At 33.3% G+C, this 57671-nt stretch carries 53 protein-coding genes, 9 pseudogenes and 1 other annotated feature (1 of these 63 running past the window's edge); of the genes and pseudogenes, 12 read left to right on the forward strand and 50 right to left on the reverse strand.

Annotation, left to right across the window (positions count from 1 at the left end; translation table 11 throughout):
• Nucleotides 1-115 precede the first annotated feature (115 nt).
• On the forward strand, nucleotides 116-406 hold the full coding sequence (locus tag VK90_RS19170) for a hypothetical protein (RefSeq protein WP_048374461.1): 291 nt from the start codon (nucleotides 116-118) through the stop codon (nucleotides 404-406).
• A gap of 192 nt (nucleotides 407-598) precedes the next feature.
• On the opposite strand, the gene VK90_RS30295 is transcribed toward VK90_RS19170, so the two are convergent.
• Nucleotides 599-739, reverse strand: coding sequence for a hypothetical protein (locus VK90_RS30295; protein ID WP_197088218.1), 141 nt, complete (start codon nucleotides 737-739; stop codon nucleotides 599-601).
• A gap of 893 nt (nucleotides 740-1632) precedes the next feature.
• Between VK90_RS30295 and VK90_RS19180 the strand changes: the two genes are divergently transcribed.
• Together VK90_RS19180 and VK90_RS19185 are read left to right on the forward strand one after the other, a co-directional pair.
• Nucleotides 1633-2232, forward strand: coding sequence for an undecaprenyl-diphosphatase (locus VK90_RS19180; protein ID WP_048374465.1), 600 nt, complete (start codon nucleotides 1633-1635; stop codon nucleotides 2230-2232).
• Nucleotides 2233-3183: 951 nt separating this feature from the next.
• Nucleotides 3184-3540 (forward strand): hypothetical protein, encoded by a 357-nt coding sequence (locus tag VK90_RS19185; RefSeq protein ID WP_048374467.1) that lies wholly within the window; start codon nucleotides 3184-3186, stop codon nucleotides 3538-3540.
• Between the two features lie 39 nt (nucleotides 3541-3579).
• On the opposite strand, the gene VK90_RS19190 is transcribed toward VK90_RS19185, so the two are convergent.
• The 4 genes and pseudogenes from VK90_RS19190 to VK90_RS30800 all read right to left on the reverse strand — a co-directional run.
• On the reverse strand, nucleotides 3580-3765 hold the full coding sequence (locus VK90_RS19190) for a hypothetical protein (protein WP_048374469.1): 186 nt from the start codon (nucleotides 3763-3765) through the stop codon (nucleotides 3580-3582).
• Between the two features lie 211 nt (nucleotides 3766-3976).
• Nucleotides 3977-4432, reverse strand: a pseudogene (locus VK90_RS29930) (nucleoside triphosphate pyrophosphohydrolase family protein).
• 19 nt (nucleotides 4433-4451) lie between these two features.
• On the reverse strand, nucleotides 4452-4703 hold the full coding sequence (locus VK90_RS19200; protein ID WP_048374471.1) for a hypothetical protein: 252 nt from the start codon (nucleotides 4701-4703) through the stop codon (nucleotides 4452-4454).
• A gap of 25 nt (nucleotides 4704-4728) precedes the next feature.
• Nucleotides 4729-4806 (reverse strand): annotated as a pseudogene (locus tag VK90_RS30800) (DUF3954 domain-containing protein); the annotation flags it as partial.
• Between VK90_RS30800 and VK90_RS28995 the strand changes: the two are divergent.
• Nucleotides 4790-4945: pseudogene (locus VK90_RS28995) on the forward strand (tyrosine-type recombinase/integrase); the annotation flags it as partial. The pseudogenes VK90_RS30800 and VK90_RS28995 overlap by 17 nt on opposite strands.
• 72 nt (nucleotides 4946-5017) lie before the next feature.
• Here VK90_RS28995 and VK90_RS29000 read toward each other — a convergent pair.
• The 17 genes and pseudogenes from VK90_RS29000 to VK90_RS19280 all read right to left on the reverse strand — a co-directional run.
• Nucleotides 5018-5164: pseudogene (locus tag VK90_RS29000) on the reverse strand (DinB family protein); the annotation flags it as partial.
• Complete coding sequence (locus tag VK90_RS19205) at nucleotides 5142-5906, reverse strand: alpha/beta hydrolase (protein WP_048374472.1); 765 nt, start codon at nucleotides 5904-5906, stop codon at nucleotides 5142-5144. The pseudogene VK90_RS29000 and the gene VK90_RS19205, both read right to left, overlap by 23 nt.
• Complete coding sequence (locus VK90_RS19210; RefSeq protein ID WP_048374573.1) at nucleotides 5899-6459, reverse strand: hypothetical protein; 561 nt, start codon at nucleotides 6457-6459, stop codon at nucleotides 5899-5901. Before VK90_RS19210 ends, VK90_RS19205 begins: the two co-directional genes overlap by 8 nt.
• A 57-nt stretch (nucleotides 6460-6516) precedes the next feature.
• Nucleotides 6517-7047: a GNAT family N-acetyltransferase gene (locus VK90_RS19215; protein WP_048374474.1), complete on the reverse strand. Its 531-nt coding sequence runs from the start codon at nucleotides 7045-7047 to the stop codon at nucleotides 6517-6519.
• Nucleotides 7048-7171: 124 nt separating this feature from the next.
• Nucleotides 7172-7363 (reverse strand): annotated as a pseudogene (locus tag VK90_RS19220) (hypothetical protein); the annotation flags it as partial.
• 66 nt (nucleotides 7364-7429) lie between these two features.
• Entirely contained in the window at nucleotides 7430-9370 is a 1941-nt protein-coding gene (locus tag VK90_RS19225) for an AMP-binding protein (protein WP_048374475.1), read from the reverse strand.
• Between the two features lie 49 nt (nucleotides 9371-9419).
• Nucleotides 9420-10961, reverse strand: coding sequence for an acyl-CoA carboxylase subunit beta (locus VK90_RS19230; protein ID WP_048374477.1), 1542 nt, complete (start codon nucleotides 10959-10961; stop codon nucleotides 9420-9422).
• A gap of 2 nt (nucleotides 10962-10963) precedes the next feature.
• The gene (locus VK90_RS19235) at nucleotides 10964-11752 is read right to left on the reverse strand and encodes an enoyl-CoA hydratase (protein WP_002172031.1); all 789 of its coding nucleotides are present in this window, start codon (nucleotides 11750-11752) and stop codon (nucleotides 10964-10966) included.
• A 4-nt stretch (nucleotides 11753-11756) separates the two neighbouring features.
• Nucleotides 11757-12668 (reverse strand): hydroxymethylglutaryl-CoA lyase, encoded by a 912-nt coding sequence (gene mvaB, locus VK90_RS19240; RefSeq protein WP_048374479.1) that lies wholly within the window; start codon nucleotides 12666-12668, stop codon nucleotides 11757-11759.
• 21 nt (nucleotides 12669-12689) lie between these two features.
• A complete protein-coding gene (locus VK90_RS19245) occupies nucleotides 12690-12905 on the reverse strand; it encodes an acetyl-CoA carboxylase biotin carboxyl carrier protein subunit (RefSeq protein ID WP_001987345.1) in 216 nt (71 codons plus the stop codon).
• 26 nt (nucleotides 12906-12931) lie between these two features.
• Nucleotides 12932-14269 (reverse strand): acetyl-CoA carboxylase biotin carboxylase subunit, encoded by a 1338-nt coding sequence (locus VK90_RS19250; protein WP_002172029.1) that lies wholly within the window; start codon nucleotides 14267-14269, stop codon nucleotides 12932-12934.
• A 15-nt stretch (nucleotides 14270-14284) separates the two neighbouring features.
• Complete coding sequence (locus VK90_RS19255) at nucleotides 14285-15430, reverse strand: acyl-CoA dehydrogenase (protein ID WP_048374481.1); 1146 nt, start codon at nucleotides 15428-15430, stop codon at nucleotides 14285-14287.
• Between the two features lie 1321 nt (nucleotides 15431-16751).
• Nucleotides 16752-17405 carry a TetR/AcrR family transcriptional regulator gene (locus tag VK90_RS19260; RefSeq protein ID WP_048374483.1) on the reverse strand — a complete coding sequence of 218 codons (654 nt, stop codon included), beginning with the start codon at nucleotides 17403-17405 and terminating at the stop codon, nucleotides 16752-16754.
• Nucleotides 17406-17429: 24 nt separating this feature from the next.
• Entirely contained in the window at nucleotides 17430-18449 is a 1020-nt protein-coding gene (locus VK90_RS19265) for an ABC transporter permease (protein ID WP_002172026.1), read from the reverse strand.
• Complete coding sequence (locus VK90_RS19270; protein WP_048374485.1) at nucleotides 18446-19171, reverse strand: ABC transporter ATP-binding protein; 726 nt, start codon at nucleotides 19169-19171, stop codon at nucleotides 18446-18448. The genes VK90_RS19265 and VK90_RS19270 overlap by 4 nt, the downstream gene beginning before the upstream one ends.
• 185 nt (nucleotides 19172-19356) lie before the next feature.
• Complete coding sequence (locus tag VK90_RS19275; protein ID WP_002172024.1) at nucleotides 19357-19608, reverse strand: hypothetical protein; 252 nt, start codon at nucleotides 19606-19608, stop codon at nucleotides 19357-19359.
• A gap of 226 nt (nucleotides 19609-19834) precedes the next feature.
• Complete coding sequence (locus tag VK90_RS19280; protein WP_048374487.1) at nucleotides 19835-20677, reverse strand: metallophosphoesterase; 843 nt, start codon at nucleotides 20675-20677, stop codon at nucleotides 19835-19837.
• A 254-nt stretch (nucleotides 20678-20931) separates the two neighbouring features.
• On the opposite strand from VK90_RS19280, the pseudogene VK90_RS29935 reads away from it, so the two are divergent.
• Nucleotides 20932-21246: pseudogene (locus VK90_RS29935) on the forward strand (Ger(x)C family spore germination protein); the annotation flags it as partial.
• 214 nt (nucleotides 21247-21460) lie between these two features.
• Here VK90_RS29935 and VK90_RS19290 read toward each other — a convergent pair.
• Together VK90_RS19290 and proB are read right to left on the reverse strand one after the other, a co-directional pair.
• A complete protein-coding gene (locus tag VK90_RS19290; protein WP_048374488.1) occupies nucleotides 21461-22708 on the reverse strand; it encodes a glutamate-5-semialdehyde dehydrogenase in 1248 nt (415 codons plus the stop codon).
• 176 nt (nucleotides 22709-22884) lie between these two features.
• On the reverse strand, nucleotides 22885-23988 hold the full coding sequence (proB, locus tag VK90_RS19295; RefSeq protein ID WP_025150559.1) for a glutamate 5-kinase: 1104 nt from the start codon (nucleotides 23986-23988) through the stop codon (nucleotides 22885-22887).
• Between the two features lie 138 nt (nucleotides 23989-24126).
• Nucleotides 24127-24339: a binding site (T-box leader), on the reverse strand.
• A 507-nt stretch (nucleotides 24340-24846) separates the two neighbouring features.
• On the opposite strand from proB, the gene proC reads away from it, so the two are divergent.
• On the forward strand, nucleotides 24847-25668 hold the full coding sequence (proC, locus tag VK90_RS19300) for a pyrroline-5-carboxylate reductase (protein WP_048374490.1): 822 nt from the start codon (nucleotides 24847-24849) through the stop codon (nucleotides 25666-25668).
• A gap of 322 nt (nucleotides 25669-25990) precedes the next feature.
• Here proC and bla read toward each other — a convergent pair whose 3' ends face one another.
• Nucleotides 25991-26911 carry a class A beta-lactamase Bla1 gene (gene bla, locus VK90_RS19305; protein WP_048374491.1) on the reverse strand — a complete coding sequence of 307 codons (921 nt, stop codon included), beginning with the start codon at nucleotides 26909-26911 and terminating at the stop codon, nucleotides 25991-25993.
• A 238-nt stretch (nucleotides 26912-27149) separates the two neighbouring features.
• A complete protein-coding gene (locus tag VK90_RS19310) occupies nucleotides 27150-29288 on the reverse strand; it encodes a peptidoglycan D,D-transpeptidase FtsI family protein (protein WP_048374493.1) in 2139 nt (712 codons plus the stop codon).
• Between the two features lie 401 nt (nucleotides 29289-29689).
• Between VK90_RS19310 and VK90_RS19315 the strand changes: the two genes are divergently transcribed.
• Nucleotides 29690-31450, forward strand: coding sequence for a peptidoglycan D,D-transpeptidase FtsI family protein (locus VK90_RS19315; RefSeq protein ID WP_048374494.1), 1761 nt, complete (start codon nucleotides 29690-29692; stop codon nucleotides 31448-31450).
• 11 nt (nucleotides 31451-31461) lie between these two features.
• Here VK90_RS19315 and VK90_RS19320 read toward each other — a convergent pair whose 3' ends face one another.
• From VK90_RS19320 to VK90_RS19355, 7 genes and pseudogenes are all read right to left on the reverse strand, one after another.
• Nucleotides 31462-32289: an SH3 domain-containing protein gene (locus VK90_RS19320; RefSeq protein ID WP_048374497.1), complete on the reverse strand. Its 828-nt coding sequence runs from the start codon at nucleotides 32287-32289 to the stop codon at nucleotides 31462-31464.
• Entirely contained in the window at nucleotides 32279-32812 is a 534-nt protein-coding gene (locus tag VK90_RS19325) for an RNA polymerase sigma factor (RefSeq protein WP_002172014.1), read from the reverse strand. The genes VK90_RS19320 and VK90_RS19325 overlap by 11 nt, the downstream gene beginning before the upstream one ends.
• Before the next feature lie 695 nt (nucleotides 32813-33507).
• Complete coding sequence (locus tag VK90_RS19330; RefSeq protein WP_048374498.1) at nucleotides 33508-35475, reverse strand: penicillin-binding transpeptidase domain-containing protein; 1968 nt, start codon at nucleotides 35473-35475, stop codon at nucleotides 33508-33510.
• A gap of 474 nt (nucleotides 35476-35949) precedes the next feature.
• The gene (locus VK90_RS19335) at nucleotides 35950-36543 is read right to left on the reverse strand and encodes an SGNH/GDSL hydrolase family protein (protein WP_048374500.1); all 594 of its coding nucleotides are present in this window, start codon (nucleotides 36541-36543) and stop codon (nucleotides 35950-35952) included.
• 73 nt (nucleotides 36544-36616) lie between these two features.
• Nucleotides 36617-36898, reverse strand: a pseudogene (locus VK90_RS19340) (VanZ family protein); the annotation flags it as partial.
• Between the two features lie 371 nt (nucleotides 36899-37269).
• The gene (locus tag VK90_RS19350) at nucleotides 37270-37548 is read right to left on the reverse strand and encodes an AbrB/MazE/SpoVT family DNA-binding domain-containing protein (protein ID WP_002171992.1); all 279 of its coding nucleotides are present in this window, start codon (nucleotides 37546-37548) and stop codon (nucleotides 37270-37272) included.
• Between the two features lie 141 nt (nucleotides 37549-37689).
• Entirely contained in the window at nucleotides 37690-38571 is an 882-nt protein-coding gene (locus VK90_RS19355; RefSeq protein ID WP_048374506.1) for a helix-turn-helix domain-containing protein, read from the reverse strand.
• A gap of 246 nt (nucleotides 38572-38817) precedes the next feature.
• On the opposite strand from VK90_RS19355, the gene VK90_RS19360 reads away from it, so the two are divergent.
• Nucleotides 38818-39063 (forward strand): response regulator transcription factor, encoded by a 246-nt coding sequence (locus VK90_RS19360; RefSeq protein WP_048374508.1) that lies wholly within the window; start codon nucleotides 38818-38820, stop codon nucleotides 39061-39063.
• A gap of 249 nt (nucleotides 39064-39312) precedes the next feature.
• On the opposite strand, the pseudogene VK90_RS29005 reads toward VK90_RS19360, so the two are convergent.
• Nucleotides 39313-39447: pseudogene (locus tag VK90_RS29005) on the reverse strand (arsenate reductase); the annotation flags it as partial.
• A gap of 145 nt (nucleotides 39448-39592) precedes the next feature.
• Between VK90_RS29005 and VK90_RS19370 the strand changes: the two are divergent.
• The gene (locus tag VK90_RS19370; protein ID WP_002171988.1) at nucleotides 39593-39934 is read left to right on the forward strand and encodes a YolD-like family protein; all 342 of its coding nucleotides are present in this window, start codon (nucleotides 39593-39595) and stop codon (nucleotides 39932-39934) included.
• An 81-nt stretch (nucleotides 39935-40015) separates the two neighbouring features.
• Nucleotides 40016-40198, forward strand: a pseudogene (locus tag VK90_RS30805) (IS3 family transposase); the annotation flags it as partial.
• A gap of 65 nt (nucleotides 40199-40263) precedes the next feature.
• On the opposite strand, the gene pepD reads toward VK90_RS30805, so the two are convergent.
• Entirely contained in the window at nucleotides 40264-41733 is a 1470-nt protein-coding gene (gene pepD / locus VK90_RS19375) for a beta-Ala-His dipeptidase (RefSeq protein ID WP_048374510.1), read from the reverse strand.
• Between the two features lie 242 nt (nucleotides 41734-41975).
• On the opposite strand from pepD, the gene VK90_RS19380 reads away from it, so the two are divergent.
• The gene (locus tag VK90_RS19380; protein ID WP_048374511.1) at nucleotides 41976-42365 is read left to right on the forward strand and encodes a YxeA family protein; all 390 of its coding nucleotides are present in this window, start codon (nucleotides 41976-41978) and stop codon (nucleotides 42363-42365) included.
• Between the two features lie 86 nt (nucleotides 42366-42451).
• Here the strand turns inward: VK90_RS19380 and spoIISB are convergent, their stop codons facing one another.
• From spoIISB to VK90_RS19405, 5 genes are all read right to left on the reverse strand, one after another.
• Nucleotides 42452-42628 (reverse strand): stage II sporulation protein SB, encoded by a 177-nt coding sequence (spoIISB, locus tag VK90_RS30300; protein ID WP_002171985.1) that lies wholly within the window; start codon nucleotides 42626-42628, stop codon nucleotides 42452-42454.
• A gap of 72 nt (nucleotides 42629-42700) precedes the next feature.
• Complete coding sequence (locus tag VK90_RS19390; protein ID WP_002171984.1) at nucleotides 42701-42829, reverse strand: hypothetical protein; 129 nt, start codon at nucleotides 42827-42829, stop codon at nucleotides 42701-42703.
• Nucleotides 42830-42941: 112 nt separating this feature from the next.
• A complete protein-coding gene (locus VK90_RS19395) occupies nucleotides 42942-43682 on the reverse strand; it encodes a type II toxin-antitoxin system SpoIISA family toxin (protein ID WP_048374512.1) in 741 nt (246 codons plus the stop codon).
• Between the two features lie 186 nt (nucleotides 43683-43868).
• Entirely contained in the window at nucleotides 43869-44606 is a 738-nt protein-coding gene (gene gpmA, locus VK90_RS19400) for a 2,3-diphosphoglycerate-dependent phosphoglycerate mutase (RefSeq protein WP_048374514.1), read from the reverse strand.
• A 170-nt stretch (nucleotides 44607-44776) separates the two neighbouring features.
• On the reverse strand, nucleotides 44777-45259 hold the full coding sequence (locus VK90_RS19405; RefSeq protein WP_048374516.1) for a MarR family winged helix-turn-helix transcriptional regulator: 483 nt from the start codon (nucleotides 45257-45259) through the stop codon (nucleotides 44777-44779).
• Nucleotides 45260-45386: 127 nt separating this feature from the next.
• Here VK90_RS19405 and VK90_RS19410 point away from each other — a divergent pair, with 127 nt between their 5' ends.
• On the forward strand, nucleotides 45387-47063 hold the full coding sequence (locus VK90_RS19410; RefSeq protein WP_048374518.1) for an alpha-keto acid decarboxylase family protein: 1677 nt from the start codon (nucleotides 45387-45389) through the stop codon (nucleotides 47061-47063).
• Between the two features lie 178 nt (nucleotides 47064-47241).
• On the opposite strand, the gene VK90_RS19415 is transcribed toward VK90_RS19410, so the two are convergent.
• From VK90_RS19415 to VK90_RS19460, 10 genes are all read right to left on the reverse strand, one after another.
• Nucleotides 47242-48024, reverse strand: coding sequence for a class I SAM-dependent methyltransferase (locus VK90_RS19415; RefSeq protein WP_048374519.1), 783 nt, complete (start codon nucleotides 48022-48024; stop codon nucleotides 47242-47244).
• Nucleotides 48025-48608: 584 nt separating this feature from the next.
• Nucleotides 48609-49016, reverse strand: a complete 408-nt coding sequence (locus VK90_RS19420) for a VOC family protein (protein WP_002171979.1) — start codon at nucleotides 49014-49016, stop codon at nucleotides 48609-48611.
• Nucleotides 49017-49135: 119 nt separating this feature from the next.
• Complete coding sequence (locus VK90_RS19425; protein ID WP_048374520.1) at nucleotides 49136-49846, reverse strand: class I SAM-dependent methyltransferase; 711 nt, start codon at nucleotides 49844-49846, stop codon at nucleotides 49136-49138.
• 128 nt (nucleotides 49847-49974) lie between these two features.
• Complete coding sequence (locus VK90_RS19430) at nucleotides 49975-50736, reverse strand: ABC transporter ATP-binding protein (RefSeq protein WP_048374522.1); 762 nt, start codon at nucleotides 50734-50736, stop codon at nucleotides 49975-49977.
• 12 nt (nucleotides 50737-50748) lie between these two features.
• Nucleotides 50749-53088, reverse strand: a complete 2340-nt coding sequence (locus VK90_RS19435; protein WP_048374523.1) for an ABC transporter permease — start codon at nucleotides 53086-53088, stop codon at nucleotides 50749-50751.
• A 6-nt stretch (nucleotides 53089-53094) separates the two neighbouring features.
• Nucleotides 53095-54339, reverse strand: a complete 1245-nt coding sequence (locus VK90_RS19440) for an MFS transporter (protein WP_269431823.1) — start codon at nucleotides 54337-54339, stop codon at nucleotides 53095-53097.
• 64 nt (nucleotides 54340-54403) lie between these two features.
• The gene (locus tag VK90_RS19445; protein ID WP_048374524.1) at nucleotides 54404-55039 is read right to left on the reverse strand and encodes a TetR/AcrR family transcriptional regulator; all 636 of its coding nucleotides are present in this window, start codon (nucleotides 55037-55039) and stop codon (nucleotides 54404-54406) included.
• Between the two features lie 256 nt (nucleotides 55040-55295).
• Entirely contained in the window at nucleotides 55296-56642 is a 1347-nt protein-coding gene (locus tag VK90_RS19450; RefSeq protein ID WP_048374526.1) for a DEAD/DEAH box helicase, read from the reverse strand.
• A 73-nt stretch (nucleotides 56643-56715) separates the two neighbouring features.
• Nucleotides 56716-56985, reverse strand: coding sequence for a hypothetical protein (locus tag VK90_RS19455; protein ID WP_048374528.1), 270 nt, complete (start codon nucleotides 56983-56985; stop codon nucleotides 56716-56718).
• 97 nt (nucleotides 56986-57082) lie between these two features.
• Nucleotides 57083-57671, reverse strand: partial view of an MBL fold metallo-hydrolase gene (locus tag VK90_RS19460; protein ID WP_048374530.1) — the 3' portion only. 104 nt of this gene lie beyond the right edge of the window; the window shows 589 of its 693 coding nt (coding positions 105-693); the start codon falls outside the window, past its right edge — the gene reads right to left on this strand; it ends in the stop codon at nucleotides 57083-57085.

Below are 57671 nucleotides of genomic sequence, written 5' to 3' on the forward strand. Positions count from 1 at the left end.
TGTCGCGCAAAGGATTATTTTGTTGAGTTTTTTCATTACATACAATTAAAAGTTCTTCATGATATAATATTTTCAACTTATATAATTTACCATTTTATAAAAGGAGGTAACTATTATGAATAAATGGATTATCGCTATCATATATTGCTCTCTTTTAACAACATTTTGTTATTTATCCATTAAAACTGTACTTTTATCTGCTACGAATCATACTTCATTTCCAAATCCTCAGTTTTTTGTTGGGATATTTGGATTAACATTTGGCGTTTGGATATTAGCATTTGGAATACGAAAATATATTTCGTTTGCTACCGAGAATAAACAAGAACGCCGAAAACTTAAAACCATGTTTTCTATCATTTCAGTTGTATCTTGCTACGCTGCAACTATGTTATTCTTTATCTAATTCAGTTTAAAATTTATACATATATTCATTCTATTCATCTAAATAAAACTCAATATTCCGTCAATAATGCAGATAGGCGATAGCCAGAACTCATTTAATGAAGTCCCTAGCCTTTCTCCATTCCCCCTTGGAGATCCAGCCGAGCAGTTAGCTTTAGCTAGCTGCTTTTTTATTTGTGACAAAATGAAATTTTTATTTAGTTTTACGCTTCACTTCTTTTATCAGCCAAGATACGAGATTAAAATCATTTGCTTCAACCCTTAAAGATGTCCCAGTCAAAAAGCATTCCTTCATATCCTCAAGTAATTCTTCCGCAGCTTCAATTCGTTCCATATCCATTCTCCTTTCTACTAAAATAGCGTTTTTGTTTAAAATAATAGCTCCAAACTACTTGGACACATTTACCAGCTTATTCACCGCAAAATTCATGTTAAAATCACTTGTGAGTACGACATAACTCAACCTGAAGCCCTGTAGCATTTCCTGCGGGGCTTCTTTTTCAACAAGCAGTTAGTTAATTGCGCTGACTACCTTGTTGTACAAAATAACGATTTTGTTACTTTTCCGTAACCACTTTAGGTTTATATACATGTTACAATTTATAAGATTTTGCAGATTACCCCTTGCAAATCCATATGTCTATTCTGCCCTTGCGCCCTAGAATGCAAGGGCAATTTTTTTTATAAAAAATAAGGATTTTGTTAAAAAGTTACATATATATGTTTTTCGTTATATAATTAAATTATTAATATATTAGGAGTGTTAATGATGTCAGAAACAATAATGATTTTGTTATACATTTGTTTCGGAATGAGTGCAGTTTTTAGCTTAATAAGGGAATTTCGAAAGCCACAGAAAAACCAGTTCTTAATTTTATTTGATTTTCTAATTTTGATAGGTGCTATATTTTTAATAGCTAGTATCTTTATCTAAATTACATAACGAGAACTCCCGTATGGAGCAAAGCAGCCTAGCGAAAGCTACCTGCTTTTTTTATTAAATAACTATTTTATAAAAAATCTTTAATGAGCTAATCCTTACAGTTTTGTAATACTAATGTCACTAAAATCAATTTTTTCACTATAAACTCTTTACTATAATTTTCCTTATACACAAACAAGAATTGTTAAGAAATAACTAAGAATTAATTAAGAAACCGTTAAGCCTCAGTTAAAAAAATTTTCACATAATAAAGTTATAGACACACAATAAGGAGCGATTTAAAAATGTCTTTTTCTCAATTAAATATTGATGCTTTTCGAGCTATCAATGATTTAGGGAAGCAATATTCATCCCTAAACTCAACTATGGTATTTTTGGCGGAATATATGGTGTATTTTTTAGGTTTAATTATTATGGCTTATTGGTTTACTCAATCTAGAAAAAACAAAATGATGATTATTCAAGCAATGGTTGCTTTCGTAACTGCTGAAATAATTGGAAAATTAGCAGGGAATTTGCATTTGAATTATCAACCATTTGCAGTATTACCTAATGTTAATAAACTTGTCGATCATGCAGTAGATAATTCATTTCCTAGCGACCATACGATTCTATTTTTTTCAATTTGTTTTTCATTTTGGCTTGTTCGTAAAAAGACTGGGTGGTTATGGCTTGTACTTGCATTTTGTGTAGCTATTTCTCGTATCTGGGTAGGAGTTCATTATCCTTTCGATGTCGTAACAGGGGCTCTAATAGGAATTATTTCAGCACTATTTTCGTATTGGTTAACACCGAAAATTACATTTATCAAACAATTACTTAATCTTTATGAAAAAATAGAGCAAAATGTAATACCATCCAAAAACAAATCGAACAACTTTTGATTATGGAACACACTAAAAGATTACATATATTATTGAGTATTCTTTTTCAATATTGTCTAGGTCATTGAGCGCTTTAAAAAGCGCTCTTTATTATTAAATAACGATTTTGTTACATTTTTGTAACTACTCTAGGTATATATTAATGTTACAATTTTATAAGATTTTGCAGATTACCCCTTGCAAATCCATATGTCTGTCCTGCCCTTGTTGCCCCTTCAACAAGGGCAGTTTTTAATAAAAAATAGAGAGTTTGTTAAAATTCCACTTCAATTCACTTTAATTATGATTTAATCTGTATAATTCATTTTTTCAAAAAAGGATAACGTAATGAGAAAATATTTTAGTTTCATTTCAGTTTTGTTAACTCTTATCGTACTTTTCAATTTTTATAGATCTGATAGTAATCTAAATTATTTAATATTTGTATCACTGATTTTAATTATTTTTGCTCCAAAAGGTATAGAGAGGAATTTTGCTATTATTATTTTTATACTTGTAAGTATTTTCTACCCCATCTTTTCCATTATTGTTGCTATGTTCGGGGCTAGCTGAAACTCATCTCAAATAATCCTCTTTCTCCAAAATAAGGATTTTGTTTAAATTACTTCTAGATCCCACTTGACCATTTTCTTTAATGACAGGCTCCATAAATCCAAGTAAGGCATACAATATTAAAAATTTACTCATGAAAATCTGATTACAATTTTTAAAGTTTCATGAGACACTCCACTTAGATCACCTATTTTTCTAAGAGCACACATATTTGTGTGCTCTATTCATTTGTAACTAAATAACTATTTTATTAAAAATTCATTTGATCACTTTTTGTATCATCCTTACAAAATCATTAGGCTATCGTCACACAATAGTAAAATTCGTTCTGTAATCACTGCATAGAAAGTGTTATTATAGAAACCCAAACAATTAAACAAATTTAAAAGGTGAACTTAAATGAAAAAAATCTTATTACATCCTTTATTAATATCTTGTATTATTAATATTTTGCTTCTAATTATATTGACGTATTACATCGTAAATCACAGTAGTATGCCAACAGAATTTAATCAAAATGTATGGCATAAAACAGAAGAATTAGCTAAAAAAGAAACTATTAAACATTTTAAAAAAGAAAAAAATATTGATATTGTAATTGATGAAATTATTCTTCCAACGGAGCATACTTACTGTGAGATTTATATAAATGGACATGTTGCAGGTCATACTGACAAAAAGCTCTCTGCTACTGTATACCCTCGTAAACACTACAAAGTCAAAGAGAATTCTTACGATAAATTTTGTGGCAGATAACTATTGTTTGCTGCTATTTCATTTGAAATAACGCTTTTGTTATAAAACTTTTTTCATTCTGCCCTCAAAACCGTATTCCTTTTTCAAGTGATTTCTAGCCATTCGATAAGAAGGAAACCATAACCGCTCATCGTTGAATGGACTATCAACTGTAAGATCAAAATGCCCATCATTCTCTACTATTACGAATTTATACAATCCGTCTTGCGCTTCCCATTTGCCCATCTCTCATCCCTCGTTTTTATACAAAATTCAAATTTTAATATTTATCAAAAACTTTAAACATATGAATGTCTCGTAAAATACTTGTAAAGATTGCTGTCATTCTCACCTTTTGTCCTGAACTTGTTATTTATTAAAGGTGCGACAAACGTTCTACACGCAATCCTTTATGAAGTTTTTATTCCATGATGCTAGGAGAAATCCTAGCCTTTTTTTATTTCACATCAACACGTTTTTGACTGGATTCCCTACTAAATCCATTTGGATACCTTTTTGCTAGTTTGGCAATGTTCATTTGAGCAATATCTTATAAGGTATATCCAATTTCATGAGACATGATTGAAATGTAGTACAAGATATCCCCTAACTCTAAAGCGATTTTATGAGTATTTCCTTCTTCTTCTCCTGGACAATGAGCCGGATCAAAACCATGACCATGAAAAATAGCTTTTTTTACAATATCAGCAACCTCGCCAGCTTTCCCCGTAAGCCCTAATGCTGCATTTAAAACACGTCCACCGAAATCGTTATTTGTATTCCATGTACGTAATGCCGCTTCTTGATATTGATCTAATTCACAAATTTGATTGATATTCATTACAGCTTGTCCTCCCTTTGATTTACTGATTAATTTAGTTGCTGCATATACACCGTTTTCCATTTCTTTCATTTTGATTTCCCCTTCCTATTTAGCAAATCCCTAATCCTATTGGACGATTTTCAATCATATACTTATCAGCCTGATCTATTACAAGGAGTGCCACCTCTGCTTGGTGTCTCCTCAACGCTTTTGCCATCTTCGGTAAACTCATACCTTGACTCCACATTTCACGAAAACGTATAACGTCCCTTTCATCCCAAATGAAGTTAGCTTCTTCTAAAGCGATGTATATTTTCAAACATGATTCCTTCATCGCTTCATGATTTCTTGCTACGCTCATAAGCGAACCTACCTTCTAAAAATGATTATTTTATCTTTTCAGTAAACTTAGTATCCACGCGATCAACTTTCCCATTAACCCAAACCGCAACTTTACTATTGAAACAAGGAGTTAACCCTAAAGTTATCAGTGAAAGATTAGGTCATACAGACATTTCAATGACATTAAGTATTTATTCTCATGTTTTACCGAATATGCAGGAAGAAGCTGTTAAAAACTTCGGTAAAAGTATCTTTGGATAACTCATGTTTGCAAAATGTTTGCATTTTATAAAAATAAGTCAAACAAGTCTTGTATTACCAAGGTTTGTTTGACTTAATGCATACTATATGAAATAGTGTTTCTAAAATACTCCCTACACCACCAACACGTTTGCGAAGCAATTCTTCCTCAGTAAGTTGCTCACACCACTTAAACCAATCCTCTCTTACTTGCCAATTATACCGAAATAAAACTAGCACATTTATCACTCTCCATATCTATTATCCACTTTACAGCATCTATTACATAATGTGGCTCATCTTTTTGAATATGGTGACCACTATTTTCTGCAATTATAAATTTATTATTGGTTGATAATTGTAATAATTCTTCTTGCAATTGTAACCATTTCATTTGTGCATCTTGCGAATAAAAAGCTTTTTTACCTGCAGCTAACACGACAAGTGGAATATCTCTCATTGACTTACAATGTTTACCTGCTTCACCTAAACTATACATGAACTCTTCGTATGGGCTTTCATATATAAATTGCTTATAGTAAGCTTCTTGAAATTCAAAAGACATTATTGGCAAAAAATCCTCTTTATAATTTTCTGGTGTCGAATCAACTAAAACTACTCCCATCGTATCTTCAGGATAAAAAGCCGTAAATAAACGTACATTTATCCCCCCAAAGGAATGTCCTACAAAAATATAGGGTGGCTTAAGTTGTGATTGCTTTAAGCAATCTCTTAATTCTTTTACCATTTCAGAACTAATACGTTGCTTGGAACTCTTCCCACTTTTCCCCAATCCAGCTCGATCATATGTAAGTACCGTCCCATATTCAGTCAGTCCTTCCGCAATATGATCCCATGCCTTTGAATAATCACCATAACCTGCTTCCATTATAATAACAGGCTGCAGCTTCTCTCCTTGGAATATTTTCGTATATATTTTAAAGTCATCAACTTTTACATATTCCTCTATACACTTAACCATTCACAATCACTTCTCTTCGATTAAGTTCCTCTACTATTCGATCAATTATTTCACTTACAGATAATGAACCATCTAAAACGATATCCGAATTTGGCTTAACAGTATTACTTGCCTCTAAATAAGCTTTTCTCGCATGCGTTATATAATGCTTCAAATCTTTATGCAGTTCAATAATTGGTTCATCTTTAAAGTCCCTTATAATCCGTCTAGCCATCGCAATATCTAAAGGAGTGTCAACATAAATAGTTACATCAATTAAATCCCGCATGCTACTATTTAAGTAGGCAAACGGATAATCTACAATAAGATAGTCTATATTACTATTTTCTAGGAGTTGCTGAATATCAGTAATCAATGGTGTTAGTACCCATTCATCATAATCGGCACCATCATCTATCCATTTACAAATTTCAGCCGGGCAGTTATTAAACTTATAACTATCAAAATATAGAGCTTTTGAATTTTTTAAATCCTGAGTTAATCTTTCTGTAATTGTTGTTTTCCCACCCCCTGAAACAGCTGCAATTGTAATTACCTTTGTTTTCTCATTCATAATTTTCACACCATACCCTTTTCATTGTTGTTAACATAATATAATTATAAAATACTATTATTGATTATTGTTCCATTCATATTCTAACATACTCATTTCCCATAAATTCCAATACGTATCTCCTACTTTTCTCGCATCTCTTAATAATCCTTCTTTTACAAACCCTATTTTTTCATAACATGTAATGGCTGAAGTATTAAAATCAAAAACACCAAGTGTAACTCGATGCAGTTTTAATTCATTAAATGCAATATATAGTACAGCTCTCATCATTTGCTTCCCTATAGAACGTCCTCTCATATTTGTATCACCAACCAATACTTTTCCAATTCTGGCAGACTTATTTACATTGTCTATTTGTCCAAGCGAAATGTGCCCAATAACGTTTTTAGTTTCTTCATCTATTACTTTAAAAACGAACGTATTTGAATTCTCACAATTAGCACTTTCGATATATCTTTCTAATTGCTGTTCATTTAATGGATATGTAAATGCATTTCCTGACCATTGTATTAAAAATTCTTTGGAATCGATCCAATTTATTAATTGCTTAAAATCATTTCTTGTAAAGTTTTCTAGTTTAATCATTCCTATTCTCCTTTCGTACACCCTTCTATATACCCTAAAACTTATTTCTATATGAAAAATATATTCTCTTTTGCACAAAATAAAAAGCCATTCACAAGAATGGCTTTACACAAATAAAGCATAATTATGCTTTATTTGCTACGTCAACACCATTTAAATCAAACTCAGCAGTAACAGTTGTAACAGGTGGTATAATTGCTTCAATTTTACATACAGATATAATTGCTGCAACTGAACCAGGAATAGCAGCAAGCTTCACGACATCACAAGTTACCGAAGAAACAGTACCTACATAAGTACGTCCTTCTGTATTAATTGCAAAGCGAGAAAAATATAAAAACTGACCTCTAATTGTTAGAGGTCAGTTTTTATATTTTTAATTTTATAGTTTGCTAGACTGTAACCCCTGAATAAACTGAACCACTTCAGGATTTACAAGTGACGATAAGTCTCCTAATTCTTTTCCTAAGTATGCAGCTTTAATAACACGTCTCATAACTTTGGAATTACGAGTTTTTGGTAAATCTTCTACAACGTGAATATCTTTAGGGCATAATGCTTTTCCAATATGAGAGTTTACTAAGCTCATTAATTCTTTCTTTAATTCTCTCGAGAAGATTACACCGTCTCGCAATACTACGAAGCAATGACAAACCTCACCTTTCACTTCGTCAGGGACACCAATTGCTGCTGCTTCTATTACATCATTATGTTTCACAAGAATAGATTCATATTCAGCAGGTCCAATACGTTTTCCAGCAATATTTAGCGTATCATCTGAACGTCCTGTTATGATATATTGTTCACCGTCATAAATGACCCAGTCACCATGCACCCATTTATTTTCAAAACGTGACCAATATGTGTTTACATAACGCTCATCATCTTCCCAGAAACTTTTCGTCATACCCACCCAAGGTTTTTCTAAACATAATTCTCCAACTTCATCACGAATCGGTTTACCTTGGTCATCGAGTACAACCGCTGCCATTCCTGGTAAAGATGCATTAAAACTAATCGGTGCAATCGGCTTAATTAGGACATTCCCAAAAATCCCACCAGAAATTTCAGTTCCACCTGAATAGTTACAGATTGGGACTTTCCCTTTTCCAACCGTTTCAAACAGCCACATCCATGGATCTGGATTCCAAGGCTCTCCTGTTGATGCGAATACTTCTAAACTCTTTAACGAGTGTTTATTTGCATACTCATCACCTTTTGACATTAACGCACGGATTAATGTTGGTGAAATACCGAGATGAGTAATTTTATATTTATCGACTGTCTCCCATAAGCGGTCTGCTTCTGGGAAATCTGGAACGCCTTCGTACATAACCATCGTTGCTCCATTAATAAGAGAACCGAATAATAAAAATGGCCCCATCATCCAGCCCATATCGGTTACCCATAATACCCGGTCGCCTTGTTTTATATTCATACCAAATCCCGCATCAAATGCAGACTTTAGTGGGAAACCAGCATGCGTGTGTACCGTTCCTTTCGGTTTTCCAGTCGTTCCTGATGTATAAATGAGCATTAACGGATCATCACTATGCATTTCTTCAGCATGTGTGAATGGTTTTTCTTTTTCTAACGTACTCCATGAAAAATCATAGTTATGCGGTGTAAAATCATTTCCTGCATGACGAACAATTACAACCTTTTCAACTGTTGGGCAATGTTCACAAGCTTTATCTACTTCTTCTTTTAAAGAAACAATTTTCCCACGACGTGAAAATCCATCTGCAGTAATAATCATTTTTGAACCAGCTGCTTGTACGCGAGTCATAACTGCATCAGCAGCAAATCCTGAAAATATTGGCGAAATAATCGCTCCAATTTTCATTACAGCTAGCATAGCAACAACTGTTTCAGGAATCATCGGCATATAAATTGTTACACGATCGCCTTTCTCAATACCTACATGTTTTAAGCCATTCGCAACACGGCTTACCCAGCTATCAAGCTCTTCATACGTAAATGATTTCGTTGTTCCATCTTCTCCTTCATACATAAGTGCTGGCTGTGTTTTCGTTTCATCATCAGCAAGCCAGCGAGATAAAGCAGATTCTACTACATTACAAGTTCCCCCATTATACCACTGTGCAAAAGGTGTACCATTTTCTAAATCTAATACTTCTGTATATTGTTTCATCCACTGATAGCCAACCGCTTTCTCAGCTTCTCCCCAAAACCACGCTGTTTCTTCAATCGACTTATTATAAAAAGCTTCGTAATCTTCATAGCCTAATGATTTCATCCAACTAAATAAACGCGTTTTTTCTTTATATTCTTCTGTTGGAAACCAAACTGCTTGTTTCAATGTTTTCCCCTCCTTGACTTTTTGAGCAAGAAAGCCCTAAATAGGGCTTTTAAACTGGATATACAGGATGTTTGCGATCCGTGAACACTTGATATTTACTCATATACATTTCGAATCGTCCTTTTAACTCTTCACGTAAATTGTTTGGATGAACAATACCATCAATCACCATCTCTGATGCTAAATGATAAATATCAATATCTTTCTTATACTCTTCACGTTTTTCAGCAATGAAGCTTGCACGTTCTTCTTCTGGTAAAGCTGCAATTTTATTTGCATATACAGCATTGACCGCTGCTTCTGGACCCATTACTGCAATAGAAGCTGTCGGTAATGCTAAGCAGCAATCTGGTTCAAAGGCTGGACCTGCCATTGCATATAAACCAGCGCCATATGCTTTACGAACAACGATAGAAATTTTCGGTACAGTTGCTTCACTCATTGCAGAGATCATTTTTGCACCGTGACGAATAATACCAGCACGTTCTACTTTTGTACCAATCATAAATCCAGGTACATCTGCAAGGAATAATAATGGAATATGATATGCATCACATAAATTAATAAACTTCGCTGCTTTATCAGCGGAATCGTGGAATAAAACGCCGCCCTTCATACGCGGTTGATTTGCAATAATGCCGATAGGCTTACCATCGATGCGTGCTAAACCTGTAATTAGTTCTTGAGCGAATAATTTTTTCACTTCAAAGAAAGAGCCTTCATCAATAATTCTATTAATAAGATCTTTCATATTGAAAGGAGCATTTTGATTTTCTGGAATGATTTCTTCTAACGTTTTATCGAACTGTTTCGGTTCTTGAGGTGTAATCAAAGGAGTCTTTTCTAAATAGTTACTTGGAAAATATGAAATATATTGTCTTGCTTGAGTAATTGCATCTTCTTCTGTTTTACATAAAACATCTCCGCATCCTGATACTGAGCAATGCATACGTGCTCCGCCCATTTCTTCTAAAGTTACCTTCTCACCGATAACCATTTCAGCCATACGAGGAGACCCTAAATACATAGATGCATTTCCTTCAACCATCATAACAACATCACAAAATGCTGGAATATACGCACCACCAGCTGCTGAAGGTCCAAATAGTAAGCAAATTTGTGGAACTTTACCTGATAATTTCACTTGATTATAAAAGATTCTTCCTGCACCGCGGCGTCCAGGGAACATTTCAACTTGATCTGTAATACGTGCCCCAGCAGAGTCAACTAAATAAAATAACGGCACGCGTAACTTCTCAGCCGTTTCTTGAATACGTAAAATCTTTTCAACTGTACGTGATCCCCATGATCCGGCCTTAACTGTTGAATCATTTGCCATTACACACGCAGTACGACCATGTATTTTACCAGTCGCAGTTACAACACCATCAGCTGGTAGTCCTGTTTGTTCACAATTTGCAAATAATGCATCTTCCACATATTCGCCATTATCAAATAAAAGAGCTAAACGATCGCGAACAAAAAGTTTTCCCTTTGCTTTGTTTTGTTCATGATATTTCGGTGCTCCGCCTTGCTTAATTATTTCAACTCGTTCCTCAAATGAATTAGATTGTTGTTTTTGGTCTAACATATTTACTCCCCCTTATACATAGGCTTGCGTTTTTCCTTAAATGCCTGTAATCCTTCTAATCTATCTTTCGTATGGATTACACCCTCATACGCTTGTTTTTCCATTTGTAATCCGGTATGTAAATCTACTTGAATACCATTTGAAATTGCCTCTTTTGCTAATCGAACAGCAATTGGACCATTACTAGCAATTCGCTCTGCAATTTCAATTGCTTTCTCCTCTAGTAAATCAGCTGGTACGACGAATTCTACTAAACCATATTCTTTCGCTTCTTGCGCCGAAATACGTCTTCCTGTATAAATTAACTCTTTCGCTCTACCTACCCCTATTAATCTTGGCAAGCGCTGCGTACCACCTGCTCCTGGTATAATTGCAAGTGAAGTTTCAGTAAGACCAAGGCTTGCGGAGTCAGAAGCCATTCTAAAATCACAAGCTAAGCTTAATTCAGTACCACCACCAAGAGCGATTCCATTTATAGCGGCAATTACAGGCTGTGGTAATTGTTCAACCATCTCCATAGTAGAACGAATCATACCAACAGCATGGCGAACTTGTTCTTCATTCATGCCAGCGCGTTCTTTTAAATCAGCACCAGCACAAAACGCTTTTTCACCAGCCCCTGTTAAAATAACTACGCGTGTATTCGCTTCTTCGTTTATTTGAGTTAATATAGTTTGTAATTCATCTAATAATGCTAAAGATAATGAGTTTGCTTGTCTTTCACGATTTAACGAAATCTTTACAACGTGCGGTGTAACATAGTCAACTGATATGTTTTGTAATTGTAGCATCTTCTCACCTACTTATCGTTTTATGTTGAAGCGCTCTATACACATGACTCGGTAATTGGATATTTAATTTACTTTGAATAAATTGACTAGCCCTCAATAACTTTTCTTCATCTATATTTGTTTGGACCCCCAACTTATGGAGCATATGTACTAAGTCATCAGTTGCAACATTACCCGATGCTCCTGGTGCATAAGGACAGCCTCCAAGTCCACCACAAGAACTATCAAACGTTGTAATACCATATTCTAAAGACTTAACTACATTTGCAAGTGCCATTCCATACGTATTATGAAAATGCATTGCAAACTGCGCAGCATCATACTTCTTTAATAAATGATCTAACACTTGCTCTACTTGTAACGGATTTGCTACACCAATCGTGTCACCAAGAGAGATTTCATAAATGCCATATGAAAATAGTTGATTACATAATTCATCAACAGCTTCTACACTTATATCCCCTTCATAAGGACAGCCAAAAACAGTAGAAACATATCCTCTTACTTTTTTCCCTTCAAACATTGCTTGTTTCGTTAAATCTTCGATCACAGCTAATGCTTCCTTGATTGATTTATTAATATTACTTTTATTATGAGATTCACTTGCTGATAAAAAAACATTCACCTCATCTACATTTTGCAAAAAAGCTCGTTCCAAACCATTTTGATTTGGAACAAGCGCTGCATATGTAACATTTGGATCCCTTTTTAGCTCAGAAAATACATCACTTGCATCAGCTAATGCAGGAACCCATTTAGGGTGAACGAATGAGGAAACTTCAACGTACGACAATCCCGCTTCTGTAAGTAGTTGAATCCATTTTACTTTATCTTTTGTGCCAACAATCTTTTTTTCATTCTGTAAGCCATCACGTGGCCCTACTTCTTTAATGACAGCAAAATTAGGTAGTTTCAATTCGCTTCCCCCTATATCTCCCTATTCAATTTCTAGTAATACATCTCCTTCATTTACAAAATCGCCTTCTTGTACGTTTATTTTCATAACCGTTCCAGCTTCTTCTGAAATGATTGGAATTTCCATTTTCATAGATTCCAAAATGACGACATCCTGCTCTTCCTCTACTGTATCTCCTACTCCTACAACTATCTTCCAAACATTTCCTGCCATCGATGCATATACTTTCGTCATCATTTTTTCCCCCTTAATATTCATAAACCTTATTTTTTAACAAGTTGTTTCGTTACAAAACCCGTTGTATAAATACCACTTTTGAACACATCGTCTTCCAATACTTGCAGTAGCATTGGTGTATTTGTTTTAATACCTTCTACTTTTAACTCTTCTAGAGCATTTTCTAATTTTGAAATTGCCTCTTCACGAGTTTCACCATGAGCAATGACTTTTGCAATCATTGGATCATAGAAAGGTGTAATTGTTACATTATTCTCTAAAAAGTGATCAATACGTACACTTGTCGGTAACGTTAAATCTGTAATTTTCCCTGGTGACGGGAAGAATGTTTTCGGATCCTCTGCATAAATACGGGCCTCAATGGCATGACCACTACGTTTTACATCATCCTGTGTAAATGATAGCTTTTCACCGCATGCAATAAGGAGTTGTTGTTCAACAAGGTCTAAACCAGTAATTTCTTCCGTAACTGGATGTTCTACTTGTAATCTCGTATTCATCTCTAAGAAATAGAAGTTTTTCTGATCATCTACAAGAAACTCAACTGTACCTGCATTTGTATAACCAAGTGCTTTAGCAGCTTGTACAGCAACTTCTCCCATAGCTTTTCGTGTACCTTCATCTAAAAATGGTGAAGGTGCTTCTTCAATTACCTTTTGATTCCGGCGCTGTACTGAACATTCGCGTTCCCATAAATACACAGTATTACCATGTGTATCTGCTAAAAGCTGAATTTCAATATGGTGTGCATCTGCTATATAGCGCTCTAAATACATTTCTCCGTTACCAAAGAAGTTTTGTGCTCTTGTTTTATTACTTTCAAATGCTTTGGTGAGCGTTTGCTCAGTTTCCATCAACTGCATTCCAATGCCTCCGCCGCCCGCGGATGCCTTAAGCATTAATGGATAACCAATTTGTTTTGCAATTTCAATTGCTTCTTCAGCAGTTTCAATATTTGTAGTAATACCTGGAACTACTGGTACATCTGCTGCTTGCATTGCTATACGTGATTCAATTTTACTTCCCATCTTCGTAATGATTTCTTCTGAAGGACCGATAAATACGATTCCTTCTTCTTTACAGCGAATCGGAAAAGATGGATTCTCTGATAATAATCCGTATCCTGGATGGATTGCTTCAGCATTTGTCTTCTTTGCTATTTCAATAATTTTTTCAAGATTTAAATAGCTTTCTTGGACACGTGGCCCACCTACTAAGTAAGCCTCATTTGCCATTTTCACATGAAGGGCATTTTCATCTGCCTCAGAATAAATAGCAACGGTACGAATCCCAAGTTTTTGACAAGTTTTCATAATACGAACTGCGATTTCCCCGCGATTAGCAATTAATATTTTTTGAAACATAGTGATCCCTCCTTTTTATCTACATCCTAAATGTCTTGCGATTACGAGACGTTGAATTTCAGAAGTTCCTTCACCAATTTCTAATAGTTTTGCATCACGAATATGACGTTCAACTTCATATTCACGCATATAGCCATATCCACCATGAATCTGTACTGCTTGATTCGCTATACGACTTGCTGCTTCAGAGGCAAACAGTTTTGCCATAGCCGCTTCTTTACCGAAAGGTTTATCATTATCTTTTAACCAAGCTGCTTTATGTACTAAATTACGCGCTAATTCCACTTCAGTCGCCATATCAGCCAATTTAAATTGAATCGCTTGGAAATTAGAAATTGTTTTTCCAAATTGTTGACGTTCTTTCGCATATTGCAGTGCACGTTCAAATGCTGATTGTGCAATACCTACTGCTAATGCTGCAATTGAAATACGCCCTCCATCAAGTGTATATAAGAATTGTTTAAATCCTTTGTTTACATCACCAAGTATATTTTCTTTCGGTACACGCACACCATCAAGTATGATTTCACAAGTATTAGAAGCGCGAACGCCCATCTTATCGTAAGGACTTGAAATCGTTAATCCTTCACTAGTAGTCGGTACAATGAATGCAGAAATACGTTTTTTACCATTCTCTTCAACACCATTGATAGCGGTTACAATGATTGTATTTGCATACTCTGCATTTGTAATCCAACACTTTTCGCCACTAATTACATATTCATCGCCATCTAAAATTGCTTTCGTCTGTGTGCCTCCTGCATCAGATCCAGCGTTTGGCTCCGTTAATCCGAAAGCACCTAATGTTTTACCTGATGCCATTGGAACTAAATACTTTTGCTTTTGTTCTTCTGTACCGAAATAATAAATTGGAGAAGCTCCTAATGAAATTGTTGCAGCGTAGCTTAAACCTGTCCCACCACAAGCACGACCAATTTCTTCAACTGCTAACGCGTACGATACTGTATCGCCACCTGAACCTCCATACTCTTCTGGGAATGGGATGCCTAATAATCCTAGTTCGCCCATTTTTTGAAATGTTTCATATGGAAATTCCGCAGTTTTGTCATAATATACAGCCTTCGGTGCGATTTCCTTTTCAGCAAAGTCACGTACCATTTCTTTAATCATTTGTTTTTCGCGAGTTAGAGTAAATTCCATTCCGCTACACACCCCTTATCGAATATTGAGTTTCGACAGCGTGCGAGTTTGTACTACAAACATTACTACTTAAAAGACAAAAAAATTAGTTAGACAATTGCTACAATTCTGTCATAACTCAATTTTAAAACAGATTCTGTACTAATGCACAAAAAAATTCCTACATTGTTCTACAACAATATAGGTAGTTTCATGTCGAATTATGTATTTTTTTGTTTAATAATCTCTATTTTTTTCCCGAATCAAAGATTTTCACTAACACCTCAGGATGTGATTCGAAATATGTTTATTTTAATAAATACTTTTCATCAAACCGTATTGCCTACGATTTTAATATGGTAATCAAACTGCTAACTGTTTTTCGCTTCTCTGCATATTTATAAAGTTCTTCTAGCATATGCTCATACATTTTAAAACTGTGTTTTATCATACCTAAAAATAAGCTCGCATACATTTCAATTTGATAAATAGCGCGGCGTATGCATTAATAACTAATGAAAATTCTTCCTATAATTTTTAAACACTACCTTCTGCATTAGCAACATTACATCCTAATTCTTAATCCTTCACTTTGTTATATGTCATAAATATAGATCTTTAATCAGGTTTAAAATTAAAATGACATTCATATTTCAATTAATTTTTAACGTTTTAAAATGCGCGATTGTTAATAGACATTTATACAAATGTTCACGAGTAATAAAATTCGACAATCTATTTTCTTAATCACCTATTTTAACTTTTAATTTAATCGATTTTTTTCGATTTCATTTCATGTCGTGTAAAAGAACCTTTATTACTCCGTATATTACCTTAAAGTTAATCCACTTAAATTCATAAACTGTGCGCATACTTACTTCTGCTCTTCTGCTAGAAAACTATCAACGCTTTCGCTTTTGAAAGCGATAAAGCCCGCTATTTTTTACAGCACCCATAGAACGTTCTCCGATTAACACTGAGTTCTTATGTTAATTCATCCTGTAGTCTATTGTTGTGATTTATTGTTTTAACTTGTTTAACTTAGCCAATATTACGTTACGCCTCTTTTCTGAAATAGAAAAAAGGCAATCGATTTTAAATCGATCGCCTTAAATTTTGTGTTTCTTTTGTAGTTCTTATACCATATTATAATGTTCAATTGAAAGTCCTTATTAGACTACTCCAGTGTAATCAGATAGCCATAGGGCCGTTAACGTTCTACTATTGCTTGATTTTAAATTTCCTAGAAGAATTAAAGGTAGGTGTGTATTAACCGGCCCTGATAGTAATTCATTCCTTTGAGCAACTTGAACAATCGGAGGATTTTGCATGATTTATTTTATTAACTCCGCGGTATTAATCCGTATAATATAAATTGAATCGTATTTTCAATTTCCACTTCATCGTCCCATTTCTCTTCAGGCAATAATAAAAATCGAGTTAAGAGTAATCCTAGTACAGCTGATAAAGTAAGACGTAATACGGAAGATGGTGGTATTTCAATAATTTTCCCATCTTCTTGAAACTTCACAATTAACTTTTTAAAATGTGAAAGTAGTTCTGTTTCCACTAATTGCTGTATTTCACTTTTTAGTTCTGGTTGAAATGGTACTTCTTGAATTAATATTTTTATCATTGGAAAGTGCTTTTTGGCAAATTCAAATCTATTTTTAATTACTACTCTTAAAAGTCCTTCATATGATTCATAATTAGTTTTAAATATTTCTTTTGCAAAAGCTTGTACGAAAAATGGTGCAGCGAACTTTGTTAAAGTTGGCATTACGACCGCTAACAATAAATCTTTTTTCGTTTTATAGTAGCGGAAGATCGTTCCTTCCGCTACACCCGCTCGCTTTGCAATTTCATTTGTTGAAGTTGCAGCGTACCCTTTTTCCCCAAACATATCCACAGCTGCCTCTAATATACGCATTTGACGTTCATTTCGTTTATCAGTATTTGTTGCAGCAATTAATTCTTCAAGCCAATCCTTACTCATTTATAAAGCTCCTTTTTGTCATCATTATATTTTACGATGTTTCTTTAAAGCAAATACATTTCCTACTGCAAATAATAGTGAAAAAAGAAGTAAAACAGTAAGATCTACTGCAATCTCTTTAAATCCTTGATTTCGAATCATCACTTGTCTCATTGCGTCAGCACCATATGTGAGGGGAAATAATTTCCCTAACATTTGTAACCACTTATTCATGGATTCAATTGGAAACAACCCAGAAAAGAAAACTTGCGGTACGATAACAAGCGGTATAAACTGGATCATTTGAAATTCATTATTTGCGTATGCCGATAGAAATGTACCTAATGTTAGGGCAGTTAAAGAAAGCATACATGTAATAAGTAAAGTCAACCAGATGGAGCCTGCTACATATAAGTCTAAAATATAAACCGAAAAACTTACGATAATGATAGATTGTATAAATGCAAAGATTCCAAAACCAATAATATATCCTACAACTATTTCCCATCTTCTCACTGGTGTGGACAATAATCTCTCTAATGTACCACTTAAACGTTCTCTTACAAAAGATACTCCTGACAATATGAATACAAAGAAAAATGTAAAGAAACCGATTAATACGGGACCAAGTCCATCAAACATCGTAAAGTCTTTAGATCCATGTAAATAATTAACTTCAGGCTTCATAATTGATACATCATTTTTCTCTGTGCTTTTTTGCAATACTTGAAGTACAGCACGATTTTTTGATGAATCACTGCCTTCTAATAGAAGATTCATCTTTCCATTTTCTAAATGAATTACTGCATCTACCTTTTGCTTTTCTAACTCCGAAATTGCTTTCTCTTTGCTATATTCATAAATTGATGCTTCTTGATTCTTCATCGCTTTTACTATAGGAGCAGGCACATCTACTACAGCAATATGCGGTATATAATCTTTTTGTGTAAATACTAGAGACAATAACCAAAGCAATAACATAGGTGCCCCAAACATCATTGCTAAAGAACGCTTATCTCGAAAAAATTGACGAATGATACGGATAATTACACCATTAACTCTCATGATTCAATCACTCCTTCTAACAAAAAGGCATCCTCAATTCGTCCAGATGATGTTTGTTTTTTCAATTCCTCGGGTGTGCCAATCGCAACTAAATTCCCTTCTCTAATTAACCCTAGTCGTTCGCAAAACTCAGCTTCATCCATAATGTGTGTTGTTACAATAATAGTTGTGCCTTTCTTTTTAAGATCATAAAACTTCTCCCAAATCGACTTTCGAAGAAGCGGATCTATCCCAACTGTTGGCTCATCTAAAATTAATATTTCTGGTTCATGAAGGAGTGCTATCGCCAATGATAAACGCTTTTTCATTCCACCTGAAAAATGCTGCACTTGCTTTTTCAGATGCTGTGACAATTGTACAAGTTCAAAAACTTCTTCGATTCTCTCTTTTTTTCGCTTACCTTTCAATCCATACATCGTTGCAATAAAATCTGCATTTTCATATGCTGATAGTTCTTCGTATAAAGCATCAGCCTGAGCCATATAACCAATTCTTTTCATTTCATTTAAATTAGGCATGTTTGTATTGAAAACAATTACATCCCCTGTAGTTGACTCATTAATACCTGCAATCATTTTAATAAGCGTCGTTTTTCCTGATCCGGAAGGTCCAACCAAGCCAAAAATTTCCGCTTTTTCTACTTGCAACGAAAGATTGTGCAAAACTTCTTTTTTTCCAAATTTTTTTGATACATCTCGTAAAATAATTAAAGGTTGCTGCACTCAAAATCCCCCTTTTTCATAAAATGAGTGAGTACTCACTTTTATTTTACTCTCGAGTTGTTATATGTCAAACTTAATTCATTACTATTTATTTTTGGCCAACAACTACACAATGAAACAGAGTCGACATTAGAATAATTTTTCTTAAAGTCGACTCTGTTTCATTTTGAACCATTACTTCTTATCTATGTTTTTAAATTCATATATTTTCTAATTCTAGCTACATCTAAAGAATATTCGATAATTAATTGCTGTATTGGTAAAATAACCGTTTCAGGATATAAATGTGCATATTGCAATGTTTCCGTATACTTTTCTAATCTTTTTTCTAAATATTTTACAATTTGTTCAGGATGACTTACCAATAAACATTTACAATAATAATGAATTTGTTCTTCAATTGCCGTATATTCTTCAATTTCAAATTCTTTATGCATGTGTACACCCCTTTATATTTTTAATATCGTTTAATAATAACCATTTTAACTCGACTAATTTTTGATTTTTTTGATTATTTACACTATAACAAACTCATTAGGTCAAATTTTGTTACTTTATGTAGCCTGGAAAAATTTTAACAAATTTGTAATAGAAACTTGTACTAAAGTAAAGGTATCTTTACTTAATAATTAATTTCCCTTCAAAATAAAAAAGCCGCACAGATTAATTTAACTGTACGACTACAATTTCTGGCCTATTGAAAATTCTTTGCGGGATTATACTATTCCCCAGTCCTCTACTGACTATCATGGACGTATTTTGCTTCATGTATAAACCTGCAGTATATTTAGGCAATATACCCTGATTAGGAGCAACCAGCCCACCTATAAATGGTAGCCTTACTTGTCCACCATGGGCATGTCCAGATAAAACTAAATCTATTTTTTCATCAGCATACACATTTAAAAATTCAGGTCTGTGAGAAAGTAGTACCTTATATCCATCTGGATTTACTTCATTTTTCGCTTTAACAATCTCATTTTTTACTATAGATCCTTCATTATGGTTTCCACTAGTAAATTCAGGATCATCTATACCTAACAAATATATTTCCTGTCCGTCTTTTTGAATGTTTATATGTTCATTTCTTAAAACAGTGACATGGTTTTTCTTCAATTCTTTCTCTAAACTGCTATATTTCCCTGACCACTTTTCATGATTTCCTGTCACAAAATATACCGGATATTCCTTTACAAGCTCTCGTATTACTTGCAAACTAACTTCTGCATCGTATGATTTACTGTCTATTAAATCACCCGTTATAGTAATGATATCAGGTTTAATACTTTTTACTTTTTTAATTAACACGTCTTGATTATCGCCAAATTTTTTATTATGTAAGTCTGAAAGCTGGAGGATTTTATAGCCTTTAAAAGAGGAGGGAATTTTACTAGATGTTGTTTTAATTTCACTTACACTTATTAAATTGTTCTGCAAATATAAAAATATACTAATACCCACTAACGTACCAATAATCAATATGATTCTATTAATATTTTTTTTCATAGTTTCTCCTAAAAGATTTTCATTAATTTAACATATAGAATTATTTATCTTTTTTATTTTTAGCACCAAAATCCATTAATATTTCCTTACTACTTTATTACTTCAATATGTATTAAACTGCTTTCCATAACGATAACACAAATATCGAGTTCGGATCACCATATCATTGGAATCTTGAATGGCTTCGTATGTCTTCCTGTTATATATTACCTTATCAAATTTTACAAATGAAGATTTCGGATTCCATTCTTAAAATGATAAAAGTCGTTCCAATTATCAAGAAAACAATGAATGAAATTGACACGATTGGAATTCCATTTTTAGATTTGCAAGGAAAATATTTAATTCCTATCCTTAAAAAAGATGTTATGTTTTTCAATCTTATAAATAAGCCCCAAAATATAGGCCGGATAATCTTACACCTTGCGCTTCCGCTTAAAAACTCCAACCAAAAACTAAACACTTTTATACTGGTACTGAATGCGACAAGGGAGATAGATGTTAATTTTCAAAAAGGAATGTTTGTACTTAATTTCGATATTAACGCTAATGTAACCTTAATAGAAAAAGCATTGCCCATTTCAACTTATAGACATGCCCTTTTATTAAAAGATTTTCACGAGCATAATGCTTCGAAAAGAAACAAAAAAGGACCGTATTCCAGTCCTCTTTCTATTTATATGTTATCAATTTAAAAACCTTCAGCATACGCATTTTGCTTTAGGCTCAACCTGTCTTGTTAGTTTAGTAGGCATGTAGCTTTTTTTTCTTCCCCTATATTTATTATCTCCGAATCTGTCCATTTCCACGAATCACATATTTTGTGGAAGTCAATGCAGGAAGCCCCATTGGTCCCCTTACGTGTAGCTTTTGCGTACTGATGCCGATTTCTGCGCCGAAGCCAAATTCAAAACCATCAGTAAAACGGGTCGAAGCATTATGGTAGAGTGCCGCGGCATCGACGGATGTAAAAAATTTGCTGACGTTTTCCTCATTCTCTGTAATAATCGCTTCAGAATGCATGGATCCATAAGTATTTATATGATTAATTGCTTCTTCGGCAGAGGAAACCACTTTGACTGCCAGCGTGAGAGATAAAAATTCTGTTCCCCAGTCTTCTTCTGAAGCCGGTATAATAGAAGAATCAATTTCCAATACTTTATTATCTCCACGTAGCTCTACTCCTCTTTCCTTCAAGGAAGAAAATAGTATGCTACCAAATCGCTGCGCCCAATTTTCATGAAGTATAATCGTTTCAATTGCATTACATACAGATGGACGCTGCGTTTTGGCGTTTATGATAATATCAAATGCCATTTGTTTATCTGCTGTTTCATCAATGAAAACGTGACAATTTCCCGCACCTGTTTCTAGTACTGGAACAGAAGCTTCTCTCACTACAGTATCTATTAACTGTTTGCCACCTCTTGGGATTAGAACATCCAAGTACTCGTTTAATGTAAACAGCTGCTTTGCGCTATCTCGTGACGTATCTTCTATGAGCTGTACGCTTTCTGGAGGTAAGCTCGTTTTTTTGAGCGCTCGGTGAATAACAGCCACGATGGCTTTGTTAGAATACGTAGCGGAAGAGCTACCACGCAAGATCACTGCATTTCCTGTTTTTAAGCAAATTGTGGCCGCATCTACCGTCACATTTGGCCGCGCCTCGTATATCATCCCGACAACACCTAGTGGCACGCGCATCTCCTGAATAGATAATCCATTGGCCCTTTCCCATGCACTTACACACTCTCCAACAGGATCACGCAAATCAATTAGTTGCTTGATACCCTCTGTCATATCAATAATACGCTGTTCATTCAGCATAAGGCGATCAAGGAGAGAAGCAGAAAATCCTTTTGCCTTACCTCCTTCAATATCCCGTATGTTCTCCTCTAAAATATAAGCTGTTTCTATTATCAATTGATCAGCAATCGCGGCAAGTGCTTCGTTTTTTTGATTTGTAGATTTGAGTACAAGTTCTCTAGCAATCTTCTTTGCTTTTTGTCCTTTTGCCAACACTTCATTCATTTTCATTTCCTCCTTTTTAAAGATTAATAGGTAAAATTTGAGACCCGTTTAACTCCAGCAAAGCACTATCATCTAAGCCTTTCCTGCCTAGATATGCGTTGAATTTATTGAAGATTTAGAGTCAGATTTATAACGGTCGATTCTACGCTCTACACTTGGATGAGTCTACTCTATTCTTAAAATGAAACCCAATTATCCCTATGGATGACTTCATAGCTATGCCTTTCACATCGCGCTTGAATGTCTTGGCTCTGCATACCTTTTAGATCCCTTAGTTCCTCTGCACTATATCTGCATTGCCCTTTCCCTATTACACGCCCTTGTTGCGTTACGACCTCCACAACTTCGTCTGCTTGGAAGAACCCAGACACACTAGTAACACCAGCAGGAAGAAGACTCTTTCCATGCTGAATGATGGCAGCGGCTGCTCCAGCATCCACTTCGATTTGTCCGCTGACAAGCGAATGTAACGCGATCCACTGCTTATTCATCTTAATCACTTTTTGAGGGGCATTACCGATATACGTTCCATCACCTTTCCCCTTCAAAACATCTAAAAACTTCTCATGTCCACGACCTGTCCCGATAAATACACTCACCCCAAGAGAAATTGCCGTCTTTGCAGCATCGATTTTCGATTTCATACCGCCAGTTCCCAGTTTTGAGCCAGCATCACCAGCAAGAGAAGCGATTTCTTTCGTAACCTCAGGGAGGAAATAATATTTTTTCGCGTCCGCATTTTTCTGGGGATTCTGGTCATATAAACCGTTCACATCCGTAAAAATCATGAGCATATCCGCCGAAACAAGCCCACTTACTAAAGCTGACAGCATATCATTATCACCAAAAGTCAACTCCTCTAAAGAAATAGAATCATTTTCATTGATTATAGGAAGAGCGGAACGGTTTAGTAGCTCCCCTAAAGTAGCATAAGCATTACTGTATTGTTCTTTTCTAGAAAAATCACTTCTCGTTAGTAAAAGTTGCGCGGTAACGATATCATATTTACGGAATTCCTCCGTGTATGCCTGCATTAACAAACTTTGTCCGACAGCAGCAGCAGCCTGTTTACCTTTAATTGTTACAGGTCGGTTAGGGTACCCTAGAGCAGAAAAACCTGCAGCGACGGCCCCAGATGTAATTAGCAAAACTTCATGTCCTTCCTGTTTCAATCTCGCCAAAGCTGCAACGTGATCTGAAAGTTGTTCCGCAGAGATGCCTCCATGATTAGTCGCCAAGGAACTGCTCCCGATCTTTACAACAATTCGTTGTTTTTTCACTTTTGTACCCCCTAGTCTAAAATCACAGCTTTTATAAATTGCACTTCTATACATGCAGTTTGCAGCAATGTTTCCTCTCATCAATGCTACGCCTATAAAAATAAAGAGCAAAATAAAAATGACCGCTTCGCCCTTAATAAAAAGGACGAAACGGTCATTGTTCCGCGGTACCACCTTCATTGATATACACATATATATCCACTTAGCGCCTATAACGCAGGCGTACGCCTAAACTTTCATTTAAGACTCAGGGATAGGTTCGATACTTTCTATACGAGGAATCTTTCAGCCGGTGAATTCCACTCTCTTTCGCAAGAAGACATATGTACTAGTTCCCTTCAACGATTTTCAATTTAATTTTTATATATTATGCGATATAGTTTGTTTTTGTGTCAAGAGATATTTCGAAAATTTAATAGAGCGACAAGATTTTAGTATGAAATTATGTACAGACTGTATGAATATCATCATATCTAGAGAACGTTGATATAACTATACCTTATTGATTATTCATCAACATAAAGCCTTCTAAACATCTCTTAGCATGCAACAAATAGAGCAAGTCATGTCACAAATCCTCCAACTTCTCCTAATCCTTTATATAAATAATAGAATGTGTTGCTATTATCCAACATGATTTTTAATGTTATCAGGTGGTAGATAATACAAAAAATTTAATTATACTGCATGTACTTATATAGTTTCAAATAAAATTAATTTCTTTATCTTTGGTATTGCAAAAAGGAATATACTCTCTTAAAATGTTTCTTTATATTGTATGGGATATTATTTATTTTTTTCAGAATAATAATTTCAAACCGATAAAATTGATTATAAAAGGAGCAAGATCGAGTTATTATGGACAAACAAATTGGATTCATCGGATGCGGAAATATGGGGATGGCTATGATCGGCGGGATGATAAACAAAAATATAGTGTCTTCAGATAAAATAATTTGCTCAGATTTAAACGTTACTAATTTAAAAAATGCTAGTGAAAAATATAGCATAATTATAACTACTGACAACAATGAAGTAGCTAAAAATGCTGACATTTTAATTTTGTCAATCAAGCCAGACCTATATTTATCAGTAATTAACGAAATAAAAGAGCAAATAAAAAACGATGTAATAATCGTAACTATCGCTGCTGGAAAAAGCATTTTGAGTACTGAAGATGCTTTTGATAGAAAGTTAAAGATTGTAAGAGTAATGCCTAATACACCAGCTCTTGTTGGCGAAGGAATGTCTGCATTATGTCCTAATGAAATGGTTACAGAAAAAGATTTAAAAGATATACTAAACATTTTTAATAGTTTTGGCCAAACAGAGATAGTAAATGAAAAATTAATGGATGTTGTAACTTCTGTAAGTGGTTCTTCGCCAGCCTATGTATATATGTTTATAGAAGCCATGGCAGATGCTGCTGTACTGGATGGTATGCCAAGAAATCAAGCATATAAATTCGCAGCTCAAGCTGTATTAGGCTCTGCGAAAATGGTACTAGAAACAGGAATACATCCAGGTGCATTGAAAGATATGGTTTGTTCTCCAGGCGGAACAACAATAGAAGCTGTAGCAACATTAGAAGAAAAAGGCTTACGAACAGCCATCATTTCAGCTATGCAGCGTTGTACTCAAAAATCTGTTGAATTATCTAGTCTAACGGAAAACAAGTAAAATTGCACAATTGCGTATACCTTAAAATAGTTGTAGACCATATTCATATTCGGTTTATATAATCCCTCATTATCAGTAGTAAATAGAGCGGACAAATTCATACTTACTCGAGTTTGTCCGTTTCGTTCTTTTTATTATTCTTAAATAATTTTATACTTTCCTAATTACATGCCTTTTGTTTCCTCTATTCTTCACCACTTATTTCCCAAATAAGATTCTGCATAAATACAAAAAAACGATTCTTTTCACACGAAAAAGAATCGTTTTCTAATCTTATACTCTCGATAACATTAGGTAAAGAAATGAGAATACTGAGAGATTATCACCTAAGAGCATTAACTATAACTTCAGCAGCCTCTGCAATTAGTTGATTATCATAGGTAGCCTCTTTCTCATCTTTACTGGATAAAATTGCGATGATAATGGGTGCTCTATTAGGCGGCCAAACGATAGCAATATCATTTCGTGTCCCATAACTTCCAGCTCCAGATTTATCTCCAACTTCCCAGTCAGTTGGTACGCCTGCACGAATAAGTTTGTCTCCTGTAGCATTTCCTTTCATCCACTCTGTAAGAATTTTACGTTTATCAGCTGGAAGCGCATTTCCGACCGTAAAAGCCTTAAGATTTGTAGCAATTGCTTTTGCTGTACTAGTGTCACGAATGTCTCCTGGAATAGCCTCGTTTAACTCTGTCTCAAAGCGATCAGCCATAGTAACCCGATCACCCATCTGTCTAAGCGCTTTTTCATATCCTTTAGGTCCGCCTATTTTATGAAATAAAATGTTTCCTGCAGTATTATCACTGGAACGAACAGCAGCCTCTGCAATTTCCCCTAGTGTCATTCCGGTATCTACATGTTTCTCTGTAACGGGTGAATATTCAACTAAATCGTCTTTCGTATAGTTGATGACTTCATTTAATTTATCAATTGAGTTTTGCTGCAGCAATACCCCTGCCGCTAGAGCCTTGTAGGTTGATGCAAAGGCAAACCTTTCGTTAGGTCGATAAGCAATTGTTCGATTTGTACCAGTATCAATAGCATACACACCTAATCGAGCATCAAATTTTTTCTCGAGTTGAGAGAATTCTTGATACGTCGCATGATTTTTATGTTTCACTTGTCCTGTCTTTTCTTTCGCTTCAACTTGCAATGAACCTCCTGTAATAGTTTCTAGGCTTGTAAGACTTAAACCTAATATACCAACACATATTCCTATTTTTAGTATCCTCTTGTTTTTCAAAATATCATTCCTTTCAAATTCTTAACACCTTTTTTATACGTACACATAATAGACAATCAACGAAACAAGTTTGTTCCATAAACTAAAAAAACTTTTTAGCTAGTATCAGAGTTATTAACAAAATAAGAAATAGCAACTATGATAGCTGCTATTTCTCATTTCAAATCTAACTTTTTCTCTTACTTAGAAAGACTTTTATATAAACAGGGGCTCTCCCCTTAAGAAAAGTGCACAAATATTACTGCTTTTGATTAGGGCTATCTGTACTAGTAGCTTCACCATGTATACGTTGCTTTTTTAAATCAAAGTATACATCTAAAACTTCCTTTCCAATTACAGAATTAATTCCACTTTTATCATTATGAAGCCATGGGACTACTACAGAAAATGCTACTTCTGGATTATCATATGGAGCATATCCAACTAATGTTAAGTTATAACATTCCATACGTTCACCTTTTGCATTTCTACCAATTGGATCATCTCCACCATATACAGTTTGAGCTGTCCCCGTCTTTCCTGCTGGCTTGTATGGAGCATTTTTGAAATACTTCACGCCAGTTCCATCACCTTCTTGAAATACCCATCTAAAGCCCTCTTTTACTCGATCAATATGTTCTTTCTTCATATCAATTCGATTTAATACGACAGGCTCTATAGAGCGTATAACTTTGCCAACCTCTTCTTCTTTTATTGATTGCGCTCGTATTTCTTGTACGATTTGGGGTTGCATTCTATAACCTCCATTTGCAATAGTTGAAATATATTGTGCCAATTGTAACGGCGTATACGTATCATACTGACCGATAGAAAAATCTAGTAAAAATCCAGGTTGACTATCTACTTTTCTCGTTTGTCCAATTATTTCATTCGGTAAATCAATACCTGTTGGGACACCTAAACCGAATTGTTTAAAATAATAGCGCATTTTATCAAATGCTTCTTGTTTAATATCCAATGAACCATTTGGTACGTAATTAACCCCCGCAATTTTTAATGCTGTCTGGAACATATATACATTCGAAGATACTTGTACAGCTCGTAAATCGTTAATATTACCAAATCCGGATACATTCCATGATTTCTTAGCTTGTGTACCTTTAAATTTCATCGGTGCGTCATAAAATTGATCTCCTGGCTGTATTGCCCCTGTCTCGTATCCAGTTAATAAAGTAGCGCCTTTTACAGCTGATCCTAGTTCATACGAAGTTGTCATGTTACCTAGTGCCAGATCCTCAATCTCTACTTTCCCTTCTTTTTCTACAATCTTTTTGCCTGCCATAGATAAAATCTGCCCATTATTTGGATTCATCATGACGACAAAAGCTCGATCTAACAGTGGCTCTGAACTCTTAAAAGCTCTCAAATTTTTCTCTATACTTTCTTCCACTTTCTTTTGTAATTCCATATCAATCGTTAATGTTAAACTATTACCACTTTTTCCTTTAGAGATTATTTCTGTGTTTATAATGTTTCCTGATTTATCAGTAATGTTTTTCACTTCTTCTTTTGTGCCGTGTAATACATCTTCATATCGTTGTTCAATATAACTTTTTCCTACACGATCATTACGGTTATATCCACGTACCAAATAAGAATCTAAGTTTTCTTTCGGTAATCCTTCTTCACTGCTTGTAATATTACCTAACACAGAACGAAATAAATTACCATTTACATAATTACGTTCCCAATCAACCGTTGCATCTACTCCCGGGAACTCCGCAAGCCTCTCACTTATCCGCGCATACTCTTCATCTGTTACATCTTTTTTAATAATTTGTGGTGTCAGTTGATAACCCGAACTCATTTTACTTTTAATAGCTAACACCTTTAAATCTTGTGCTGTTAATTCTGCCAATTCTACTTCTGTAACGCGACTTCGTCTTAAGTCTTCAATCTTTTTATCTAACTCTTTTCCCTCTATTCCCTTTTCTTTAAACTTTTCTATATCTTTTTTAGTAATCTTTGTCTCCGCACGTTTCGTATTCAACTGCATCCAGAAATCTTTTTTATCGATATCGGTTAACTTATTTATATCTTGTTCGGGCATTTCAAGTACTTTCGCTAAGTCTTTTGCTGTTTTTAAAATATCTTCACTCGTAATCCCCTTCACCCTTGTATACGTAATTGTGCGAAGAGATTTATTATTAACGACTGTTTTCCCTTCTCGATCTAGAATTTGTCCACGTGGAACTGGTATACTAGTTGTTTCATTTTGACTGTTTTCCACTTGATTCTTATAAGCCTCTCCCTCAACGATTTGTACTTTTCCTAGCTGCATAATAATAGCTGAGAAGAGTACAAATATGCAAAGGAACATTATATTTAATCGAATAGATATATATGTCTTCTGCTTCTTTTCTTTTTGTTTTTTCATAAATCCTCCATATATTTCTTCCGGAACTCTTCACTAATACTTAGTAAATAAATATACTAAATACGTTCCCTATATATTAGAAACCACTATTCAGTTATAAATAGTGTCTTATCTTTTTTTCTAAATCCTTGTAAGCGTCAATTCCTTTTCGTTTAGCCGCGTAATTGATAAATCTCCTTTCCTGTTTTTCTCTCTATTTTTTTGTCGCTTGCATTAGAAATGCTAAACTGTATAATGACTCATATTAAACTTACACATAGACTTGCTAGTAACTTTTCATACTAATTATTCCTTTCTTCATGCTGTAATACTTAATAGACAATCTAAGTAATAAAGTTGTTCCACATTTACAAAAAAATAATTAACTATAAGATGAAATAGGCTACATAAGGGAGGATTATATGTTACATACAAAAAGATGGAGATTTTTTGCGGTTCTTTCTATTGTAGGTTTGATTTTACTAATTTTATTAAAAATCAACTTCATTTCAATTACTATCGCAACTTCTTCAGCTGAAAGAGGAAAAATTCTTGATCAAAATGGTGTAATACTAGCTACAAATAAGAAAGTTAAGTCTCTATATTGCACTTCTAATGATGAAAAGCTATCGAATCAAGATACATCAAACACATTAGCTTTTTTCAATCAATTTTCAAGCGAGTTTCAACATGATATTTCTGCAGAGGACATAAAATCACAATTACAACAATCTTGTAAAAAGCAGACTATGAATGATATACCGTTATACTCTGACATAAATGAGGATGAACTTACATTCATAAACAAAAACAAACCCAATAATGTAATAATCAAAGATGAATTGATTCGATATTATCCCAAACACGAAATTGGTTCACAGGTAATTGGGTATGTAGAAAATGACCTTAATTCAAAGCATGTGCCTGTTGGTAAAAGTGGGATTGAGCTTCAATATGATAATGATTTAAAGGGGAAACCAGGAAAAACTCTGATTTTTAAAATGAATAATAAAAAGTTCTTATGGAACATTCAAAAAGTACAAAAAGGAAAAGATGTCAGGCTAGCTTTAGACTCTAAGTTGCAGCAAAAAACAGAGGAAGCATTGAGATCTCAAATTAAGAAAATACGTGATGCTAATGCTGGTTATGCTGTAGTGAGCGATGTGAAAACTGGATCAATTTTAACTATGGCCAACTCGGCAGTTTTTGATCCAAATACATTACATACACATGTATCATCTAAAAAAGAAAACATTAAATCACTTTCGCAAAATAAAGCAATTCAAAAATTAAAGTATGATAAATCTTATATAAATATGGCCTCTACTATAAAGCCACTTACTATTTTAATTGGATTAAATGAAAAGCTTTTTCAACCTGAAGATACTTATTTAGATAAAGGTAGTTTTCAGTATGATAATCAAAATAACATTACGAATGCACCTGGAACGCCAACCGGTGAGATTACACCGAGGCAGGCTATCATTAATTCATCTAACACATTTATGACAGCAAAAGTAGCTCTACCCTTATTCAACCAAAATAATGGGAATATAAAAAAGGTGGCAAATATATGGACAAATTATTTAATGCAATTCGGCCTTCGTTCTAAAACTGGGATTGATTTACCCTTTGAAGAAGACGGACAATATCAACTTCATCCATCTAGTAAGTTTGAAAATGGAATCTCCGCTTTATTAAATGCCTCTTGGGGAGGAAATGAAATACACACCCCTCTTCAACTTGCTCAATATGCAGCAACTTTGGCAAGTAAAGGTGATAAATATAAACCTCAAATCGTAAGTTCTATTATTGCTCATGACGGTAATGATTCAAAAAAGTTTAAACCAATCTTAGAAAGTTCAAATCGTTATCCTATGGAATTTTGGAGCGTCGTGCAAGGTGGGATGAGTCACAATATAGAGGAGATTAAAAACTTGCCCTTTGATGTCGCAGGTAAAACGGGTATAACAGGTTCTCCGAATGAGCAAGAAAGAGTGATAAATCATTCTCTTTTCATTGCATATGCTCCTGCCAAGGATCCACAAATCGCCATTTCTGTTGTTATTCCTGGTGGTAATTCAGAAAAGAATAGTGCCGCTCTTGTTACAGCAGAAATTTTAGATTCCTGGAATACTCTTCAAAAAAAGAATAAAAATAAAGAGGAAGGTTCATTAAAGTGAACCTTCCTCTTTTACCATATAGAATCTATATTTGTTATTTTCCATATACCTTCATGATTCTTTTCGAACATAAAAGTATACTTAATATCAGTTAAAACATACTCTTTTTGTACATATCCAGTATTACCGTTAATAGTCGATATTTTTATAAATCCATCTTTCTGCACTTTTTCTGGAATCCAAGCTTTTACCATTTCATTAGATACTTCATATAAAACTTGTGATTCTCGTTTTGGTTCAGCTAAAATTTTCGTTTTGTTTCCAGTAACAGTTGCATATATATAATGCGCTTGCTTTGACTGATCACTTTCTGTTAATCCACTTGGTACTTTGTATACTTGCTTTGTATCATTCACAAATTCTCCTCCCATTGTAAGAGCAACTTGCAACTCATGAAAAATATCTTCATCAAACTTCAATTCATCCCTCTTATAAATCTTCCCTTTAAATAGAACTTCATCATTTAACGCTCTATACAGGTCATTTTCATTTTTTAAATCTGTAGTTCGATATAAATCATTCATAAATTGTTTTAATGAGGGATCTTGAGCAGACTCATCTTTTGTTTTAGGCTTAATTTGAGTACTACTTTGTACAGGTGATTTATTATCATTAAGCCAAGGTTGTTGAACAATACAAAATAACATTGTACAAACCAAAACAACTGCAATAGGTAGGGCTTTTTTACGAAATGGTCTTTTATCTTTTGGAGAGTCTCCTTCACTATTGTGGTATATAGATTGCTTTATTTTATAAATAAATTCTTGTTCATCTTTACGGTGCTCCATTGGACCGTTTTTTAATTTTCTATACCAATTAGGATTTTGTTTATTGTTCATCACTTCTACCCTCCCCTATTAATTTTGAAACCTTACTTCGCGCTCGACTTAATCTAGATTTGACAGTTCCAATTGACACTCCTAATGTTTCAGCCATTTCTTCATAAGATAATTCATATTTCGCGTCCAATATCAGTATTTCACGATGTTTTTTAGGTAATCTTAATACAACCTCCCACACATCATTCATTTCCTCTTGACTAAAAAACTCTTGTTCTGCCGACGGAGAACGCTTATCGTCACTAAAAAACCCTACTAAAGAAATCCTTTTAAAATAAGAGGATTTCAAATAGTTTATTGCAGTATTTCTTGTAATTTTTAATATCCACGTTTTAATTGATGACTCCTTTCGAAATGAATGCCAATTTTTAAAAACCTTTATAAATACATCCTGTGTTATGTCATCTGATAAGTGTGGATCTTTCGTAATAATAAATGAATAATTCCATACATCTTGCCAATAGTCTTTTATAACATAGTCAATCTCATCATGATTACATTTTTCAATAAACTTCTGTTCCATTTCCACACCTCAAACTTATTTGAATAAACATAAACCTGCCCTCACTTTTAATATGGTTTCAATATATAGACAAGATACAAGTTTCATTTGTTTCATTTGTTCCATTGTTTATCTTTTTTTCGATAGAAGAATCCTCCTGAAAAATGTAAAGGTGTGCAATAATTTTCATTAGATAATCACCTATACATTCTCTTACATGACAGGCTCCTACAAAACAAATAAAGCATACAATGTTAAAAATACACTCATAAAAATCTGATTATTATTTTTGAATTTCACGCAACACTCTACTTGTATCACCTATTTTTCTAAGAGCATACTTATTTGTGTGCTCTATTTATTTTTTACTTAATAACTGTTTTGTTAAAGTTTAAAATCACCCTCGCTTGTCCATTTCAATTTATTCTTCTCTTATATTTACTAATAGCAACGTCAAGATTTCAGATATGAAAAATAAAAATGAACAAGTTTTTATCACCAGCTGCATTAGCACCTGTTCCAATCAGACCGCACTTGCAAATAATGAATATGATGAGGTATCAACTTTCTAGAGCCACAACAAAATAAAAAAGCATTCTCGATTAGGAAGAATGCTTTTTTGAAACTTAATTGTTCTTTATATTGCCCCATTTATACCTTTGAGTTAAACAAACATATAATGAATTTAGTAGAAAATTTCACCTTCTAATTAAGTATTATTTCTGAAAAACATGTTTTACTTTTTCGCCTGGAACATTGCTCCCTCCTCTTCCTTTTACATCTTCGATCATCATGGTAACAATCATGTCTGGCGCATCTGCATCAAAAGCTGCAAACCATCCAAGTTCTTTTCCGTCTGCTTCTTTCGACTCTTTCAGTTCTGCTGTACCAGTTTTACCAGCAAGAGTTACACCATCAACCTTAGCAATTCTCCCCGCGCCATCTGGGTCATTAATGACTTTTATTAATGCACTCTTTAATATCTCTTGATTCTTTTTAGAAACCACATTTTTTTTCCAATTCCCCGCTACTTTTGCTTCTTTTAAAAGATGAGGCGACGGAATATTCCCTTCATTCACAATCGGGGCATATGTTAATGCTAAATGAAGTGGTGTCATTAATACTTGTCCTTGTCCATATCCCGTGTCTGCTAGTTGAATATCGTTTTTTATCCCATCTTTTGCAATTATTGAAATAGGAAATTCGTATTCGATTGGTAATTTTTCATGAAACCCGTACTTCTTAAATTCACTTACATACTGATCTTTTCCCATTTTCAAAGCTTGTTGAGCAAAATAAATATTATCAGAGTACTTCATTGCCTTATCAAAATCAATTGGACTAGCATCCTTCACACGTGTTACATAATAATTTCCCCAAGATGAATCTTTTGTCCACTTTAATCCTTGAATTTTAAATTCTTCCTTAGGATTTATTGTGTTTGTTTCCAAACCAATTGCACCTGTAATCGTTTTAAATACGGAACCTGGTACAAATGCTTGTGTGAAGCGATTCATCATTGGCAGTTTCGAGTCGTTATTCCATGCTTCTCGTTGGGCTTTTGATTCTCCTCTAACAATTATATTTGGATTATAAGCGGGGCTACTTACAAGTGCGATTGTTTCACCCGTTTTAGGATTGACCGCTGCACTAGATCCTGCTTCATTTTTCATCTCATTAAAGATTTTTTCTTGAATTGCAGCATCAATTGTTAACGTAACATTTTCCCCTTCTTTTGCTTCTTTTTTTACTACGTTTTTAATCTCTTTCCCATTCTCATCTTCCATAAATACGCGTCCACCCTTTTCACCACGCAATTTATTCTCTAATACTTTCTCTAAACCTGTCTTACCTACTAAATCATCTGCTTGATAACCTTTTTTTTGAAGAGATTTTAACTCCTCTGCATTCACCTTTCCTATATATCCAGTTAAGTGTGCCGCTGCTTCTCCTAATGGATACGTACGAATATTTACTGGGCGAGATGAGACTCCTTCTAATTCAATATAATCATTCTGTCTGGTTCCCTCTTTCAAAATACCAATTGGTACAAAGGAGTCTGGTTTTATCCATTTCGCTGCGAGCTTCTGATCGACCTCTTCTGTAGACATATCAAGTAATTGTGCTACTATTTCTTTTGTTTGCGCTGCCGTTTCGCCTAGTTTCTCTGGAATAATTCCAACCTCAGTCGCTTTACCATTCGTTGCAAGCCCTTTCCCATTTCGATCATATATTTCTCCGCGTTTTCCTTGCTCTGTTTGCATACGTACTTTGTAATCTTTTTTCATACCTGGGAAAATGAAGTCTGGTGTCCAATCTATTTTCCAAGATTCCTTTTCTTTCACGAGTTTTGCTTCATGGATGAATGAAACCGTTCCTCCATCCGTATCCATATTAACTTCAAAAAGAAAAAGTTCTTTATCTTTAGCATTCTCTCCCTTCATTTTAATTTTTAAATTTTTAACTCCAATACCCTCATAGATTTTTTGATATTTCTCTGTGAAATCCTTGTTAGAAATCGTTTTTTTTGCATGTTCTGATAAACGATCATACATATTTGTAAATTTTTTATCATTCCATAAATTGATATATTCTTCAAATGCTTGTTTTGGCGGTTCGTTTTTATTACATCCTACCAACATAATTCCGAAACAAAAGAAAAGCAGCATCCATATTTTTTTCAATTCAATCTTCTCCCTTAGTTATAAATGATTATTCCTTTCTTAATTTATTAAATAAAAAATGTTTTAACGCTTAATAGACAGTGTAAGTAATGAAATTGTTCCACATTTACAAAAAAATTAAATTTATGGTTAAGTTGCATTCGAAGGGGAAGATTTTAAGATTCTTACAAACAAAAGAAGCGAATCTATTTAGCAATCGGTATCATTATTAGTGTTGTTTTAACAATTTTATTTAAAATACCTTTTAGTGCTTGTTCGCAAATCTTATCTTTTTTCTTTGTAGATTTTTGATACAAAAAAGGAATCCTTATAATAAGGATTTTGCAACAGAAAATAACAAAAATATAAACAATAAAAAGAATTACTTACAGTATAATTTATAGGCGCTCTATATCCTTTTTTTTTCACATCAAAAAACCCTGCGCTGTATGCGACAGGGGTTTTTGACGGTATCATCATATTTCATTCTACAACTTATTTAGAAGAGTCATGTACAGGCAAACTATTAAAAATCAATTCAGCAACTTTTAAATATCCCTTTGAGTTCGGATGAACTAAATCTGTAGACCAAAGCGTATTGTCATTAACTAAATGATGATTCCAAAAGTCAACATGATGAAGCTTATACTCTCTACTCAGTGAAAGTATAACTTCATTTGCCTCTAATAATTGTTCCCTTAATACTTGTTTTTTTTCAGAAGAAAGAGGAAGCCTAACTGTAAAATCTGGAAGGTTTGCTATAATAATATCAGCACCTGTTTTACTTAATGTATCTATCATAAATTCCATATCGTTCTTATATGCATGATGATTCCAACTTCCCTTTAAAACATCGTTTGCACCTGCAATTAGACTAACCAAATCTGGATTAAAAGTTAATGCCTTTCCCAATTGTTGCGAGCGAATTTCTTTAGTTACTAACCCACGTTTTGCAAAATTAGCATACTTTAAATCGTTTTCACACAGTTGAACAAAATGATCTGCCCAGCTTTTTAATGCTATTCCCTCAACTTCATCCCCTATCCCCTCTGTAAAACTATCACCAATCGCTACAAATCGCTTCCACATATCTATTCCCCCTTTTTTATTATTCATATCTACACTATACAATAGCCCACAGCGTAATATAAGAAAATTCACGTTATTTTCTCGCGGAAATAGGTTGAGACCAACTATCATTATCATTTAATCGTACTTGAAAAACATATATAGGTTGAGAAAAGCCTTTTGTATCAGCGTAGTAACCTATATTATAATCTGTAATGACTAATGTATCACCTGCTTTGAAAGACATTATAGGATCAAAGTCTCCTTGTTTTAGTTTTTGAAATGCTTCTTTGGGAGACAGAATTTCGACATCTCGAATATGTAATTTTTTTGTAACTAGCTCATTGTCATCAGGCATTTTTGTAATTTGCTCTTTGCAACAGCATTCTAATCACTTATATAAAAAATTAGGAATCTACCTTTTTTAAGCAGATCCCTTTCATAATTCGAACTATTTCAAAATTACTTGCTATTCAATCGAAAACCTAAATTCAATGCTTTAAATTGTTCCATTTGCTCTTCTTTTGTTAGCTCATTCACATCTAACCACATATCCAAACTACCAACCTTCATACAATACGTCCAAGAAAGCAACCATATATGCGAAAACAGCATTAAATAATTATCTTGTGTAATTTCCCCCTTTTTATAAAAATCGAACAACCTATGTTTGTAATAAAGAAAGTCCTCTATCATTTAGGGGACTTTCTTCGCACTATAATCTATTTTAAAGTTCTTACTAATCTTTTATTTTAAAAGATATTGCTGTAACTTCTTTATTAACAGTTCTGTTCCCTCTGGACTTACAACAATCTTTCCATTCGCTAACGATATATTCCTGTCTGAAATATCACCTGTGATTGCACAAGCTTGTGAAGATTGATATTTCCGCAAAATAATCTGATCCTCTTCCACAAACATTTCTAGAGCATCTTTTTCTACAATTCCTAAACTCCGTCTTATTTCCATTGGAATAACAATACGCCCCATGCTATCGGCTTTACGAGTAATCCCTCTTGATTTCATAAAATGCCACCCTTTATTTTTATCTACTATTACAGCAATTAGTTTAACAGTAAACCTCAATAAGGAATAGTTCGTATTACAGCAATTTTTTCAAAAAATAAATTACAATAAAGGATAGTTCATATCAAAGTTGTCTCTTTTTTATTCTTGTTTTTCAATATATTTATCTCTAATCATTTTTATATAATGTTCTTTTTCTGTTAGTTCAAATATAAATAATGCTTTTTTCATGTTATTAGCAACATCTTCTTCATTAGGTTGTTTAAGCCGCAATAAATTCCAAGCTTTTCCATAGTATAATTCACCTAATAGGTAGAAAGTATTTAGATTAATAGCTAATTTGATACCAATATCACTGTATTTTATTGCTTCTTCATGTTGATTTGTCTGGCCTAAAGTTTTTGCTAAATTAAAAATGATTTTTAATTTAATTTCTTTATCTCTAGGAAAATCTAACTTATTAAAATTAGTTAAACATTTTCTTAGTATATTAATACTTTTTTCGTATTCTTTGTTTTCCCCATGAAATATAGACATTGTCTGCATAATATCTATTTCTCTTTCTGATAAAAAATCAGCATTGGTTACAGTTAGTTGTAATGCATTATTTAAAAGATTTAAAGCAGTTTTTGTTGATCTATTCACCCTAAATATAGCAATTGCTTCATGCCATATTAGAAATTGTTTATCTTCTTTTGACTGGAAATTATTTTCGTTTTTCTCTTTTTTCACTATTTCATACAATTCTTTATATTGTTTTTGCTTTATGCAATCTCTTATTACACATTTTACATTTTCTATATATTTTAATTTTTTGTTTTGAGTTAGCGCAAATATATAATTCGGATCAATACCAAGTCTTTCAGATAATTGATACAACAATATGCTAGATGGATAAATACTACCTTTTTCTATCTTACTAATTTGACTTTGTGAACATATTCCATGACATAATTCAGATTGTGATATATTTTTTTTCTTTCTAAGTTCTTTAATAATACTACCGAGATTGTAGAATTCCATTTTTCCCCCTCAAATGTAACAATTTATGAGTATAAGAATATTTTCTAACTTTTAATGTAATGTAAAATTAGTATAGTTGCAATTACTAATTATATTGATTTATAGTTTCTTTTACAAACTTGTATCGCAATGAGAGAAATTATTACACTTAAAAGGAATAAAGGGTATTGAATATGATTTTTAGCTTTATTTCAAATAATAGTTTCTTTTGATTTTTATTTTAATCATTTCGGAGGAGCTTATTTTATGAACAAAATGTTAACCGAAAGAGAGTTAGAAGTGGCTATTTATGTAGCACAAGGATTAACGGATGCAGAAATTTCCAGTAAAATATATGTTAGCCCTAGAAGAATTTCAACGATTATTAATCATATTAAAGAGAAATGGCATATTAATTCTAGAGTGGAATTAGGTATTTTAGTTTATCATTATGGGTTTATAGATGCACCTTTATTTTCAAATAAAGGTGCATCTATAAATGGCGAAATATAATGAGTTTAAGCTATAAATAAAAATGGAAGAGCCGATAAACTTTTATTATTTGGGTAACTCCACCACTTTTAATATTTCAGGCATTAATATAAAAAGGTTAGAGAATTAGCTTCTCTAACCTTTTTATTTGCACTATAATGTTTCCAAAAATAAAGATGAGACGCACTAATACTACCATCACTTTTATTTTCTGCGAGCAATCTAATGACCTTTTCTCCTTTTCCATAGTTTCGAATTAGGTCGAGATCTCTAATGATCGCGTACTCTTTGGAATTCAGACCATTCTTTACCTGCTGGATTATCAAATCCCCAATGAACACGATTAACATGTGGAGGTGTAGACAGACACACAGAATCCGCATGACTACAAAGAGTAACCACTAGTTTGGATCAATAATATCTGATATTTGATTTTATAAGGAGCAAAAAACCTCTAAATGTTTATTTTATAATTACATAAACAATCCCAACATCTCCAAAATTTGATATAATGATACAGTTATTAATAGCAATTAGGGAGATATATAGCATGAACGATACAAATATGCCAAAAGGAAAAGAAATGGTTAAGCGGACTCCATTCGCTTCGGTACCGAAGAAATTCATCGGTATTGGTAAGATTGTTAAAAAACAAACAAAAGTGGAGCGCCCTACATTAACCCAAGACGAACAAGAAATTATTGAAAACAAGTTATTATGTTCATTTCTTTCTGAAGAGAAGATATTGATTACTTATTATAGAGATGGTCATTTGCTTACTAGATATATGACTGTAACTGACATAAATCCGATAAAGAATTTAATAACTTGCACTGATGCATCTTATAACAGAATTTTTCTTAAATTTATAGATATAATTAATTTGAGATAAAAAACATACTATTTTTTCAAATATAGCCGGTAATAAAAATGAAAAAATTTTGTATTCTAGGTTAAATACAGATAGAGAAAGATTGAAAATTTCTTTGGTATTATTCAATCTAATTATTGTTTATTTAACAGCGTTTGAGAGTATAGAACACTTTAAACAAGAGTTTGAAAAATGTATCCATTATTATCACAATCGGGTTAAGTCAAAATTAAAAGGCATGAGTCGGTTGAATACCGAACTCATGCCCTAAAGGATGGCGAATGAAATACGCAGTCTAACGTTATGGAATTAGTTCATTTTTTATAGTCTGCTTTTCATTTCATCGTTTATTACTTAGCTAATTCTTTCGTCCCCTTCATTACATCAATGAAGAATCCCCAGTTATTCACAACAGAAGAAATACTAATATGTTCATCCGGAGTGTGGACGTTGAAAATATCTGGACCAAATGAAATCGCATCTAATTCAGGCATCTTTTGAACGAATACACTACATTCAATTCCTGCATGTACAGCAAAGATTTCAGCGTCTTTGTTGTATTTCTCTTGATGCACCTTTTCAAATAAATTGCGAATCTGTGAGTTTGGATTGTATGGCCACTCTGGATACTCTGACTCTTTTTCAAATGTCGCCCCCACTAATTCGGCAATATATTTAATTTCATCTGCAATATGTTGTTTTAAACTACTTACAGAACTTCTTACTTCGTTTCGTAATTTAATTTCATCTTGCAATGTTTCAATAACTCCTAAATTTGTTGAACTTTCTACAAGACCTTTAATATCCATGCTCATACTTTGAATGCCATTTGGAATTAAGAATAATGATGAAATAAGCTGTTTTTGTGTTTCTTTAGCAAATACTTTTTCTATTTTCTCATCCAATTTTGTAAGTGTAACATGAACATCTGGATCAACAGCGCGCATTTCTTCTTGTAATACTCGTGTCCATGATTTTAACTTTTCTTCTACTTGCTGCACATCATCTTGACGTAATAAAATTGTAGCTACACTTTCACGCGGAATTGCATTTGTTTTTAATCCGCCGTGTACGTCACTTATATCAAATTGAATATTAGTTGATAAATCACGTAAAACTCGTCCTAGTACTTTGTTCGCATTTCCGCGCTGTTTATCAATTTCCATACCAGAATGTCCGCCCTTAAGTCCTCCGACATATAGACGATATGCGTCCATATCCACTGGTGTCTCATCCCAAATTACCGAAATTGTTTCAACCGCTTTCGCACCACCTGCGCTACTTACAAGTAATTTATGGTCTTCTTCAGAATCGATATTAATAAAAATCTTTCCGTCAAAATGATTTGGATCAACAGCGAAAGCTCCACCCATTGTCGTTTCTTCTTCCGTTGTAATAACAACTTCTAAAGCTGGATGCGGAATATCTTTTGAATCTAATAAAGCTAATGCATATGCAACAGCGATACCGTTATCAGCACCTAAAGTTGTTTCGTTTGCATATAACATATCTCCAATAATTCTTAATTCAATCGGATCTTTTTCAAAATCATGAACTGTTGCTTGGTTTTTTTCGCATACCATATCAGAATGCCCCTGAATGATAATAGCTGGAACATTTTCATAGCCAGCAGTTGCTTCTTTTTTAATAATGACATTTAATGCTTCATCTTGAATCACTTCTAAGTTACGCTCTTTCGCAAAACTCACTAAATAATCACTAATTTCCTTTTCATTACCTGACCCTCTAGGAATCTTTGAAATTTCTGCAAAATGATAAAATACAGGGTGCTTTGTTAATTGTTCTAAAGTAGAATACATTTTTCAAGCTCCTCTCAAAATAAAAAAATATTATGTAAGTCCTTTATTATTATACCATGATTCATTATTTTACCTTTCTTTAAACGTTTTAAAATTTGTTATGAACGGTTCAATTTAATCCTTCTTCATTCTATACCTTATACTCTTACAACATTGTAAGGGTGTTGTAATCAAAATCAATTTTTCTAATAAGAAAATAGTCGTATACTTTTCAAAGAAACAAATTGAAGGAGATAAAGAAAATGAAAAAGTTTTCAGCTATTCTTACACTATGTTTATTATTTACTAGTTTTACTATCGGCTGTGAGAGAGCATCACTGAATAGAATTGGTAAAGATGTATATTACATACAGATAAAAGGCGAAGGCGCTATCGAAAAAGTAGAAGGTAGAAGCTTACGGAACTACACGTTGCCCGCATATGATGAAGACGGAGTGAAAAAACAAATTACATTTAGAAGTACAAAAAAAGAAAACGACCATAAATTAAATGAAAACGCGTTTTTACGCCTTTATGTAGATCAAGAGGATACAGATAAGAATGAAATATCATCTATTGAAGTGAAATCCTATGAGGAAATTCAGGAAGCAGATTTACCTAAAAAAGTAAAAGGAAAGTTTAATGTTAAATAAAATGAGACTTTAATCAGTGTGCTTTCTGTTCATCCCACACTGATTATTAGGCCACAAATAGCAGGATAAAAAATAAAAGAAAATGCCTATGCATTTTCTTTTATTTTTTTCACATGTATAAATTTCGAACTATTACTATTCATAAGCTTTTCTAAACGATTTATATTTTCCGTTAATGCACCTTTCACAAGAGAGAAATCTGTATTTGCTTCTTCTTTTTTTTCTTTAAAAAACGAAGATTTTTGTACATTTAATTCTGCCATCTCTTCTCCCCCTTTATAAAAAGATACAACCTTGTATTTATATTATATAGCAAATGCAGACAGAGTGTACACTTATGATTTTCTTTTTAATTCTTCTTCTAACTCTTCTACTTGTTGTAAAGTATCTCCTTTTATTAAAGAAAAATCTGTTGTATCTTCATTTTCTTCTTTAAAAAAATCATTGTCATAATCTTTTATCACTACAATCACCTCTACGTGCTAGTGTAGGAATGATTGTCCAATTTTATTCAACTTTGTCGGATTTTGTTCTGAATTTATGTATAGAAGAAAAGGACAGAAAACGATTCTGTCCTTATTTACTAAAATAACTATGATGTATTGTTAAATTATATACATTTTCAAAATCTCGATCTTGTAGATTATTCTTCTTCCCATCAATAACAATGAAAACATCACTAACTATTTTTGCTGGTATAATCCCAACGTTCTCTACTTGAACTGCTTTTTGTTCATTCAATTGCTCTATATATTCTAAAGGTATTGTAATACTAAATTGAGAGCGAATACCACGGAAATTCGTATTTAATTCATTTGCTGCTTCAAATACAACAATTTTCGCTCCAACTTTTTCCCCATATGAATCTAAAAATTCGTTTAGACTTTTTGTATATGCCTCTTCCGTATGCCATTCCATTGTACCGAATACTGCTGGATTTACATTTTGAATAATTGTCGTGTATATTTCTCCTCTCGCTTTTGAAGCAATTAATGACCGTTTAATTGATTGGACCGTCTTTCCGATATCGCTAAATTTCGCACCCCATATTTCTGAAATGTTAGGTGTCAAAATGAATGCAATATCAACGAAAATTACCATCGCGGTGAACATTAATAAGTTTTTCCAGAGGGTTAAATCGATTCCTTTTATCATGAAATAAACTGTGACTGATGTTATGAATAATCCATACCAAGTTTTTCGAATTCGTTGTTTCTTCTCCTCATACAATTCTTCATTTTTCCAATAAAAGAAAATAAGAACGACAAAGACGATTGCTAGAATAAATAAGCCGATTCGAATGTTAGAGATCGTCAATCACATCACCCTCCATTCAAAAACTACTCACGATATCATTACATGCGCAAGCAGCTCTCTTTATGACAAAAGACGTGGACAACCTTCTAAAATTAGCTACATCGCATATACATTAGAAAGAGGCCACGTCTTTTATCATGAATCTACATTGTATATGTAGACAAGCATGCGTTTCAAATTTTCATGTTAAAAAGAAATATGTTTCGGAATTTCCCCTTCAGGTACTTCTCCGTCCATACTTAAGTAATAATGACGAATCGGACGTAAATTTTCGTTTAGTTCATAAACGAGCGGAATGCTAGTCGGAATGTTTAATGATACTACTCCATTACTTGAAAGATTATCTAAGTATTTTACTAGCGAACGAATTGTATTACCGTGTGATGAAATAATTACTTTTTCACCATTTTTTAATGACGGTGCAATTTCTGAATGCCAATAATCAAGTACTCTTTTTTCCGTATCCTCTAAACATTCAGTTAATGGAAATTCACCTTTTTTGAGTGTTTTATATCTTGGGTCAGCCGCCTCATATCGAGGATCATCTTCAGTAAGAGCAGGTGGTCTCACATCAACACTTCTTCTCCATATATGAACTTGTTCTTCTCCATATTTCTTTGCAGTTTCTTCTTTATTCAATCCTTGTAGTGCTCCATAATGTCTTTCGTTTAATTTCCATGATTTATGTATAGGCACCCAAGTAAGATCCATTTCATGTAGAACAATCCATAAAGTCCGGATTGCTCGTTTTAACACAGATGTATAAGCAACATCGAAAGTATATCCGTTTTCCTTTAATATTGCCCCTGCTTCTCTTGCTTCACTTAACCCATTCTCTGATAAATCTACATCTGTCCATCCTGTAAAGCGATTTTCAAGATTCCATAAACTTTGTCCGTGACGAATAAGTACAAGTTTTATCATTATAATTCCCCTCTCGGAAATATGAATTTTTAATGTTCTAATACGTACACATATAAAGTTTTTGGCAATGTAATTTTTTTATCCATACATACTATGATTTATCCATATTTGCCAAATGCATGGATAAAATTTGTTCTTTTTCACACTATAAAAACAGATATTTTTTCTCGTTATTTTTGATCGACTGGTATTTCCCTTTTCGACATCCATGCATCAAAACCTGAACGACTATTCGCCATTTCATTCATAACTTGATGCCAATTGTCTTCACAAGCTCCGCCGAACTTTGAAAAAATAGCTCCCATTTGCTGTCTTTGAACATCGCTCAGCTTTCTCTCTAAATCTGCACCCTTTTCTGTTAAAGATAGCTGTTTCACACGACGATCATGTGTAGCTTCATTACTCTCAATCAGTCCCTTTTCTAACAGTTGGCGTAATGGTCCGTGAAGAGCTTGTTTACTTATTTCTAACAGCGATAGCAGCTCATTTACACTAATCCCTGGAAAACGAGCAATAAAAAACAGTATTCTATGATGTACACGCTGTATACCGTATTCTTTTATAATTTCATCTGGTTTTTCTGTGAAAGTTTTATATGCAAAGTAAAATAATGCTAATGCTTCATTCATCTGTTCTTCTTTATGTTGTGTCATCTACTTTCCCCCTACATGTAAATTATACCACAATTCAGTAATGAATATTTTAATCAAGGCACTTAACCTTTTTGAGTGTGTTTAATAGTTAATTACAATAACCTAAAACAACTAGGAGATGATTCACATGAAAATGCAATACACTGTAAGTACATATTTATTAGATCGACTACATGAATTAGGAATTGAGCATATATTTGGTGTTCCTGGTGATTATAATCTTGCCTTTTTAGATGATGTGATTGCACATAAAAATGTAGAATGGATTGGAAATTGCAATGAATTAAATGCTGCATATGCAGCAGATGGATATTCCCGTATAAAAGGTATAGCTGCTCTTATTACCACTTTTGGTGTTGGAGAATTAAGCGCAATTAACGGCATTGCTGGTTCATATGCAGAAAACGTTCCTGTTATAAAAATAACTGGTACGCCAACAACAAAGGTAATGGAAAATGGAGAACTCGTTCATCATACTTTAGGTGATGGAAAGTTCGATCACTTTTCAAATATGTATCGTGAGATCACTGTAGCACAAACAAATTTAACCCCTGAACATGCCGCTGAGGAAATTGACCGTGTACTTCGTGCATGTTGGAATGAAAAACGTCCAGTTCATATTAATTTACCGATTGATGTATATAATAAGCCAATTAATAAACCTACGGAACCAATTTTAAACAAACCCATTTTAAGTAATAAAAAAGCATCGGATAAAATGCTTCTACATGCCACTTCAATAATAAATAGTGCAAAAAAACCTGTTATTTTAGCAGATTTTGAAGTGACCCGATTTCATGCTGAAGAAGATTTACAGCATTTCGTAGAAAAAACGGGGTTTCCTATCGCAACGTTAAGTATGGGAAAAGGTATATTCCCTGAAAAACACCCTCAATTTATAGGGATTTATAGTGGTGATGTTAGCTCAGCCTACTTACGAAACAGAATTGATGAATCTGACTGTATCATTAGTATCGGTGTGAAATTAACTGATACTATTACCGGTGGTTTTACACAAGGTTTTACGAAAGAGCAAGTTATTGAAATCCATCCCTATACTGTGAAAATTATAGATAAAAAATACGGGCCTGTTCTTATGCAAGATGTTTTACAACATTTAAGCGATTCAATCGAGCATCGTAATGAAGAAAATCTTGAAATTAAGCCATTTATCTCAGAATCGTCATCTATAACTGAAGATTTCAATCCAAAAGTACAAATGGTTACACAAAAACGTTTTTGGCAACAAATGTATCATTTTTTAAAAGAAAACGATGTCTTAATTGCAGAACAAGGAACACCTTTCTTTGGTAGCGCCTCTATCCCTTTACCAAACAACACTACATACGTAGGGCAACCATTATGGGGATCCATCGGTTATACATTACCTGCTCTACTTGGAACACAGCTCGCTGATTTATCACGACGGAACATTTTAATTATTGGTGATGGCTCTTTTCAGTTAACTGTTCAAGAGCTATCTACTATACTACATCACAATTTAAAACCAATTATATTTTTAATCAATAATAATGGATATACTGTTGAACGTGCGATTCACGGCCCAAATCAACCGTATAATGATATACAAATGTGGGATTATGATAAATTTCCAAACGTATTCGGATCAGAAGAAAAAAGTCTCACATTTAAAGTAAAAAATGAAACAGAGTTGGTAGAAGTCTTATCTAAAATAACTTTTAATATGGATCGACTTATCTTTATTGAAGTTGTAATGAGCCAAGGGGATCAACCTGAGCTGTTAGCTAAACTTGGAAAAAGATTCGGCAAGCAAAATTCTTAATATAAAAAAGCGTGGCCTATTTATATTACGGCTTCAGTTAAGAGGGATAAAACTTGTTTTGACACTCAAAATACACACGAAAAAGGATGGCAGGTGCCATCCTTTTTGACATATATTGAACTTTCACTGTTTTTAAGAACCTTCTTTGGCTAAAGCCCCGTGTAACAAGCTAAAATTTTTAATCAACCTTTAACTTTATAGCTTTTGTAGCAATAAACGTTTTAATATGCTTATCTAATATCCTTGTTCCACCAAAATCATCCTCATAAAGACCCGTTATAACAAAGCCAGCTTCAATTTGACCTTGGATTTGGTCTTCTAGAGTATGTGCGTATTCTATTGTTTGATTTGAATTGATGTAATCTTGAACCTCATCCTCTGGTAAATAATCCAATGTTGATGAAGGTATTGAATGTTTAACATCAAGAATACCTTTTCGTTCTTGGTTGTCATCAAAAATCCATAGTAAAGGGTTTGTAAATCCAGAAATAAGAATACCTTTATTCTTTAAAACCCTTGAAGCTTCATTCCATACAAGATGAACATCTTTTACAAACAAATTAGAAACAGGATTTACGACAATATCAAAATATTCATCTTCAAAATCACTAAGGTCTGACATATCTCCTTGTACTGTTTTTAAAGTCAAACCATCCCGTTTTGCTACCTTTTCATCTTGCTCCAATTGCTTCTTAGATATATCAGTAACTGTTACATCTGCTCCAGCAGCAGCCAGAACTGGTGCTTGTTGCCCTCCACCTGATGCTAAACAAAGTATCTTTAATCCCTCTAATGACTTTGGAAACCAATCTCTAGGAACTGATTTTTCCGTGGTGACCGTGATTTCCCATTCACCTGATTTACTTCTTTCAATAACCTCGCTACTTACAGGCTGAGTGTATCTAGAGCCTTCTTCAACCTTCTTATCCCATGCGGTACTATTTTGTTGTGTAGTATCCATTATGATTATTCCTCCTAACAATCTAGTTGCAATTTAAGTGTAAGATTATTAACTGTTTATACATTCCCTTTTTCTATTAACCTACCAGATAGTAAATACATAGTTGTCTATATTTATTTTAACAGATAAATGAAAGTAACTATAAAAAAATTCTAAATAGACACAAAATTCAACGACTATTCAATTCATTTAAAATAAACGATCTCTTTCACGGAAAACTTCTTATCAGTCAACCAATCCGTTGTTCGGGAGTCAATTTTTGACCATTCTTGGTTTTATAGGTCATGCACAAATTGTAATATATCCGAAGGTTGGTCAAGGTTTAATAGGCATACCTTTGGGGTAAAGTTTTCATAAATGTAACTTTTCTCTAATAGACAGTCTTGCTACATAAAGGCATTGGTGCAACAGTCATTGACCTTTAGAAATACATTAGCGATATTTAATTGCCAATTTCAAAAAAAGATTGATATACCAACAAAAAAGCCTTCCATACCTGTTGACAGTTGGAACGCCTTTTTTAATGTTATTTTAATTTTCAACCTCTTAACTGAACCTATTAAATAAGCTACACTTTTTCTATTTTATTCAGCAAGAGTTAACTGCCAAGACACACCATACTTATCATTTAACCAGCCAAACTTTTTACTAAATGGATAGGAACCTAAAGGCATAAGAATTGCTCCATCTTGTGCTAACTTATTAAAAACCGTTTCAATTTCTTCTTCCGTTTCACAAGTTACATAAAGAGACATAGCTGGAGTGAATGTAAAATCATGCTTTACAAAACTATCAATACACATGAACTCTTGTCCATTTAACGTAAAAGTTGCATGAATTACAGTTCCCTCTTTACCAGGTCCATTTGCATCGTAACGAGAGATACTTACAATTTCTGATTGATCGAATAGCGACGTGTAAAAATTCATCGCTTCCTCAGCATTGCCCTCAAACATTAAAAACGTAGTGATTTTTTGATTTGTGTTACTCATTTAGAGACATCCCCTTGTTATGTATTTATGCAAAACATACATCGGATAACAAAACCGAACATATATTCTTATAAGTGTATTGTCTATAAAAACGATGAGTTTGTCAATTATCTACTTTTTTATTTCTTCTTAAATAATGCTGTCCAAAGAAATGATTCTCCAAACAGTTCATTCGGCTGTTCAATTTGTTTCATCTTTCGTATTTCAATTACTTCAAATTCTTTAAATATCTCTCTTAATTTTTCTTCTGAATATGTAAGTCCACCTTGTAAACTCCATCCTCTATATACGTCCCAATCAGTTATTTCTGATCCATTTCGCTCATCTAAATCACCTGCTGCAAAACATGTTAATCCGAAATAACCACCCGATTTTAATGAGTTCTTAATTAAATCCACATAATTCATTCTTCTATGCGGCGGAATGTGATGCAAACAACCCGAATCGTATACAAAATCAAATTCATTTTGAGCATCTAAATTAAAAATTGAATCACAAATAAAGTGAATTTCTATTCCTTTTTCTAATGCCCTCTCTTTCGCCCAACTAATGCCTTCTATAGACAAATCCACCGCTGTTACATCAAATCCCTCAGTCGCTAAATAAATTGCATTTCTTCCTGGACCACATCCAAGCTCCAACACTTTCCCCTTGGAAACCCATTCTTTTTGTATATACGAAACTAGGTTCTCATCGGGAACATTTTCAAAAAACGGAACATCCTTTTCTCTATTCGCATAAAATTCATTCCAAAACGGTTCTGCAGGTCTTAATAATGAATCCAACATTTTTAAAATATCTTCTTGTGTGCGTAACGTTTCATTTTTCATTAAAACCACTCCTTTTAAATATTCAGAAAATTATTATATCTAATTTTAGACTTTTAGACAAAGAAAAAACTCCTAATTACAATAGGAGCTAATGATACATATTCTTTTAAATTCATACTAAAAGATTATTAAAATCCCATTTCTGTCAACCATTTTAACAGCTTCTCTTCTCGCTCTTTCAAATCATTGTTCCTATACTTACCCATTCTTATTTCGCTAACAATTTCTCCGTCCACCATAAAAAGAACTCTTTCTGTTTTAGCTGCTATCTTTACATCATGAGTAACTAGCATAATTGTAGTTCCCGTACGATTTATATTTGCTAAAAAATTCATTACCTCTTCTGTCGTTTTTAAATTCAAAGCACCCGTTGGTTCGTCAGCAAAAATAATATTAGGTTTATTTATGAGCGCTCTACAAATAGATACCCTTTGTAATTGTCCTCCTGATGCTTCAGTTATATTATTAGTTGCAATTTGACTAATTCCCGTTTTCTTCATCAACTCAAGTGCACGTTTATTTATTATTTTCCTACTCTCAACTTTTGCTAAATACGCAGGCAAAACTATATTATCAAAAAGATTCAAATTTCTAAGAAGATTACTCTGCTGAAAAATAAATCCCATTTCGCTGAGCCGTAATTTTGCTAACGATTCCTCATTCATAAATGATATATCTTTACTAGCAACTTTCACACTTCCTGAAGTCATCCGATCCATACCACTAATATTATAAAGTAACGTCGATTTTCCAGAACCAGAAGGTCCCATGACCGATACGAACTCTCCTTCATTAATCTCTAAATCTATATTTTTAAGCACGTGGCAAAATCTATTTCCATCTATTGAATATATTTTATTTAATTGTTTTACTTCTAAATTTTTTTTCAATTTACACACCTCCTATTCTCCATTTACTTTTAAATCATTTGTTTGTTTCACAGTAAAACTACTGAAAAGTGTTGTTGCGGATACTGCTATAAACAGAATAGCTGGACATATTACATAAGAAACGACCGGATTGACTACAAACTTTATGTGAGCAGCTCCCATAAAGGAACCTAACAAACTTACTAGCATTTCTCCAAACGTAGCAGCTATAAATGTTCCTGTTACGATACCAATTAATACAATGGCCATAGAACGAGTTACATATTGCATACGAATATCTTTGTAAGAAAACCCGATACTTCTCATAATTAAAATTTGTGAGGAGTCTTTTGCCAATAACATTTTAAAAAACATTGCAGTAATTAAAATAGATATCGTTATAGCAATCATAATTGCAACTTGAGTCACAAGTTGTAATTGTTTAATTGCCTCTCCTAAAGTTTGAGACAAATATTCATTCGTATCTGTTATTTTCGCGGAATAAAAACTTTGTTTATATTCTTCCATTTTTTCTTGCATATTCACTGTAGGCTTTATATCTATATTTACAATAAACCATAATATATTTTCCTTGTTATATGGTAAGTTCGCCTTAGCTGTTTTTCCACCATTCGTCACATCTTGATATATCCCACTTACAGTTAGCTCTTTTTCTTTTCCTTCTACCATTAGAACTAACTCATCACCTACATTCTTTTTTAATTCATTTGCGTTCATATAAGAAAGAGCAATCTCATTTTCATTTTTTGGTTCCATACCTTCAACATACTCTAGTGGAAATTTAGTAAAATCTCCAACTTCTACATTTATATTTTCATATGCCCCCTCATCGTTCACCAATTTAAATGCACTCGTCACAAATGCTGCGTATTTTTTCACATCATCATCGTTTCGTATATACGATAATACGTCTTTAAATCGTTTCTCTATATCTTCTGACTGCTGTAAATCTATTCGTATATCACTTTTTCCTGTCCCCATATAATTCACAAACTGCGGTGACTTAATTGTATACAAAAAGTTAACTGGAACAATAATCATAAACACCGCTATTATTAAAACAACACTTAATACTCGATATAACTTAAATCGCTTCACTACATCTTGTATACCAAGAAATATATTTACATTTGAAATGTTAGTTTGATAGAGCGAAAAAGATTTACTATACTTTGTTATTCCTATCCTATCTCTAGTTCTTAAAGCATCCATCGCTGTAATTCTCCTGAAATTCCGCAAAATAAGTCGGCAGAACAGTATAACAGCTACAAACATTAATAATGTAGCTATCATGGGCACGATATAATGTAAAATACCCTTATCTGTCACACCCATATAAAGTACGATATTAGTGGTAAAGACTTTTGTAACAAATAGTGAAAGAATATATCCACATATGCAGCCACTAGCAGAAATAACAACATATTTTGTTACATACAGTTTTTGAATATCTTTATTTTGAATCCCGATCGCTTTCATAACACCTATTTCACGATAATCTTCTTCCATAGACGTAATAATCGTAAATCTAATACATAAAATTGCGATTAGCATTAATAATACACTTATTAACATAAGTACTGCTGCTATTATTCCATCAGTTAACGAATTGAGAGTTTTAAAGAGAGAATAAGTAATAGAGGGTCCTTTTTGAGGTAAGTTCGATGACTGGTATATATTTTCAAATTCGTTTATTTTATTTAAATCTGTTAGCTGAAATTCAATAAGATATTCACTTTCTCCAACATTTCTTTTTACTCTTTCTAAGTCTTCATCACTTATTACGAATCGCTTCGAACTAACAATTGATGGGTTCATTTGAGCATCACGAACAAAGGTTGAAATTGTAAATTCCAGTTCAATATTATTTTTTACAATCCATATTTTATCTCCAATATGCAAATCATACTTTTGCATATAATAAATCGGCACACCAATTTCACCTTTTGAAACATCTATTACTTTGTTATTTAAATCTAATAGAAAATCAAAAGAAGTGTTTTGTTTAACGAAACTTATATCCATTACACTATTTTGTTCTGCATGCTCTTTACTTTTTATGAAAACATTAGATCCATTCACTAGGATTGTTTCAGCCGTTTGCTGTTCTTTTACAAATGGTGTTTTCGCTACAAAAGAATCAATTGATTTTTGATTTATTTCTCCAGCGTGCATTTGTACGAAGTGAGGTGCATTTGATTGTTTAAATAATTGATCCATTGAACTGAACAGGTTTACAACCATACTTGAAGCACTAGCCATTAAAAGAGACGATAGTATTATAAACGTAAATAAAATAACGAAAATCATTTTATTTTGAGAGAAATCCCTTTTTAACATTCGCCTAATCATATCAAACTAGTTCCCCTCATTCCGTAATATTTTCTTAGTTACAAAAGCTAATATTATCAATATGAAACTAATACATAATATAGGTAAATAAATTTTTAAACTAAACCCTTCAAACATAAAACCATATACAATTTGCCCAATTGGTGCCATACATTGAGACACTGCTGTTATGATTGCCATTACTTTCCCTAAATTTTCATTCGGTGTTTTCTTTTGTACAACGGTAATTACATAAATGGAGACGATTGTCATAATCATTGCGATAAAAATAGAACAAAGTATAAAGAGGATAAATGGTGGATAATGTCCCATACTAAGGATAAATGGTGTAACTGATAACGCCATTGGTAGAACTAATAAAGCAATAACAAACATCCAATAATACAGTGTTTTCATCTGCAGATTTTTAGCAAAGAAACCGATTGACAATGCACCTAATATTGTAGCAAAATCGATTAATCCCATCCCGATTCCGTACATCGTATCGCTACTTTGCATAGTTACTCGCAAAATAATAGGCCCACCAACAACAAATAAGGGTGTCAAAATTAAATTTAGTAACGCTGCAAGAAGCATAGATTTCAAAATAAATGGTTGTTTTAAAACGTAAAGAAATCCTTCTTTCATATCTTTTACAATTGTCGGTACGATATGGTCTTCTTGCATTCTTTTTATAAATGGTATTTTAATAAACATTTCTAATATCGCTGATAGAAAAAACGCAAGGCCACTTATTATAACAAGCATTTTCAAACCAATGATGCCATATAATACTCCTCCCAATACAGGTGCAACAATATTAGATAATGCTTGCACACCATTTACGATACCATTCGCTTGTTCTAGTTTTTTTTCTGGGACTAATTGCGGAATACTTGCCATTACAACTGGGGCGTACATTGCACTAACAACCGCTAATAGAAACATAACAATTCCAATCCACATAATAGATACAGTGCCATTAATTAATAAAGCAATAAAACCTAATACAATCGCAGTGTTTATTAAATCAAAGATAACCATTATATTACGACGATTAAAGCGATCTGCAATTGCTCCGCCGAGAGGTGCCAACAAAAATGGAATACTCGTTATTGCATATAATCCTGCAAATATATCTGCACGCCCTGTTATATCTAGCACATATAAAGACAAAGCAAAACGTAAGAGCGTTGATCCTAAAATTGTTATAGTTTGCCCAGTCACCATTAAATGAAAATCTTTCATAGAAGATTTTGTGCTAATTGACATTATACTCACACCCTTCATTCGATTTAGACCGACTGTCGGTCCATAGTAATCAAACAGAAATTTACTATTTCTGTTTGATTAAAACCTCCAACATATAATCAAAAGACCCTTCCTTCGCTCCAACAGATGCTTCCATCATTTTAATATAAGCTATAGCTCTCCTCATCATTTCTTCAGGCTTCCACTGAAATAATCCATCATCAAATATGACTTGCGCTGAGGAAATTAATAATTCAATCGTTTCTTGAGGATATGGGGTAGAAAATATCCCCTCTTCGATTCCTTGCTTTAAAACCTCTGTTAACACAGGAGATAAGTATATAATTGATTGCACCAAACTTTTTTGATGCATTTCCGCATTATTTGGTTGATGAAATTGTTCAATCATTTTCTCTTTTATATCCCCTGATTTTGGTGATTGTTCCATTAAAATTCGAAATAACTTATCTAAAACTGGAATATTGGGATTAGAGACGATTGCTTTCGCTTTAGCAACATCCGCTTTAATAATCCTCATTATGATTTCATCCATCACTTCTTCTTTCGACTTAAAATAGTGATAGAATGTTCCTTTCGCTATACCGATTTCTTTTAAAATGTCATTTACTGTTGTTTTCGTATAGCCTTTTGTAACGAATAATTTTTCAGCTGTTTCTAAAATCTCATTTCTACGCTCTTCATACTCCTTTACAATTCTCATTCATGTTCTCCTTCTTTATTGACCGACTGTCGGTCTACTTGAATTATATGCTTAGTTAGTAAAAAGTTTCCTCTTACAGCACATATACGACACCCTACTTTATATTTCCTTTATGAATTTTAAAATTTATTTTTAATACGGTGAATGAAATTTTTAAATTTGCTCATTAAAATCACCCTTGTACTTATATCGACTTCGTTATAAAAAAACAAAAAAGAGCCGCAATTTTTTACGACTCTTTTAAAATTATAAATATTTAACGACCGCGTCTTTGCTGACCTTGCTTTGTACTACTTTTCTTATTGCTTGGCTTATTAAATGATCGGTTGTTATCATTTCTCGAACTATTTCTTGTATCATTTCTTGAGCTATTTCTTGAACCTTCACGGCTATCTCTTTGACGATATTGACCTGTTTTCTTCGGTTTTTGAGCCGGCTTTTGTATCGGCTTTCCATTTTCATCTACATGTTTTATCTTCGGTTGTTCAATTACTTGTCTTTGCAACGGTGCACCTAGTACTTTTTCAATCTCTTCTAAAAATCTTTCATCTTTCGCTGCAACAAACGTAATTGCAAGACCTGAACCACCAGCACGTCCTGTTCGGCCAATACGGTGAATATAGCTTTCTACATCTTCAGGAATATCATAGTTAAATACGTGAGTCACACCATCTACATCCAGTCCACGAGCTGCTACATCAGTCGCAATTAAGTACTGAATTTTAGCTTCGCGGAAACTCTTCATGACTCTTTCACGTTTCCCTTGAGGTATATCACCATGAAGTTCAGCACAATTATAACCAAATCCCTTTAAATCATCATAAAGCTTACTTGCTCTAACCTTTGTACGACAGAAAATAACTGCTAAAAATGGCTGATCACGATCCATAACAAAACGAAGTGCATCTTGCTTTGCGCGGTCTGTCGTTTCAATGACACGCTGCTCTATTGTATTTACCGTTACTTCTTCACTTTGCACTTGAATCATTTGCGGCTCTTCCATATAACGTTTCGCCAATTTTTTAATATCTTTTGGCATCGTTGCTGAGAATAGCATCGTTTGTTTACTGTCAGGTGTCTCATCTAAAATATCTTCAATATCATATAAGAAACCGAAATAAAGCATTTGATCCGCTTCATCTAGTACAATCATTGAAAGATTACTTAAATCAATTGTTTCACGTCGTATATGATCTAATAATCGTCCTGGTGTCGCAACAACAATATGTGTATTACCTGTTAATTTTCTCAATTGTTGCGCTACATCTTGTCCGCCATAAATCGCTAATACATTAATATCTTCTCTTTGAACAAGCATTTTTTTAATTTCAGCTGTAATTTGCAGTGCTAGTTCTCTTGTTGGTGCAACAATTAAAGCCTGAACATCACTAGACTCTGGATCGATTTTTTCTAAAATCGGTAAAACGAACGCAAGTGTTTTACCTGTTCCAGTTTTTGCTTGACCAATAATATCTTTACCAGACAGTATAACCGGAATCGCTTTCTCCTGAATCGGTGTTGCTTCCGCAATTCCATTTTCACGTAATGTATGATTAAAAGTTTCACTAATTCCTAATTCTAAAAAGTTTTTCAAATAGACCACTTCTTTTCCTTATTTTTCACATTAGCTTTCATTGTACCATTTGTTTCGCCAAATATGAAAAATAAAAAAATTCTTATCTTCTTTTTTTATATTCATCGTGTACAAGATAGGCAAATTCCTTTTGTTTTTGCTCGGATTTAATTAATTTTTCCATGTTAGCAGTAGATAAAATGTACTTCTTAATCTTTCTATTACTCCAAATTAAACTTGTATACTTCGTATCTTCATGTAGATTTCGAAACCACTCAAATTCGCTTAACTTCACAATATGATGTTTTAATTTCATGTCATTTCTAGGATAAAATAAAATTATATCTGCTATCACATCAAAGAAAGAGCTCATATTCTCCCCTCCTATAACTTTTTTTAAACATATAAGTTCCCATACATATATATTACAAATGTCCGGAAATATAGTTACAGGGTGATAAAAGTGAACACTAATTTAATTTGGTAAGTTTCCCTCCGTGATAACAATAATAACTTTCCGCTTTAAGATCTTTAATCTTCTTTAAAGACTGTTCCGCTTTTTCTATATCTAAACAAAAGTTCGGATTCGCAATTACTAATTCTCGATTATCTTGAACAGCTGCGTCTCCCGTAATTACACAGTCCAAATTTGGGAAATATAATGAAATATGCCCCGAAGTATGTCCTGGCGTCGCCACTATTTGACATTCATTATTCAAAATCATTTGACCATCATATACCTTTTCATCAACAGAAATATGTCTTACATTTTTTAACTGCTGTATAAACCATTCACCAAATTCTTTTTCTTCATCTGGCATACGTTCTAGCATTTCTTCAGCTTGAACCAATCTCTCTGATTTTATATCACCACTAATATAGTTAGATTCAGTTTCACTAGCAATAATATTAATTTGAGGATATTTCACTTTAAAATCGTGTAAAGACCCTATATGATCGTCATCATAATGAGTAATAATTATATTTTTTAAGTTTTTCATCTCGTATCCATGTTTTAAAATTGCATCTTCAATTAAAGGTGAAAAATTTGTATAACCT

Source organism: Bacillus sp. LK2, from assembly GCF_001043575.1.
GTDB lineage: Bacteria > Bacillota > Bacilli > Bacillales > Bacillaceae_G > Bacillus_A > Bacillus_A paramycoides.

What these genes read in the sequence shown, in the direction of transcription:
- VK90_RS19260 (WP_048374483.1), bottom strand. Translation starts at nt 17,405, where the DNA reads ATGAGTAAGGATTGGCTTGAAGAATTAATTGCTGCAACAAATACTGAT.
- VK90_RS19190 (WP_048374469.1), bottom strand. Translation starts at nt 3,765, where the DNA reads ATGGGCAAATGGGAAGCGCAAGACGGATTGTATAAATTCGTAATAGTA.
- VK90_RS19235 (WP_002172031.1), bottom strand. Translation starts at nt 11,752, where the DNA reads ATGCTACAATTACAAAACATATCAGTTGACTATGTTACACCGCACGTT.
- gpmA (WP_048374514.1), bottom strand. Translation starts at nt 44,606, where the DNA reads ATGATAAAACTTGTACTTATTCGTCACGGACAAAGTTTATGGAATCTT.
- spoIISB (WP_002171985.1), bottom strand. Translation starts at nt 42,628, where the DNA reads ATGGCAGAATTAAATGTACAAAAATCTTCGTTTTTTAAAGAAAAAAAA.
- VK90_RS19405 (WP_048374516.1), bottom strand. Translation starts at nt 45,259, where the DNA reads ATGACACAACATAAAGAAGAACAGATGAATGAAGCATTAGCATTATTT.
- VK90_RS19355 (WP_048374506.1), bottom strand. Translation starts at nt 38,571, where the DNA reads ATGGAATTCTACAATCTCGGTAGTATTATTAAAGAACTTAGAAAGAAA.
- VK90_RS19420 (WP_002171979.1), bottom strand. Translation starts at nt 49,016, where the DNA reads ATGAGTAACACAAATCAAAAAATCACTACGTTTTTAATGTTTGAGGGC.
- VK90_RS19415 (WP_048374519.1), bottom strand. Translation starts at nt 48,024, where the DNA reads ATGGATACTACACAACAAAATAGTACCGCATGGGATAAGAAGGTTGAA.
- VK90_RS19425 (WP_048374520.1), bottom strand. Translation starts at nt 49,846, where the DNA reads ATGAAAAATGAAACGTTACGCACACAAGAAGATATTTTAAAAATGTTG.
- proC (WP_048374490.1), top strand. Translation starts at nt 24,847, where the DNA reads ATGGACAAACAAATTGGATTCATCGGATGCGGAAATATGGGGATGGCT.
- VK90_RS19380 (WP_048374511.1), top strand. Translation starts at nt 41,976, where the DNA reads ATGAAAAAGTTTTCAGCTATTCTTACACTATGTTTATTATTTACTAGT.
- VK90_RS19335 (WP_048374500.1), bottom strand. Translation starts at nt 36,543, where the DNA reads ATGTGGAAGCGATTTGTAGCGATTGGTGATAGTTTTACAGAGGGGATA.
- VK90_RS19275 (WP_002172024.1), bottom strand. Translation starts at nt 19,608, where the DNA reads ATGCATAAAGAATTTGAAATTGAAGAATATACGGCAATTGAAGAACAA.
- pepD (WP_048374510.1), bottom strand. Translation starts at nt 41,733, where the DNA reads ATGTATTCTACTTTAGAACAATTAACAAAGCACCCTGTATTTTATCAT.
- VK90_RS19250 (WP_002172029.1), bottom strand. Translation starts at nt 14,269, where the DNA reads ATGTTTCAAAAAATATTAATTGCTAATCGCGGGGAAATCGCAGTTCGT.
- VK90_RS19290 (WP_048374488.1), bottom strand. Translation starts at nt 22,708, where the DNA reads ATGAATGAAGTGTTGGCAAAAGGACAAAAAGCAAAGAAGATTGCTAGA.
- VK90_RS19445 (WP_048374524.1), bottom strand. Translation starts at nt 55,039, where the DNA reads ATGAGAATTGTAAAGGAGTATGAAGAGCGTAGAAATGAGATTTTAGAA.
- VK90_RS30295 (WP_197088218.1), bottom strand. Translation starts at nt 739, where the DNA reads ATGGAACGAATTGAAGCTGCGGAAGAATTACTTGAGGATATGAAGGAA.
- VK90_RS19310 (WP_048374493.1), bottom strand. Translation starts at nt 29,288, where the DNA reads ATGAAAAAACAAAAAGAAAAGAAGCAGAAGACATATATATCTATTCGA.
- VK90_RS19370 (WP_002171988.1), top strand. Translation starts at nt 39,593, where the DNA reads ATGAACGATACAAATATGCCAAAAGGAAAAGAAATGGTTAAGCGGACT.
- VK90_RS19230 (WP_048374477.1), bottom strand. Translation starts at nt 10,961, where the DNA reads ATGTTAGACCAAAAACAACAATCTAATTCATTTGAGGAACGAGTTGAA.
- VK90_RS19200 (WP_048374471.1), bottom strand. Translation starts at nt 4,703, where the DNA reads ATGAGCGTAGCAAGAAATCATGAAGCGATGAAGGAATCATGTTTGAAA.
- VK90_RS19360 (WP_048374508.1), top strand. Translation starts at nt 38,818, where the DNA reads ATGAACAAAATGTTAACCGAAAGAGAGTTAGAAGTGGCTATTTATGTA.
- VK90_RS19170 (WP_048374461.1), top strand. Translation starts at nt 116, where the DNA reads ATGAATAAATGGATTATCGCTATCATATATTGCTCTCTTTTAACAACA.
- VK90_RS19350 (WP_002171992.1), bottom strand. Translation starts at nt 37,548, where the DNA reads ATGAAATCAAGAGGGATTACTCGTAAAGCCGATAGCATGGGGCGTATT.
- VK90_RS19455 (WP_048374528.1), bottom strand. Translation starts at nt 56,985, where the DNA reads ATGAGCTCTTTCTTTGATGTGATAGCAGATATAATTTTATTTTATCCT.
- VK90_RS19205 (WP_048374472.1), bottom strand. Translation starts at nt 5,906, where the DNA reads ATGGTTAAGTGTATAGAGGAATATGTAAAAGTTGATGACTTTAAAATA.
- VK90_RS19215 (WP_048374474.1), bottom strand. Translation starts at nt 7,047, where the DNA reads ATGATTAAACTAGAAAACTTTACAAGAAATGATTTTAAGCAATTAATA.
- VK90_RS19315 (WP_048374494.1), top strand. Translation starts at nt 29,690, where the DNA reads ATGTTACATACAAAAAGATGGAGATTTTTTGCGGTTCTTTCTATTGTA.
- VK90_RS19320 (WP_048374497.1), bottom strand. Translation starts at nt 32,289, where the DNA reads ATGAACAATAAACAAAATCCTAATTGGTATAGAAAATTAAAAAACGGT.
- VK90_RS19265 (WP_002172026.1), bottom strand. Translation starts at nt 18,449, where the DNA reads ATGAGAGTTAATGGTGTAATTATCCGTATCATTCGTCAATTTTTTCGA.
- VK90_RS19255 (WP_048374481.1), bottom strand. Translation starts at nt 15,430, where the DNA reads ATGGAATTTACTCTAACTCGCGAAAAACAAATGATTAAAGAAATGGTA.
- VK90_RS19210 (WP_048374573.1), bottom strand. Translation starts at nt 6,459, where the DNA reads ATGAATGAGAAAACAAAGGTAATTACAATTGCAGCTGTTTCAGGGGGT.
- VK90_RS19280 (WP_048374487.1), bottom strand. Translation starts at nt 20,677, where the DNA reads ATGAAAAAAAATATTAATAGAATCATATTGATTATTGGTACGTTAGTG.
- VK90_RS19410 (WP_048374518.1), top strand. Translation starts at nt 45,387, where the DNA reads ATGAAAATGCAATACACTGTAAGTACATATTTATTAGATCGACTACAT.
- VK90_RS19435 (WP_048374523.1), bottom strand. Translation starts at nt 53,088, where the DNA reads ATGATTAGGCGAATGTTAAAAAGGGATTTCTCTCAAAATAAAATGATT.
- VK90_RS19185 (WP_048374467.1), top strand. Translation starts at nt 3,184, where the DNA reads ATGAAAAAAATCTTATTACATCCTTTATTAATATCTTGTATTATTAAT.
- VK90_RS19440 (WP_269431823.1), bottom strand. Translation starts at nt 54,339, where the DNA reads ATGTCAATTAGCACAAAATCTTCTATGAAAGATTTTCATTTAATGGTG.
- VK90_RS19245 (WP_001987345.1), bottom strand. Translation starts at nt 12,905, where the DNA reads ATGATGACGAAAGTATATGCATCGATGGCAGGAAATGTTTGGAAGATA.
- VK90_RS19180 (WP_048374465.1), top strand. Translation starts at nt 1,633, where the DNA reads ATGTCTTTTTCTCAATTAAATATTGATGCTTTTCGAGCTATCAATGAT.
- VK90_RS19325 (WP_002172014.1), bottom strand. Translation starts at nt 32,812, where the DNA reads ATGGAACAGAAGTTTATTGAAAAATGTAATCATGATGAGATTGACTAT.